This window comes from Streptomyces sp. NPDC030840, from assembly GCF_055572015.1.
On the sequence record NZ_JBVIEE010000004.1, the window covers coordinates 459,732 to 516,895 of the forward strand.

The 57,164-nt window shown below is 70.9% G+C and carries 50 protein-coding genes and 1 riboswitch (2 of these 51 cut by a window edge); of the genes, 16 read left to right on the plus strand and 34 right to left on the minus strand.

The annotated features are described in order from the left end of the window. The 4 genes from ACZ49J_RS12425 to ACZ49J_RS12440 form a co-directional block, all read right to left on the minus strand. A protein-coding gene (locus ACZ49J_RS12425; RefSeq protein ID WP_467451475.1) for a 6-phosphofructokinase crosses the window boundary here: on the minus strand, positions 1-286 show its 5' end (the start). The gene continues 743 nt to the left of window position 1, outside the view; only the first 286 of its 1,029 coding nucleotides appear in the window; it begins with the start codon at positions 284-286; its stop codon lies off the left edge, out of view. 215 nt (positions 287-501) lie between these two features. Further along, a complete protein-coding gene (locus ACZ49J_RS12430; protein WP_467451573.1) occupies positions 502-1,218 on the minus strand; it encodes a response regulator in 717 nt (238 codons plus the stop codon). A 35-nt stretch (positions 1,219-1,253) separates the two neighbouring features. Further along, complete coding sequence (gene macS / locus ACZ49J_RS12435) at positions 1,254-2,534, minus strand: MacS family sensor histidine kinase (protein WP_467451476.1); 1,281 nt, start codon at positions 2,532-2,534, stop codon at positions 1,254-1,256. A 103-nt stretch (positions 2,535-2,637) separates the two neighbouring features. Continuing rightward, positions 2,638-3,516 carry a lysophospholipid acyltransferase family protein gene (locus tag ACZ49J_RS12440; RefSeq protein WP_467451477.1) on the minus strand — a complete coding sequence of 293 codons (879 nt, stop codon included), beginning with the start codon at positions 3,514-3,516 and terminating at the stop codon, positions 2,638-2,640. Positions 3,517-3,878: 362 nt separating this feature from the next. On the opposite strand from ACZ49J_RS12440, the gene ACZ49J_RS12445 reads away from it, so the two are divergent. Together ACZ49J_RS12445 and ACZ49J_RS12450 are read left to right on the plus strand one after the other, a co-directional pair. Further along, positions 3,879-4,691 carry an alpha/beta hydrolase gene (locus tag ACZ49J_RS12445; protein ID WP_467451478.1) on the plus strand — a complete coding sequence of 271 codons (813 nt, stop codon included), beginning with the start codon at positions 3,879-3,881 and terminating at the stop codon, positions 4,689-4,691. Beyond that, positions 4,684-5,415 carry a hypothetical protein gene (locus ACZ49J_RS12450; RefSeq protein ID WP_467451479.1) on the plus strand — a complete coding sequence of 244 codons (732 nt, stop codon included), beginning with the start codon at positions 4,684-4,686 and terminating at the stop codon, positions 5,413-5,415. The genes ACZ49J_RS12445 and ACZ49J_RS12450 overlap by 8 nt, the downstream gene beginning before the upstream one ends. Before the next feature lie 18 nt (positions 5,416-5,433). On the opposite strand, the gene ACZ49J_RS12455 is transcribed toward ACZ49J_RS12450, so the two are convergent. From ACZ49J_RS12455 to ACZ49J_RS12480, 6 genes are all read right to left on the minus strand, one after another. Beyond that, the gene (locus ACZ49J_RS12455; RefSeq protein ID WP_467451480.1) at positions 5,434-6,192 is read right to left on the minus strand and encodes an endonuclease/exonuclease/phosphatase family protein; all 759 of its coding nucleotides are present in this window, start codon (positions 6,190-6,192) and stop codon (positions 5,434-5,436) included. A 148-nt stretch (positions 6,193-6,340) separates the two neighbouring features. Then, positions 6,341-7,294, minus strand: coding sequence for an ROK family glucokinase (locus ACZ49J_RS12460; protein ID WP_467451481.1), 954 nt, complete (start codon positions 7,292-7,294; stop codon positions 6,341-6,343). Between the two features lie 139 nt (positions 7,295-7,433). Beyond that, positions 7,434-7,922: a DUF5304 domain-containing protein gene (locus ACZ49J_RS12465; RefSeq protein WP_467451482.1), complete on the minus strand. Its 489-nt coding sequence runs from the start codon at positions 7,920-7,922 to the stop codon at positions 7,434-7,436. A gap of 57 nt (positions 7,923-7,979) precedes the next feature. Then, the gene (locus tag ACZ49J_RS12470) at positions 7,980-9,167 is read right to left on the minus strand and encodes an ArsA family ATPase (RefSeq protein WP_467451483.1); all 1,188 of its coding nucleotides are present in this window, start codon (positions 9,165-9,167) and stop codon (positions 7,980-7,982) included. Positions 9,168-9,364: 197 nt separating this feature from the next. Beyond that, the gene (locus ACZ49J_RS12475) at positions 9,365-9,805 is read right to left on the minus strand and encodes an SRPBCC family protein (RefSeq protein ID WP_467451484.1); all 441 of its coding nucleotides are present in this window, start codon (positions 9,803-9,805) and stop codon (positions 9,365-9,367) included. A gap of 154 nt (positions 9,806-9,959) precedes the next feature. Continuing rightward, positions 9,960-10,715, minus strand: coding sequence for a metallophosphoesterase family protein (locus ACZ49J_RS12480; protein WP_467451574.1), 756 nt, complete (start codon positions 10,713-10,715; stop codon positions 9,960-9,962). Between the two features lie 338 nt (positions 10,716-11,053). On the opposite strand from ACZ49J_RS12480, the gene ACZ49J_RS12485 reads away from it, so the two are divergent. Continuing rightward, complete coding sequence (locus ACZ49J_RS12485; protein ID WP_467451485.1) at positions 11,054-12,850, plus strand: AMP-dependent synthetase/ligase; 1,797 nt, start codon at positions 11,054-11,056, stop codon at positions 12,848-12,850. A gap of 22 nt (positions 12,851-12,872) precedes the next feature. On the opposite strand, the gene ACZ49J_RS12490 is transcribed toward ACZ49J_RS12485, so the two are convergent. Together ACZ49J_RS12490 and ACZ49J_RS12495 are read right to left on the minus strand one after the other, a co-directional pair. Next, positions 12,873-14,525, minus strand: a complete 1,653-nt coding sequence (locus tag ACZ49J_RS12490) for a GMC oxidoreductase (RefSeq protein WP_467451486.1) — start codon at positions 14,523-14,525, stop codon at positions 12,873-12,875. Positions 14,526-14,640: 115 nt separating this feature from the next. After that, positions 14,641-15,783, minus strand: coding sequence for a glycosyltransferase family 4 protein (locus tag ACZ49J_RS12495; protein ID WP_467451487.1), 1,143 nt, complete (start codon positions 15,781-15,783; stop codon positions 14,641-14,643). Between the two features lie 164 nt (positions 15,784-15,947). Here ACZ49J_RS12495 and ACZ49J_RS12500 point away from each other — a divergent pair, with 164 nt between their 5' ends. Further along, entirely contained in the window at positions 15,948-17,249 is a 1,302-nt protein-coding gene (locus ACZ49J_RS12500; RefSeq protein WP_467451488.1) for a glycosyltransferase 87 family protein, read from the plus strand. 52 nt (positions 17,250-17,301) lie between these two features. Here the strand turns inward: ACZ49J_RS12500 and ACZ49J_RS12505 are convergent, their stop codons facing one another. The 5 genes from ACZ49J_RS12505 to ACZ49J_RS12525 form a co-directional block, all read right to left on the minus strand. Next, the gene (locus ACZ49J_RS12505) at positions 17,302-18,495 is read right to left on the minus strand and encodes a hypothetical protein (RefSeq protein ID WP_467451575.1); all 1,194 of its coding nucleotides are present in this window, start codon (positions 18,493-18,495) and stop codon (positions 17,302-17,304) included. Positions 18,496-18,560: 65 nt separating this feature from the next. Then, on the minus strand, positions 18,561-19,592 hold the full coding sequence (locus ACZ49J_RS12510) for a C40 family peptidase (protein WP_467451489.1): 1,032 nt from the start codon (positions 19,590-19,592) through the stop codon (positions 18,561-18,563). A gap of 249 nt (positions 19,593-19,841) precedes the next feature. Then, positions 19,842-20,873, minus strand: coding sequence for a C40 family peptidase (locus ACZ49J_RS12515; protein WP_467451490.1), 1,032 nt, complete (start codon positions 20,871-20,873; stop codon positions 19,842-19,844). Positions 20,874-21,235: 362 nt separating this feature from the next. After that, positions 21,236-22,585 carry an NYN domain-containing protein gene (locus ACZ49J_RS12520; protein ID WP_467451491.1) on the minus strand — a complete coding sequence of 450 codons (1,350 nt, stop codon included), beginning with the start codon at positions 22,583-22,585 and terminating at the stop codon, positions 21,236-21,238. 46 nt (positions 22,586-22,631) lie between these two features. Further along, a complete protein-coding gene (locus ACZ49J_RS12525) occupies positions 22,632-22,874 on the minus strand; it encodes a hypothetical protein (protein WP_467451492.1) in 243 nt (80 codons plus the stop codon). 152 nt (positions 22,875-23,026) lie between these two features. Between ACZ49J_RS12525 and ACZ49J_RS12530 the strand changes: the two genes are divergently transcribed. From ACZ49J_RS12530 to ACZ49J_RS12560, 7 genes are all read left to right on the plus strand, one after another. Continuing rightward, the gene (locus ACZ49J_RS12530; protein WP_467451493.1) at positions 23,027-23,758 is read left to right on the plus strand and encodes a rhomboid family intramembrane serine protease; all 732 of its coding nucleotides are present in this window, start codon (positions 23,027-23,029) and stop codon (positions 23,756-23,758) included. Further along, positions 23,755-24,036 (plus strand): Lrp/AsnC family transcriptional regulator, encoded by a 282-nt coding sequence (locus ACZ49J_RS12535; RefSeq protein WP_467451494.1) that lies wholly within the window; start codon positions 23,755-23,757, stop codon positions 24,034-24,036. Before ACZ49J_RS12530 ends, ACZ49J_RS12535 begins: the two co-directional genes overlap by 4 nt. 165 nt (positions 24,037-24,201) lie before the next feature. Beyond that, a complete protein-coding gene (locus ACZ49J_RS12540) occupies positions 24,202-24,471 on the plus strand; it encodes a small secreted hydrophilic protein (RefSeq protein WP_467451495.1) in 270 nt (89 codons plus the stop codon). After that, complete coding sequence (locus ACZ49J_RS12545; protein WP_467451576.1) at positions 24,440-25,897, plus strand: sensor histidine kinase; 1,458 nt, start codon at positions 24,440-24,442, stop codon at positions 25,895-25,897. Before ACZ49J_RS12540 ends, ACZ49J_RS12545 begins: the two co-directional genes overlap by 32 nt. Continuing rightward, complete coding sequence (locus ACZ49J_RS12550; RefSeq protein ID WP_467451496.1) at positions 25,894-26,556, plus strand: response regulator transcription factor; 663 nt, start codon at positions 25,894-25,896, stop codon at positions 26,554-26,556. Before ACZ49J_RS12545 ends, ACZ49J_RS12550 begins: the two co-directional genes overlap by 4 nt. A gap of 114 nt (positions 26,557-26,670) precedes the next feature. Next, entirely contained in the window at positions 26,671-28,086 is a 1,416-nt protein-coding gene (locus ACZ49J_RS12555) for an SLC13 family permease (RefSeq protein ID WP_467451497.1), read from the plus strand. A gap of 10 nt (positions 28,087-28,096) precedes the next feature. Further along, positions 28,097-29,332, plus strand: a complete 1,236-nt coding sequence (locus ACZ49J_RS12560) for a glycerate kinase family protein (protein ID WP_467451498.1) — start codon at positions 28,097-28,099, stop codon at positions 29,330-29,332. Here ACZ49J_RS12560 and ACZ49J_RS12565 read toward each other — a convergent pair. From ACZ49J_RS12565 to ctaE, 6 genes are all read right to left on the minus strand, one after another. Continuing rightward, positions 29,287-30,654 (minus strand): aminotransferase class V-fold PLP-dependent enzyme, encoded by a 1,368-nt coding sequence (locus tag ACZ49J_RS12565; protein WP_467451499.1) that lies wholly within the window; start codon positions 30,652-30,654, stop codon positions 29,287-29,289. The genes ACZ49J_RS12560 and ACZ49J_RS12565 overlap by 46 nt on opposite strands. Before the next feature lie 179 nt (positions 30,655-30,833). After that, positions 30,834-30,950, minus strand: a riboswitch (SAM riboswitch). A gap of 204 nt (positions 30,951-31,154) precedes the next feature. After that, a complete protein-coding gene (gene trpD, locus ACZ49J_RS12570) occupies positions 31,155-32,219 on the minus strand; it encodes an anthranilate phosphoribosyltransferase (protein WP_467451500.1) in 1,065 nt (354 codons plus the stop codon). 148 nt (positions 32,220-32,367) lie between these two features. Beyond that, positions 32,368-34,029: a cytochrome bc1 complex cytochrome b subunit gene (qcrB, locus tag ACZ49J_RS12575; protein ID WP_467451501.1), complete on the minus strand. Its 1,662-nt coding sequence runs from the start codon at positions 34,027-34,029 to the stop codon at positions 32,368-32,370. Further along, the gene (gene qcrA / locus ACZ49J_RS12580; RefSeq protein WP_467451502.1) at positions 34,026-35,084 is read right to left on the minus strand and encodes a cytochrome bc1 complex Rieske iron-sulfur subunit; all 1,059 of its coding nucleotides are present in this window, start codon (positions 35,082-35,084) and stop codon (positions 34,026-34,028) included. Before qcrA ends, qcrB begins: the two co-directional genes overlap by 4 nt. Continuing rightward, positions 35,081-35,890 carry a cytochrome bc1 complex diheme cytochrome c subunit gene (gene qcrC, locus ACZ49J_RS12585; protein WP_467451503.1) on the minus strand — a complete coding sequence of 270 codons (810 nt, stop codon included), beginning with the start codon at positions 35,888-35,890 and terminating at the stop codon, positions 35,081-35,083. Before qcrC ends, qcrA begins: the two co-directional genes overlap by 4 nt. Before the next feature lie 93 nt (positions 35,891-35,983). Then, positions 35,984-36,604: an aa3-type cytochrome oxidase subunit III gene (ctaE, locus tag ACZ49J_RS12590; RefSeq protein WP_152775167.1), complete on the minus strand. Its 621-nt coding sequence runs from the start codon at positions 36,602-36,604 to the stop codon at positions 35,984-35,986. Between the two features lie 145 nt (positions 36,605-36,749). Between ctaE and ACZ49J_RS12595 the strand changes: the two genes are divergently transcribed. Continuing rightward, entirely contained in the window at positions 36,750-37,148 is a 399-nt protein-coding gene (locus ACZ49J_RS12595) for a response regulator (RefSeq protein WP_467451504.1), read from the plus strand. A gap of 124 nt (positions 37,149-37,272) precedes the next feature. Here the strand turns inward: ACZ49J_RS12595 and ACZ49J_RS12600 are convergent, their stop codons facing one another. From ACZ49J_RS12600 to ctaC, 4 genes are all read right to left on the minus strand, one after another. Continuing rightward, complete coding sequence (locus tag ACZ49J_RS12600; RefSeq protein WP_467451505.1) at positions 37,273-38,514, minus strand: L,D-transpeptidase; 1,242 nt, start codon at positions 38,512-38,514, stop codon at positions 37,273-37,275. A gap of 130 nt (positions 38,515-38,644) precedes the next feature. Continuing rightward, positions 38,645-39,043: a cytochrome c oxidase subunit 4 gene (locus ACZ49J_RS12605; protein ID WP_467451506.1), complete on the minus strand. Its 399-nt coding sequence runs from the start codon at positions 39,041-39,043 to the stop codon at positions 38,645-38,647. Beyond that, positions 39,040-40,779: an aa3-type cytochrome oxidase subunit I gene (gene ctaD / locus ACZ49J_RS12610; protein WP_467451507.1), complete on the minus strand. Its 1,740-nt coding sequence runs from the start codon at positions 40,777-40,779 to the stop codon at positions 39,040-39,042. Before ctaD ends, ACZ49J_RS12605 begins: the two co-directional genes overlap by 4 nt. Continuing rightward, on the minus strand, positions 40,776-41,741 hold the full coding sequence (ctaC, locus tag ACZ49J_RS12615) for an aa3-type cytochrome oxidase subunit II (RefSeq protein ID WP_467451508.1): 966 nt from the start codon (positions 41,739-41,741) through the stop codon (positions 40,776-40,778). Before ctaC ends, ctaD begins: the two co-directional genes overlap by 4 nt. Before the next feature lie 336 nt (positions 41,742-42,077). Between ctaC and ACZ49J_RS12620 the strand changes: the two genes are divergently transcribed. Next, positions 42,078-43,460: an aminotransferase class V-fold PLP-dependent enzyme gene (locus tag ACZ49J_RS12620; protein WP_467451509.1), complete on the plus strand. Its 1,383-nt coding sequence runs from the start codon at positions 42,078-42,080 to the stop codon at positions 43,458-43,460. A 7-nt stretch (positions 43,461-43,467) separates the two neighbouring features. Here the strand turns inward: ACZ49J_RS12620 and ACZ49J_RS12625 are convergent, their stop codons facing one another. Beyond that, positions 43,468-44,442, minus strand: coding sequence for a carbohydrate kinase family protein (locus tag ACZ49J_RS12625; RefSeq protein ID WP_467451510.1), 975 nt, complete (start codon positions 44,440-44,442; stop codon positions 43,468-43,470). Positions 44,443-44,586: 144 nt separating this feature from the next. Between ACZ49J_RS12625 and ACZ49J_RS12630 the strand changes: the two genes are divergently transcribed. After that, positions 44,587-44,805 (plus strand): hypothetical protein, encoded by a 219-nt coding sequence (locus ACZ49J_RS12630; protein ID WP_467451511.1) that lies wholly within the window; start codon positions 44,587-44,589, stop codon positions 44,803-44,805. A 208-nt stretch (positions 44,806-45,013) separates the two neighbouring features. Then, complete coding sequence (locus tag ACZ49J_RS12635; protein ID WP_467451512.1) at positions 45,014-46,879, plus strand: hypothetical protein; 1,866 nt, start codon at positions 45,014-45,016, stop codon at positions 46,877-46,879. 118 nt (positions 46,880-46,997) lie between these two features. Here ACZ49J_RS12635 and ACZ49J_RS12640 read toward each other — a convergent pair whose 3' ends face one another. Next, entirely contained in the window at positions 46,998-47,354 is a 357-nt protein-coding gene (locus ACZ49J_RS12640) for an iron-sulfur cluster assembly accessory protein (RefSeq protein ID WP_467451513.1), read from the minus strand. Between the two features lie 350 nt (positions 47,355-47,704). On the opposite strand from ACZ49J_RS12640, the gene nadA reads away from it, so the two are divergent. Further along, complete coding sequence (nadA, locus tag ACZ49J_RS12645; RefSeq protein WP_467451514.1) at positions 47,705-48,889, plus strand: quinolinate synthase NadA; 1,185 nt, start codon at positions 47,705-47,707, stop codon at positions 48,887-48,889. 18 nt (positions 48,890-48,907) lie between these two features. Here nadA and ACZ49J_RS12650 read toward each other — a convergent pair whose 3' ends face one another. From ACZ49J_RS12650 to pspAA, 5 genes are all read right to left on the minus strand, one after another. Further along, complete coding sequence (locus tag ACZ49J_RS12650; protein ID WP_467451515.1) at positions 48,908-51,151, minus strand: protein kinase domain-containing protein; 2,244 nt, start codon at positions 51,149-51,151, stop codon at positions 48,908-48,910. A gap of 118 nt (positions 51,152-51,269) precedes the next feature. Beyond that, a complete protein-coding gene (locus ACZ49J_RS12655; RefSeq protein WP_467451516.1) occupies positions 51,270-54,431 on the minus strand; it encodes an efflux RND transporter permease subunit in 3,162 nt (1,053 codons plus the stop codon). Between the two features lie 207 nt (positions 54,432-54,638). Further along, complete coding sequence (locus ACZ49J_RS12660; protein WP_467451517.1) at positions 54,639-55,325, minus strand: response regulator transcription factor; 687 nt, start codon at positions 55,323-55,325, stop codon at positions 54,639-54,641. Positions 55,326-55,382: 57 nt separating this feature from the next. After that, positions 55,383-56,615, minus strand: a complete 1,233-nt coding sequence (locus ACZ49J_RS12665) for a sensor histidine kinase (protein ID WP_467451518.1) — start codon at positions 56,613-56,615, stop codon at positions 55,383-55,385. A 341-nt stretch (positions 56,616-56,956) separates the two neighbouring features. Then, positions 56,957-57,164: the 3' portion of a PspA-associated protein PspAA gene (gene pspAA, locus ACZ49J_RS12670; protein WP_467451519.1), read on the minus strand. 77 nt of this gene lie beyond the right edge of the window; the window shows 208 of its 285 coding nt (coding positions 78-285); its start codon lies off the right edge, out of view; the stop codon is at positions 56,957-56,959.

Sequence of the window (57,164 nt, forward strand, 5' to 3'; positions counted from 1 at the left end):
CCTCGACCTCCTGCTTCGCGAGGTTCTCCTTGATCCTGCGGATGCCGTCGTCCTGCTTGAGGGGGTTGGTCCGCGAAGAACCGAGGATGGTGCCGCCGCGCGGCAGGATGCCGCGCACCGCGGGGATGTCCAGCCGCACGGTGTCGTTCTCGAGCGGACCCCGCCAGCCGTCCCGGAAACCGACGAAGTCATAGCCGTACTCCTGCACGCCCTTGCGGACGATGCCCCGGATGACGGCGTTGAGCCCGGGGCAGTCGCCGCCTCCGGTCAGTACTCCGACCCGCATGGAAATGTCCCTTCGCCGAACGCTGCCTGATGGCTGCCTGAATGGCCGCCTGATCGACATGCGCGTGCCTGACGCGCGTCGCCGACGCGCCACACCTGACGTCAGCCACGCTAATAGTGATCCAGGTCACTTCGGCATGGGGCGGAAGGTCAATTCCGGTGAATTGTGGGTGAGTTGATCAAGTTGGGTTCACTCATCCGGGTGTATCGGATTGTTTACGCGCCGTCGAGGCCCCGCTCTATGGCATAGCGGACCAGCTCCACGCGGTTGTGCAACTGCAGCTTGCCGAGGGTGTTCTGCACATGGTTCTGGACGGTGCGGTGCGAGATGACCAGGCGTTCCGCGATCTGCTTGTAGCTCAGGCCCTTGGCGACCAGCCTGAGCACCTCGGTCTCGCGGTCGGTGAGCTGCGGCGCCCTGGGCCTGTCGGCTTCCGCCCCGGCGGACAGGGCGGGGTCCGGTTCGGAGGCGAGGCGGCGGTACTCGCCGAGGACCAGGCCCGCGAGCCCCGGCGTGAACACGGGGTCACCGACGGCCGTGCGGCGCACGGCGTCGATCAGCTCCTCGGTGGAGGCCGACTTGAGGAGGTAGCCGGTCGCCCCGGACTTCACGGCCTCCAGCACGTCCGCGTGCTCACCACTGGCCGAGAGGACGAGGACCCGCAGCGCCGGGTTCGCGCCCACGAGTTCCTTGCACACCTGCACCCCGGGCTTGGCCGGCAGGTTCAGGTCCAGCACGAGGACGTCGGGCGCGGCGGCCTGGGCGCGGCGAACCGCCTGCTCACCATCGCCGGCCGTGGCGACCACGTCGAAGCCCGACTCGGTCAGGTCGCGGGCGACGGCATCGCGCCACATGGGGTGGTCGTCGACCACCATGACCTTGATGGGGTCCCGCTGGGACCGTTCCCCGGACGCCCCGGAGGTCCCGGCCATCCGTGCGTCCCTGCTCTCCGTGTCCCTGCTCTCCGTCACCGCTTCTCCGCCTTCCCCCGTGCGTCCTTCGTGTGCTTCGTGTCTTTCCGGCCCTGCGGGTCCTTGGGGACCTTCAGTTCCACCTCCGTGCCCTGTCCCGGGACCGAGATCAGGTCGGCCGTTCCGCCGATGTCGCGCAGCCGGCCCCTGATGGACAGGGCCACCCCGAGCCGTCCCTCTCCCTCGGCCTGGGCGAGCCGCCCCTCCGGGATGCCCGGGCCGTCGTCCCGTACGGTCACGATCACCTCGTCCGGCTCGTCCTCCACAAGGATCCAGGCACTGGCGCTGTCCCCGGCGTGCTTGCGGACATTGTCCAGGGCCGCGCCGACGGCCGCGGCCAGCTCGCGCGCGGTGAGCGGGGCGAGGCACACCGGGGCCCCCGGTTCGGAGAGGGTGACCCTGGAGCCGGCGTAGGGGGCGAGGAGCGCGCGCAGGTCGACCGGATGCGTCTGCCCGTCCGGCGCGTTCGGGTCGTCCGGACTGTCCGGCTCCTCCACCACCCGTACGACCGCTCCCTGGGCCGCGTCCTCCGAGACGCGCGAGACCGGGACGAGCCCGCCGGACACCAGGGTGCGCAGGGCGACCTCCTGCTCGCCCGCCAGCCGGCCCAGCTCCGCGGCCTCACCGCCGAGCGCGGTGCCGCGCCGCTGCACCATGGCGAGGACCTGGAGCACGCTGTCGTGGATGTCCCGGGCCAGCCGCTCCCGCTCACGGGTCGCGGCCTCGATCTCCAGGGCACGGGCGAGGGTGCGCTCGGAGGCGCGGGCGACCTCGACGACGTAACCGATGGCGATGGAGGCGACCCAGACGAGCACCACGTTGTGGATGGTGTCGCGGGTGGGGGCGCCGCGCTGGATGATGTTGGCGGCGGCCACGAGTGTGGAGGCGAAGGCCGCCCAGCGCCAGCCGCCCTTGACCGCGAAGGCCAGGACGGCGCCCGCGGTCCATATCGACGGCAGGGTGGGGCCGCCGGCCTCGATCCGCTCAGGTGCGTCGGCGACGCGGGTGAGCAGGATGCCGACGAGCGCGATGGTGAGGTCGACGGCGAGGAACCACTTGGTGCAGTTGGCCGCGTTCGCGACCTTGGGGAGGGTGGCCAGCGTCCACACGACGAGCACCGCGTAGTAGGCGACGGCCACCCAGGGGCGCTCGAACTTGTCGTGCGCGCTGACGTAGAGACCGATCGCGTACAGCATCGTCAGGATGCGGTAGCCGGTCAGGGCACGCCACAGCGGCTGCTCGACCGACATCCTCATGACTCTCTCGCGCCCGGGCATGTCCCCCCTCTTTCCGGTTGTCCGCCTCCGGGACGCTCACGCCCCTCGGCTCACTCGCCCACCCCACCCCCGGCGCGAGCGTCTGTCCAGGAGTCGGACTGCTCTAGGAGTCGGACCGCTGCTCCCGCCGCGCCTGCTCCTGCTCCTGCTCTCGCTCCTGCTGCGCCTGTTCCCTCTCGGCCCGTTCCTTCTCGGCCGTTTCCTTCTCGGACCGTTCCTTCTCCGCCTGGTCCTTCTCGGCCTTGGCCAGCGCCGCCTTCGCCGCCCTGTCCGCCTTGCCGGCTACCTTGCCGGCCTGCTTCTCCGCCTTCGCCGCCTCCGCGATCTGCCGCTTGGCGGCGGTCGCGTAGATGTCGACGTACTCCTGGCCGGAGAGCTTCATGATTTCGTACATGACCTCGTCGGTCACCGCGCGGAGCACGAAACGGTCGTGCTCCATGCCCTGGTACCGGCGGAAGTCCAGCGGCTTGCCGATGCGGATGCCCGGCCGCATCAGCTTGGGCATGACCTTTCCCGGCGGCTGGATCTTCTCCGTGTCGATCATCGCGACCGGGATGACCGGCGCTCCGGTGGCGAGGGCCACGCGCGCGAGGCCGCCGGGCTTGCCCCGGTAGAGGCGGCCGTCGGGCGAGCGGGTGCCCTCCGGGTAGATACCGAACAGCTCGCCGCGTTCGAGGACCTCGATACCGCTCCTGATCGCCGCCTCACCCGCGCCGCGCGCGCCGGAGCGGTCCACCGGGAGCTGGCCCACGCCCTTGAAGAAGGCGGCGGTCAGGCGGCCCTTCACACCGGGCGTGGTGAAGTACTCCGCCTTCGCGATGAAGGTGACCTTGCGGTCGAGGACCGCGGGCAGGAAGAACGAGTCCGAGAAGGACAGGTGGTTGCTCGCCAGGATCGCGGGGCCCTCTGCCGGAACGTTCTCCAGGCCTTCCACCCAGGGCCTGAAGGCGACCTTCAGCGGTCCCCCAACAGCGACCTTCATCGCGCCGTACAACAACCGATTGCCTCCTGTATCTGTAGATCAGACTTTAACCCGGAGCACCGTCAAAGGCCCCTGCGGGCCCTGCGGGCGGCGGCCCCGGGATGGTTCCGCCGGGCGTCGCGCGGGGACGGTGGGCATACGGGCCGAGTGGCCGAAGGGCCTGGTCGGTGTCAGTGCCGTCGCGTACGGTGAAGTACACCTCGAAGCCCGCCAGCCTCAGACGTGAGGCCCGTGAGACCTCTTGGTGTTCCTTTCTTGCCGTCCTTGCCGTTGTTGTCGCCCTTGCCGTCCTTGTCGTCCTTGTCGTTGATTTCGTTCTCTTCGTCGATCCCGGTCCTTACCTCACCGAACAGGAGACCGACGTGCCGGTCCTTCCTGGAGCCGAGCCCTACCGCCACGAGGGCGGGGAGGTCGGCGTCCTCCTCTGCCACGGCTTCACCGGTTCCCCGCAGTCCCTGCGCCCCTGGGCCGAGTACCTCGCCGAGCGTGGTCTGACCGTCGCCCTGCCACTCCTGCCCGGCCACGGCACGCGCTGGGAGGACATGCAGCTCACCGGCTGGCAGGACTGGTACGCGGAGGTGGACCGGGAGCTGCGCGCTCTGCGCGAGCGCTGCGCACAGGTGTTCGTGTTCGGCCTGTCCATGGGCGGCGCGCTGACCCTCCGGCTGGCCGCCAAGCACGGAGACGGCATCTCCGGCATCGTGGTCGTCAACCCGGCGAACAAGGTGCACGGCCTGTCCGCGTACGCCCTTCCCGTGCTCCGTCACCTCGTGCGGACGACGCAGGGCCTGACCAGCGACATCAAGAAGGAGGGCGGCGTCGAGGTCGGCTACGACCGGGTCCCGCTCCACGCGGCGCACTCCCTGCGGAACTTCTTCCGGATCGTCGACGGCGAGCTCCCCCAGGTGACCCAGCCGATGCTGCTGCTGCGCAGCCCCGAGGACCACGTGGTGCCGCCGGCCGACTCCGCGCGCATCCTCAGCCGGGTGTCGTCCACGGATGTCACGGAGATCCTGCTGGAACAGAGCTATCACGTGGCGACGTTGGACAATGACGCGGAGCGGATCTTCGAGGAGAGCTACGCGTTCATCGCCCGGCTCGCGTCCGGCACCGGCGAGGACACGACCGGTGCGGGACAGGTGGGCACACAGGAAGGGACGGCCACTGGTGGCTGAGCACGACTCCGAGCGCGAGCCGGAGGAGAAGGGCGCGCCCCCCGGCGAGTCGGGCGAGGAGCAGCACGTGCCGTTCGACGAGGACGCCGCGTGGCGGGCGATCGTCGCCGGGTACGGCGAGGAGCCCCCGGACCCGCCCGGTGCCCGGCCGTTCCGCTCGGTGGAGGACCTGGCGCTGCTGGAGTCCGAGCCGGACGACACCCCGGACGACACCCCGGACGACACCACGGACGGCTCCACGGGCGAGTCGGCCCGCAAGCCTCCCGAGAAGCCGTCCGGCACCTCGTCCGACGTGAGCTCGGACAAGGGCTTGAACAAGGGCTCCGGCAAGCCGGCGGACGAGTCCACCGACGAGGCCGGGCCCTCGGCCACCAAGCCGCTGGGCAGTTCCATCGCCTTCGCGCCCGGTGTCGGCGGCGGACCGCGCGACTACCGGGCGCCGGAGCCGAGCGAGGACGACTTCGGTGAGGACGACGAGGGCCACTTCGTGCCGCCCGAGCCGCCCCCGCTGCCCGCGGCCGACACGACGGCCAAGTTCGCCTGGCTCGCGGTGATCGGCGGACCCGTCCTGCTTCTGCTCGCCGTCCTGCTCGGCTGGGACATGACCTGGTGGCTGGCCACCCTCGGTATCGGCGGCTTCCTCGGCGGCTTCGCCACGCTGGTGATGCGCATGAAGGGCGACGACGAGGACGACGACGATCCGGGGCGCGGCGCGGTCGTCTGAGCCCCGGGCCGGGGACGACTAGCTCGCGGGCACTCGGAGGGCGGCCAGGACCGGCAGGTGGTCCGTGGCCGCCCTCAGGTCGCTCTCCGTGACTCCGGGATGGCCGACGGGTACTCCGCAGCCCAGCACCCCGATGCCGTGCGTGGCGAGGATCGCGTCGATGCGCTGGTGCGGGTCGGTGGGGGTGAAGGTGTACTCGGCGCCCCAGGGGGCGACGGACCAGCAGTCCTGGAGGCCGGCGGTGAGGCGGCGGAACGTGCGGCCGCTCGGGCGTTCGTTCAGGTCGCCGCCCGCGACGGCGTGCTCCACCCCCATCCCGGCGAGCCGGTCCAGGAGCATGCCGCCCTGCTCGTACCGCTCGTCCTTCCGCAGACTCAGGTGACAGCTGAGGACGCCGAGCCGGGCGTCCCCGAACCGTACGACCGCCGTCGCGAAGCCGCGCCGGTGCAGGCCGGGGGTGAGGGGAAGGAGTACGTCCTCGGTGCGTTCGACCGTCGCCCGCAGGGAGCACAGCAGTGCGGGGCCGGAGGCGGTGGCGCCGCCCGTGAGGGTGACGAGGCCCGAGGCCGCGGCCAGCCGTGCGAGTTTCTTGCGCCAGCGGAAGAAGCGGGGGGCTTCCTGGAGGAGGACCAGGTCGGGGGCGCAGGCGGTGATCACTCGGGCGAGGGCGGCGGTGTCGTCGCGCATCGAGCGGATGTTGTAGCTGAGGACGCGGATGACGGCGGAACCGTCGGGCTCAGTGCCGGAGTTGGGTAGCGGTGGGGGCGACGTCGGCATGCAGATCAATGTACGTCGGACCTGGGGTGGGAGCGCCTGCCAGCTCGGGATGATGTGTCCGTTCGCGGCTGCACGTCCGTCGTGGTTGTTCGCGCAGTTCCCCGCGCCCCTGACGGGGCGCCGGGAACCCCACGTGCCTCATGACCCCTCACATGGTCGGGTCCGGCTGGCGGGCCAGGTCCGCCGCGCCCACCAGGCCCGCTTCGTTGCCGAGCCGGGCGGCGATCACGTCGGCCACCGGGCGCCAGTTGCCGCCCACGAGCCACCGCTTGTAGGACTTGCGGATCGGGTCGAGGACCAGCTCGCCCTCGTCCGAGAGGCCGCCGCCCACGATGAAGGCGGACGGGTCGAAGAGGGAGGCCAGGTCCGCGAGGCCGGCGCCGGCCCAGCGGGCCAGCTCACGGTAGGAGTCGACGGCCACCGGGTCGCCCTGGCGGGCCGCCATGGAGATGTGCTTGCCCTCGATGCCCTCGGGGGTGCCGTCGCCGAGGCTGAGCAGGATCTCGGCGTTCTCGGGGGTCGCGTTGGCGCGCTGCTTGGCGTAGCGGACGAGGGCGCGCCCCGACGCGTACTGCTCCCAGCAGCCCTGGGAGCCGCAGCCGCACAGCAGGCCGTCCGGGACCATGCGGATGTGGCCGAACTCGGCGGCCACGCCGAAGTGCCCGCGGCGCAGCTTGTTGCCGATGATGATGCCGCCGCCGAGGCCGGTGCCGAGCGTGATGCAGATGACGTTGCGGTGGCCCTTGCCGGCGCCGAACTTGTACTCGCCCCACGCCGCCGCGTTCGCGTCGTTCTCCACGACGACCGGCAGGTGGACGCGTGCCTCGACCTTCTCCTTCAGTGGCTCCTGACGCCAGTCGATGTTGGGAGCGAAGTAGACCGTGGAGCGCTGGCGGTTGACGTATCCGGCGGCACCGATGCCCACGCCGACGATCTCGTGTCCGGCACGGGCGCCCTCGACGGCGGCGGCGATGGCGTCCACGATGGCCTCGGGCGTGCCCGGAGTCGGCACCTTGTGGGTCGAGAGGATGCTGCCTTCCTCGTCGACCACACCGGCCGCGATCTTCGTGCCGCCGATGTCGACGCCGATGGTGAGTCCCATGAATCCCTCAGTTTCGGTCGAGCCCCGCTACGGCCAACCGTACCCGAGGCCCTGCCGTCAGGCTCTCGTCGTCCGTGGGGCGGACGGGAACCGGGCAGCAGGGCCTCGACGAGGGGACACGTCAGTCCCCGTTGACGCGTCAGTCCAGGTCGATGCGTTCGCCGGGCCCGGGGTCCTCGCCCTTGTCCCGGCGGCCCGGTTCACGGCTGGTCCAGCGCCGCTCCTGGCCCTCCACCGCGGAGCGGTACGCGGCGAGCAGCTCGGAGCCGGCGGCGGCCAGGTGGTCGAAGACGTCGGGGTTGCGTTCGATGACGGGTTCGACGGCGGCCTTGGCCTGCCGGACGGCCTGGTTCAGCATCTGCTGGGCCGTGCCGGAGGCGACCACGCCGAACAGCGGTGACTGGATGCCGGACAGCTTGTCGGCGACGGCGTCGACCAGCTTGCGCAGCTCCTCGGCGGCCGAGCCCGGGGGCGGCCCGTACTGGGCGCGGCGCCGGGCCTTCTCCGCGGCGAGGTCCTCCTCGCACGCCGTCGCCCAGGCATCCGGGTCCGTGACGTGCACGTCCTCGACCGCCTCGTCCTGAGCCTTCTGACGAGCGGCGTCGGACGTGGGGCGCTCTTCGCTCATGGCGGACTCCTGCCTACGGTTCGTACCTTCGACGTTACCCGAACGGCGGTACGGCGTTCACCGTTCCCCGGGCCACAGCTCCGGGTCGGGAGCGAACCGGATCCCGAGATCGCCCTCGCGCAGGGACGCGCCGTCCACGGTGCAGCGGCGCAGGGCCGACGGGAGCTGGATGATCCGGCGGAACTGCCCGGCCGTGACGACGAGTTCGTCGCCCCGGCGGATGAGGTCCAGTTCCTCGCGTATCGCGCCGGGCAGCGGGATGTGCCAGACGAAGACCCTGCCGCCGTCGTCGGCGGGCCGTCCGGTGACGGGCCACTCGACCGGGGAGGGGTCCGGGTTGACGCCGGGCACGTCGAGCGCGGCCAGGTCGTCGGCGCCGCGGGGGTCGCTGCCGAGGTGGGCGACCTCGTGGACGCCCTGCCGGCCGCCGTACGCGTCCCGCCAGTCCTCCAGGGCCTTGCGCTGCTGCGCGATGAGGCCGACGAGCCAGGTGTCGTGCGTGGTGTGGGGCAGGACGCGGTTGGCGACGAGCGCGTCGACGCGCAGGCCGCGCAGGGCGAGGCCGACGGTGGCGGTGCGCACGTGGTCGGTGCCGCTGGGTCCCGGTTCGGCGACCAGGATCGCGGTCGTGGACCGCTCCTCGAGGACCGACTGCACGGCGGCCAGCTCGATGTCCCAGCGGGCGGCCGTGTCGTAGAGCCACTCCGCCGGCATCGGCACGCCGGCGAGGCGGCCGAGCACGGGACGCAGGGCGCGGGCCGCCTGGCGCTCCGGGGGCAGCAGGCGGCGCAGGTAGCGGCGGAGTTCCTCGGGGAGGCCGAGCATCGCGAGTGCCTGCGGGCTCGGGGGCAGGTCGACGACGAGCAGGTCGTACGCCTCGGAGAACACCGCGTCGCGCAGGGCGCGCAGGAGGGCGAGCTCCTCGGCTCCGGGCAGCGGGGTGAGTTCCTCGGCGTCGAGACGGGAGGCGCCGAGGAGGTCCAGGACGGAGGTGGCCCGCTCCTGGAAGGCGACCAGGTCCTCGCGGAAGTCCTCCGCCGCGTCCGGGCGCCACACGGTGAGCCGGGGGGCCGCCTGCACCGGGTCGGCGCCCGTGGGGACGCCGAGTATCGCGCCGAGGGTGTCGGTGCGGTCGGCGCTGAGGACGAGGGTGCGGGTGCCCTCGCGGGCGGCGTTCAGGGCGGTGGCCGCGGCGATGGTGGTGCGACCGGTGCCGCCCTGGCCGGTGATCAGGATGGTGCGCATAGAGGTGCACCGTACCCTCCAGGGAGGGGCTGGGTGCGTCTCGTCTGCCGGGTTCCTGTCCGTGTGCGGCTACGGGTCTCGTTGTGGCTTGTCGCGCCCCCGCGGCGGAGCCGCATATCGATACAGCCCCGCGCCCCTTTCAGGGGCGCGCCCGCGGCGGAGCCGCATGTCGATACAGCCCCGCGGCCCTGTCGGGGCTACGCCCCTGACTCCACCCTCTTCTTCAGGCCCGCCAGCGCCCGGTCGATGATGACCTTCTCCGCCTTGCGCTTGATCATGCCGAGCATGGGGATCTTCACGTCGACCGTGAGCTGGTAGGTCACCTCGGTCGCGCCGGCGCCCGCCGGCTTGAGGATGTAGGAGCCGTCGAGGGAGCGGAGCATCTGGGACTTGACCAGGGTCCAGGAGACCTCGTGGTCGCCGGTCCAGGTGTAGCCGAGGACCTGGTCGTCCTTGATCGCGCCCGCGTCCATGACGAGACGGACCTGCTCGGCGCGGCCCTGGTCGTCGGTCTTGAGGACCTCCGCCTCCTTCACCTCGCCCGTCCAGTCCGGGTAGCGGACGAAGTCGGCGATCACGCCCATGACGTCGGCCGGTGCCGCCTCGATCGTGATGCTCGAACTGGTGTGTTCCGCCATCGCCGTGGCTCCTCCAGATGCGGTCCGGTGAGGGAGGGTGGTATGCACGCCTGTGCAGCGTCAGGGCCTGTGGCGTCGGGGCGCAGGCGGGGAACTCAGCACAGGCCCTAAGGCTACCGCGCGACCGCCTGGGCATCGTCACCCGACCTGGGGTTCACCACTGAAGCACCCACGGCTTCCCGCTTCCGGCGAAGTGGCCGACGTTCACGCACTCGGTCGCTCCGATCCGCATCCGCCGCACCAGGGGCTGGTGGACGTGGCCGAAGAGCGAGTAGCGGGGGCGGGTGCGCCGGATCGCGTCCAGCAGGGCCCGACTGCCCCTCTCGAAGCGGCGCGCCACCGTGTCGTACACCAGTTCCGGCACTTCCGGCGGGATGTGGGTGCACAGGACGTCCACCTCCCCGACGGCCTCGATCTTCGCCGCGTACTCCTCGTCGCTGATCTCGTACGGCGTGCGCATCGGAGTCCTCAGCCCTCCCCCCACGAATCCGAAGACCCACCCTCCGATCTCCACGCGCTCGCCGTCCAGGACCGTCGTGCCCGGTCCGGCGTACTCCGGCCACAGGGCCGGCATGTCGACATTGCCGTAGGTGGCGTACGTCGGGGCGGGGAACGCGGCGAAGAGCTCGGCGTACTGCTTGCGTACCGCCTTCTCGATCACGGCGGCCCGGTCCGAGCCGATCCCGGCCCACAGGCGGGCACCGAGCGCGCGGGCCTCCTCGAAGCGGCGGGCGGTGCGCAGCTCGACGATCCGGTCGGCGTTCTCGACGCCGAACAGGTCGGGGAAGATGCCGCGCGAGTGGTCGGCGTAGTCGAGAAAGAGCACCAGGTCACCGAGACAGACCAGGGCGTCGGCTCCCTCACCCGCTCGGGCCAGGTCGCGTGCGTTGCCGTGCACGTCGCTGACCACATGGATGCGCGTCCTGCTGTTTCCGACCGGTGTAGGCGCCATGGTGATCAAGCGTACGGCCGTGGCGCAAACGTGAACAGAGGTGGCCGGACCTGTGGTTACTGGCCAGTTGCGAATTCCGTGGACTACTGTGCGCCAAGGAAAGCCCAGGACATGTGACGGAGAAAACATCTCGTCCGGCCCTCTGTCGTAGGAGGCATACCGGCGGGTAACGTCCGGGCAGTCCAGTTGTGCTCAGGATTTCAACAAGTGAATCTGAGAGAGCACCTGCCCGAGTCCTGGACCGACCTTCGCACCACACGGAGTCGGGCGCCGGCGCCCTATGAGGAGCAGCAGTCTTGCGCGAGTTCAGCCTTCCGGCTTTGTACGAGGTCCCCACGGACGGCAATCTCACCGACATCGTCCGGAGAAACGCCGCGCAGCAGCCCGAGGTCGCCGTGATCGCCCGCAAGGTGGGAGGCGCCTGGCAGGACGTCACCGCCGCCACCTTCCTGGCCGAGGTGCGGGCCGCCGCGAAGGGGCTCATCGCCTCGGGTGTGCAGCCGGGCGACCGGGTCGGGCTGATGTCCCGAACCCGCTACGAGTGGACCCTGTTCGACTTCGCGATCTGGTCCGCGGGCGCGATCACCGTGCCCGTGTACGAGACCAGCTCGCCGGAGCAGGTGCAGTGGATCCTCAGCGACTCGGGCGCGACCGCCTGCGTCGTGGAGCTGGACAGCCACGCCGCTGCCGTCGAGTCCGTACGCGACCGGCTGCCGGCCCTCAAGCACGTCTGGCAGATCGAGGCGGGGGCCGTCGAGGAACTGGGCCGCCTGGGCCGTGACGTGACCGACCAGACGGTCGAGGAGCGCAGCTCGCTGGCCAAGGCCGACGACCCGGCGACGATCGTCTACACCTCGGGCACGACCGGCCGCCCGAAGGGCTGCGTGCTCACCCACCGGAGTTTCTTCGCCGAGTGCGGGAACATCGTGGAGCGGCTGCGTCCGCTGTTCCGTACCGGTGAGTGCTCGGTGCTCCTCTTCCTGCCGCTCGCGCACGTCTTCGGACGTCTGGTGCAGGTCGCGCCGATGATGGCGCCGATCAAGCTGGGCACCGTCCCGGACATCAAGAACCTCACCGACGAGCTGGCCTCGTTCCGGCCCACGCTGATCCTGGGTGTGCCGCGCGTCTTCGAGAAGGTCTACAACTCGGCGCGCGCCAAGGCGCAGGCCGACGGCAAGGGCAGGATCTTCGACAAGGCGGCGGACGCGGCCATCGCGTACAGCAAGGCCCTGGACACCCCGTCCGGTCCGTCGCTCGGGCTGAAGATCAAGCACAAGGTGTTCGACGCGCTCGTCTACAGCAAGTTGCGGGCCGTACTCGGCGGCAAGGGCGAGTACGCCATCTCCGGCGGCGCGCCGCTGGGTGAGCGCCTCGGTCACTTCTTCCGCGGGATCGGCTTCACGGTGCTGGAGGGCTACGGCCTGACCGAGTCCTGTGCGGCGACCGCCTTCAACCCCTGGGACCGGCAGAAGATCGGCACGGTCGGCCAGCCGCTGCCGGGTTCGGTGGTCCGCATCGCCGACGACGGCGAGGTGCTGCTGCACGGCGAGCACCTGTTCAAGGAGTACTGGAACAACCCGGGCGCGACCGAGGAGGCGCTGGCCGACGGCTGGTTCCACACCGGTGACATCGGCACCCTCGACGAGGACGGCTACCTCAGGATCACCGGCCGCAAGAAGGAGATCATCGTCACCGCGGGCGGCAAGAACGTCGCCCCGGCCGTGATCGAGGACCGCATCCGCGCGCACGCGCTGGTCGCGGAGTGCATGGTGGTGGGCGACGGGCGGCCGTTCGTGGGCGCGCTGGTCACCATCGACGAGGAGTTCCTGGGCCGCTGGGCAACCGAGCACGGCAAGCCGGCGGGCTCCACCGCGGCGTCGCTGGCCGGGGACGCGGACCTGAACGCGGCGATCCAGGCCGCGATCGACGACGGCAACGCCGCGGTGTCGAAGGCGGAATCGGTGCGGAAGTTCCGCATTCTGTCCTCCCAGTTCACCGAGGACTCGGGCCACCTCACGCCGTCGCTGAAGCTCAAGCGCAACGTGGTGGCGAAGGATTTCTCGGACGAGATCGAGGCGATCTACCAGGGCTGAGTGCCCGTCCCGGTTCGGCTCCTCATGGCGCGGTGTCCTCGGCCAGGACCCGCGCCATCGTCCGTTCCGCGAGCGCGGTGATCGTCACGAACGGGTTGACCCCGATCGACCCGGGCACCAGCGAGCCGTCCGTGACGTACAGCTTGGAATACCCCTTCACCCGCCCGTAGTTGTCGGTCGCCTTCCCCAGCACGCAGCCGCCGAGCGGGTGGTACGTGAAGTCGTCGGCGAAGACCTTGCTGGACGAGCCGAACAGGTCGTAGCGGTAGATCGTGGAGTTGGCCGAATTGATCCGGTCGAACAGCTTCTTGGCCATGGAGACAGACACCGCGCTCTGGGTGGCGCTCCAGCCGAGCTTCGCCGAGTCGGTCGCGGAGTCGTACGTGAACGAGGCGCGCTCGGGGTTCTTGGTGATCGCCAGGTAGAGGCTGACCCAGTGCTCCAGGCCCGTGGGCAGCGGGGCGATCTCGGCGAAGACCGGGTTGGCGGTGTTGCTCCAGTCGTCGATGCCCATGACGGGCATGGTGGACTGGTTCGCTCCTACGGTGTCCCAGAGGTGGTTGGCGCGGCCGAGCATCACGTTGCCGTTCGGGCCCCAGCCGCCGCCGACGCTCGCGTTCAGGGCGGGCAGGGTGCCCTTCTCCCTTGCCCTGACGAGGAGTTCGGTGGTGCCGACGCTGCCGGCGCCGAGGAAGAGGTAGGTGCAGCCGTACTCCTTGGTCTCGACGACCTTGCCCGTGTCGTCGATGCGGTCGACGGTCAGGACGTACGTCCCGTCACCGGCTCTTCGTATCCCCCGGGCCCGCTCCATGGTGTGGATCGTGACGTTGCCGGTGCCGAGCGCCGAGGCGAGGTAGGTCTTGTCGAGGCTGCGCTTGCCGTGGTTGTTGCCGTAGATGACCTCGGCCCCGAGGGCGGACTTCGTGGCGGTGCCGGCGGCCTCGCGCTGCATGTAGGCGAAGTCGTAGACGCTCGGGACGAAGGTGGTCTTCAGGCCGGCGTTCTGGGCGTGCTTGCGGGAGATCCGGGTGAAGCGATACCACTCCGTGGACTCGAACCAGGTGGGGTCGATCGTGTTGACGCCGAGCATGGAGCGGGCGCGCGGGAAGTAGGTGCCGTACATCTCGGCGGTGTCGACGGTGGGGAACTGCTCGGCGAAGTACGACTTCAGGGGCGTGACGGCCATGCTGCCGTTGACCAGCGAGCCGCCTCCGACGCCGCGTCCCACGTAGACGGACATGTCGGCGAAGCGGACGCGGTCCAGGACGCCGGGGTAGGGGCTGATGTCGCGGTTGACGATGTCCAGCCACAGGAAGGTGGCCAGCGGCGCCTCGGTGCGGGTCCGGAACCACATGGATCTCTTGTCGGGCGCGTTGGTGGGGCAGAACACCTTCCCGTCGGGGCCAGCGGTGTCCCACAGCCGGCCCATCTCGATGACGAGGGTGCGGATGCCGGCCTGGCCGAGACGCAGGGCGGCCACGGCTGCGCCGTAGCCGGAACCGACCACGATGGCAGGTGAGTTGTCGGCGGCCTCGGGCTCCACGGCGTGCGCGGACTGCAGGGAGACCCGGGTGAGACCGAGCGCCGCGGCCGACTGCAGGGCGGCGAGACCGAGAACGCGGCGGCGTGAGAGGACAGGGCGCGAGAGGTGACGATGCGTCAAATTCTCTGTCATGCGCACAGAATGCGCGGGCGCCCGTATGATTACCAGAGATGCTCGATATCCCTTTTGCCCCTTCTGGATCGTCTAGACCTTCGGGACCTTCTGGCCCTGTTGTCGGCTTCCGTCGCTACAGCAACTGCTTCAACTTCTCCGCCAGCAGGTCCCACCGCCACTTCTCCTCGACCCACTCCCGGCCCCGCTCCCCCATGCGGCGCCGCAACTCCGGGTCGTCGAGGAGCGTGAGCACGCGGTCGGCCGCCTCCTCGGGGGAGCCGCCGCGGACGACCCAGCCGGTCTCGCCGTCGAGGACCGCGTCGGGGGCGCCGCCGGAGTCACCCGCGACGACCGGCAGCCCGGTCGCGGACGCCTCCAGGTAGACGATGCCGAGGCCCTCCACGTCCAGCCCGCCCCGGCGCGTACGGCAGGGCATGGCGAAGACGTCTCCGGCTCCGTAGTGGGCGGGCAGCTCGGCCCAGGGCACGGCCCCGGTGAAGCGGACGGAGCCGGCGACCCCGCTCTCGTGGGCGAGCCTGCGCAGGTCCTTCTCGTACGGGCCGCCGCCGACGATCAGCAGCACGGCCTCCGGCTGCCGGGCGAGGACGCGGGGCATGGCCCGGATCAGCGTGTCCTGCCCCTTGCGCCGGACCAGCCGGGAGACGCAGACCACGACCGGGCGGTCGGTCAGCCCGAGGCGGGCGCGGACCTCGTCGCCGCCCGAGCCGGGGTGGAAGGTCTTCTCGTCGACGCCGGGCGGGAGCTGCACCATGCGCCCGGCCGCCGCCGGGGTCAGCGCGGTCGCGATCCGGGAGCGCGTGTACTCGCCGAGGTACGTGATCGTGTCCGTGGACTCCCCGATCCGGCGCAGCAACTGCCGGGCGGCGGGCAGCTGTGCCCACCCCGCCTCGTGGCCGTGGGTGGTGGCCACCAGCCGCTCGGCGCCCGCCCTGCGCAGCGCGGGCGCCATCAGGCCGAGAGGAGCGGCGGCCCCGAACCACACCGACGTACAGCCGTGCTCCCGCAGCAGCGACACCGCGCGCCGCGTGGCGTCCGGCGTCGGCAGCAGCATCGTCGTCCGGTCGCGTACGACGGTGAAGGGCTGCTCGGCGTCGAAGGCCGCCGTCGCCTCGACACCCTCCCGGCTCCGCTTCCACGTGGACGCGTAGACGACCAGCCGCTCGGGGTCCAGCCGCAGCGCCATGTTGTGCAGGAAGGCCTGGATGCCGCCGGGCCGGGGCGGGAAGTCGTTCGTCACGATCAGGGTCTTGTGCATCTCGCCGCCGACCCTACCGGGCGGGCCCCGGCTCCCCCACCGGGCCCGACCGGGTTCCCCACAGCCCGGCCCGGCCACGCTGCGAGCACTGTCACAGACGGAGGGGGGAGTATGTCCCCACACGCGGGACAGCGCGAGGCACACGAGCAGAGGCGCGGGTGGACATGGCGGCGGGCACACGGCGGTTCCCGGTCGGGCTCCTCGCGGCCTGGACCGCGACCAGACTGCTTCTGCTGCTGTTCGTGCTCAAGGTCCTGGTCTTTCCCGGACCGGACGTCACCAGCGACGTGTCGGTCATCTACCAGGGCTGGTACGAGGTGTTGCGCACCGGCACGTACCCCCTGGACGACGTGACGTGGCAGTACCCGCCCGCCGCCGCCCTCGCGGTCCTCTCCCCCGCGCTGCTGCCGTTCCTGGACTACGCGACCGCGTTCTTCGTCCTGGCCCTCCTCGCCGACGTGGTGGTCCTCGCGCTGCTGCGGTACGCGGGGACACGCCCCGGCCGGACGCTGCGCGGCGCCTGGGTGTGGGTGGCGGGCGTGGCGCTGCTCGGGCCGACCGTGTACGCCCGGTACGACGTGATGGTCACGGCGGTCGCGGTGGCCGCGCTGCTCGCCGGGACGCGGCACCCGCGCGCGATGGGGGCCCTCGCGGCCTTCGGGGCGCTGCTGAAGGTGTGGCCGGTGCTGCTGCTCCTGGGGGTGAGGAAGCGCACGGCGTGGCTCTCCGCCGCGGTGACCGGTGTGGCGTTGACGGTGCTGTTCTCGGCGTCGATGCCGGGTGCCTTCGCCTTCCTGACCTTTCAGCGCGACCGGGGCACCGAGGTCGAGTCCCTCGGCGCGCTGGTGTTCCACGTGGCCCGCCAGTTCGGCTGGGAGGGCCAGGTGCTGCTCAACTACGGCTCGGTCGAGTTCCTCGGCCCGTACGTCGATGCCGTCAGCACGGGGGCGCTGCTGCTGAGCGCGGCGGCGTTCGGCTGGCTGGTGCTGTGGCGGGTGCGGGCGGGGCGGTTCGCGTCGTCCACGCCTGCCGAGGCGGCCTTCGTGGCCGTGCTGATGTTCACGACCACGAGCCGGGTCATCAGTCCGCAGTACATGGTGTGGCTGGTCGGGCTCGCGGCGGTGTGTCTGTGCTTCCGGGGGAGCCGGATGACGGTGCCCGCGTACCTGGTGCTGGCCGCGTGCCTGGTGACCGTGCTGGAGTTTCCCGTGTGGTTCGGTCATGTGGTCGCGAGTGACTGGGTGGGGGTGCTGCTGCTCTTCGCTCGCAACGGGTTGCTGGTGATCGCGACGGTGTTGGGTGCGCTGGAGCTGTGGGAGGGGTCGGTGGGTGTTGCTCCTCCCCCGGCTTCGGTTCCGGTTCCGTCCGGGAACGTGGGGAATGAGTCTCGTCTGCCGGGGGCTGTGTCTGGTCAGGTGCGGGTCCGTCGTGGCTTGTCGCGCCCACGCGGCGGAGCCGCGCAGTGACACAACCCCGCGCCCCTGAAAGGAACGGGCCGTTCCCCGCGGCCCTGGAAGCTCAGCCCAGCTGTGCTCGCAGGTACGTCCGCCACTGAGCCGTGAACTGGTCCGGTGTCGTGCCGAGTACGTCCCTCAGGGCGTCCTCCACCGCACCCGCCCGCTTCTCGTGGGCCCCCACGGCGCGGTAGAACTCGTTCAGGCGGACCTCGCCCCAGCGGTCCGCGATCATGCGGCAGGCCAGCCAGCCGCTCTCGTAGGCCTGGGCGAGCCGTGTCGCGTTGGTGCCGAAGCCGAAGTCCGCGTCGTCCGGGAGCCGGCTCGGTGTGCGGCCCTCCAGGACGGCCCGCTGCAGTTCCGGGGCGACCTGGACCGCGGTGCGGCCGGTCGCCCGGTAGCCGACCCAGTCGGCGTAGCCCTCGGAGAGCCACAGGGGCGTGGCCGCGGTCGTGGCCGCCCGGGTGGCGACGTGGGTGGTCTCGTGGGTGAGGACGACCTGGCGGCCGAAGCCGCCGAGGAGGCCGTACGCGTCGGGGTTCACGATGATCCGGTCCGCGGGCGCGTTCGGGGAGCCCCCCGCCTCGCCGGTGGTGACCGCCGCGATACCCCGGTACCCGGAGGCGGGCGCGCCGAGCAGGCCCGCCATCTCGTCCAGCGACTCCGGTACGAGGACGACGACCCGCCGCGCCCAGTCGTCGCCCCACGCCCCGGTCACCGCGGGCACGGCCCGGTCCGCCAGCGCCGCGTACCCGCGCAGGGTCGCGGCCGGCTGCCCGACCCCGAGGACGAGGCTGCGCTCCCCCTTCACCACCCGGACGGTGCCCTGCTCCCACAGCTGCTGGGCGGCCTTCTCGGCGGGCTCGTCGGAGGCGACGTACCAGGTTCCGTCGTCGCGGGTCAGCGTCAGGGCGCGGGCCGCCGTGACCGGGGCCTTGTCGTAGCCGCGTATCCGGTAGCGGAGTTCCGCCGAGGCCGTCGCGCTGTCCCCGGTGCGGTGGAAGCCGGTCAGACGGTACGACCAGGAAACGAGGGGCAGACGCCGCAGGTTCGCGAACTCGGCCATGCCCGTGGCGAGCTGGTCCCGGCTGCCGGACGCCGGCGCCTGAGTCCCCCGGTACGCGGGCTCGTCCCGCTCCAGCACGGCCGCCGCCCGCCGGTCGAGCACGTGCTGGACATCGATCCGGGCCGCGTCGGGCGCGGGCCCGCCCCCGCAGCCCACGAGGAGGGCGAACGCCAAGGACAGCCCTGCCCACATCGCACGCGTTCGACCAGCCACCTTCCCGATCGTACGGTGACGCGCCGCACCTGGCGTGCCCCCGTTCAGACCCGTGTGACCGAGGAGATCGGCATCATGCCGACGGGGTCGTAGCGGACGGGTGCGCCCGGGTAGGGGGCGTGGATGACCTGGCCGTTGCCCGCGTACATGCCGACGTGGCTGGCGTCGTCCCGGTAGAGGACCAGGTCGCCGGGCTGTGCCTCGGACAGCGGCACCTGGCGTCCGGCGTACCGCTGGGCCTGGGAGGTGCGCGGCAGTCCGACGCCGGCCTGGCCGTACGACCACTGCATGAGGCCGGAACAGTCGAAGCCGTAGGGCCCGTTGGCACCCCACACGTACGGCCTGCCCAGGGCGGAGCGGGCCGCGGCGACGGCGGCTGCCGCGCGGGAGTCGGGCGCCGGGGCGTCGGCGAGGCCGGGCAGGTCGGTGCGGCCGGCCTCGCGGGAGGCCCGGACGTACTCCTCGCGCTCGGCCTCGGGCAGGGAGTTGAGCAGCCTGCGGGCCTCGGCGAGTTTGCGCTCGACGGTGCGCTTGTGCCGGGCGACGTCCTTGCGGCTCCTCTCCAGCTGCCGGAGCTTGCCGGTCGCCTGCCGGCGCTCCTGGGCGAGGTCGCGCAGGGCCCGCTGGAGAAGTGCGAGCTCCTTGGCCTGGTGGGCGCTGATGCGGTCGAGTGCGGCGGCCTTGTCGAGGTAGCTCTCGGGGTCCTCGGTGAGCAGCAGGGCGAGCGAGGGGTCGACCCCGCCCGAGCGGTACTGGGCCCCCGCGAGCGAACCGAGCGCATCCCGCATGGTGTTGACGCGCTCCTGCTGGCGGGCGATCGTGTCCTGGGCGTCACCGAGCTGCTCACGCAGGGTGTCGGCCCGTTCGTCGGCCTTGTTGAACGCCTCGGTGGCTTTCTCGGCCTCCTCGTAGAGGCGGTCCACCTCGGCACGGGTGTCGTCGGACGGCGCGGCGGCGGCCGGCCCGCCCTGTTGTACGACACCGAGGGCCGCGGCCGCGGCGGACAGAACGCAGAGCGCGGCGCTCGTGCCCCGGTCGAATCCGGACGGTGCAAGGCGGCGATGGTGGGACCCCACGGGAAGCCGCTTCCCTTCTCTGGCGGACACGGACCGTCCCCCTGTGCAGGGGAAACGGCCAGACAGTAGCCCTGTGGCCAGGCGTCGGCCAAAGTAGTGATCGGGTGCGGAACGAGCACACAGCGTGACGCCCCGCCTCTGACGCAGGTCATCAGCGGGGCGTGGGGTCAGCGTCGCTCGCGGCAATTCGCCCGTTCGGGCGTCACGCGCCGAAGGCGCGCGCCCGGGGCGGCGGACAAGGGGAGCTCGTCAGATGCGCACGCCGAACTGGAACGGCATGTTGTTGATCGACTCGTAGCGGACGACCGTGCCGGTGCGCGGGGCGTGCAGGATCTGGCCGTTGCCCGCGTAGAAGCCGACGTGGTGCAGGTCGCCGTAGAAGAGGACCAGGTCACCGACCTTGAGGTCGGACTGCGAGTAGATGCGCGTCCCGGCGTTGGCCTGGGCCTGCGAGGTGCGCGGGATGGCGACGCCGGCCTGGGCGTAGGCCCAGGAGGTGAGGCCGGAGCAGTCGTAGGAGCTGGGGCCGGAGGCGCCGTACACGTACGGCTTGCCGATCTGGCTCTGGGCGGCGGCGTAGGCCTCCGCGGCGCGGCCGCTCGCGGCGGAGCCGCCGCCGAGGGCGTCGCGCGCGCTCTCGCGGCTGGCGCGTTCGTCGGCGGCGTCGAGGGCCGCACGCTCCGCCGCCGTCAGCTGGTTGAGGAGCTTCTGGGCCTGGGCGAGCTTGGCCTGAACCTCCTTCTTGTTCTCGCTCAGTGCCTCGCGGGTGTCGGAGAGGTCCTTGAGCTTCTCGGAGGCCTCCTGGCGCTGCTGGGCGAGCGCGCGCTGCTTCTCCTGGACCTTCCTGAGCGACTCGACCTGCTGGGCGCTCAACTGGTCAAGGGTGGAAGCCTTGTCGAGGTAGTCGTCCGGGTCGGCGGAGAGGAAGAGCTGGAGGGAGGAGTCGATGCCGCCGGTGCGGTACTGGGCGCTGGCCGCCAGACCGATGCCCTCGCGCAGCTTGTTGAGGTCCTCCTGGCCGCGGGCGACGTTGTCCTGGAGGGTGGAGATCTCCTTCTGGAGCTTCTCCTGCTTCTCCTTGGCCCCGTTGAGCTTCTCGGTGGCCGCCTCGGCCTGCTCGTAGAGGGCGTCGACCTTGGCCTTGACCTCGTCCTTGCTCGGCTTCTCGCTGGGCGCGGCGTTCGCGGCCTGCGAGGTGAGGGCCACAGCGGCAGCAGCGGCGGTCGTGAGCACGGTGACACGTGCGCGGTTCGGCTGCTTCGGTCGACGGTGGGACGCCACGGAGGCGAGCTCCTTCTTCCTTCAGCCGCCTACCGACACGCCGGTGGGCGGTGCCCCTCCACCGTCGCTCCCCATGAGCGATCAACCGAGCGGAGGTTCGGGCCAGACCCTAGTGACCTTCTTGTGATCAGATCAAATCCCCGCGTGAAAAAAGTATGTGACGCAGCGCATTCTTTGCCCTTGACTCACGTGCGGTGATGCCTGCCTGACGCTACGTTGCGTGACGATTCCGCCAATTCGGGCATAGACCCACGTACGTTACGCTTGGGATCTACGTGGCCCTTGGGAGGTACGGATCAGAAGGGCCGAGCGTTCAGAGGGGCGCGGAATCCAGCCGGCGACCCACCCGCCCGGGGAGGGGCTCAGCCGCGCGACAACCGCTTCAGCAGGACGGCGGATGCCACCGGCCGGGCCCCCGCCTTCGCCACCCCGTCCGCCACCTCGCGGTCGGTGGAGGCCACGATGACCGGCCGCCCCGGCGGCTCGGCGCGCACCAGCTGCCGGATCAACTCGTCGGCCGTGACACCCGGCTTGGAGAACAGCACCCGCACACCGCGCGGCGGCGCGAGCAGCACGGGCGCGGCCAGCTCAGCACCGTCGAAGACGCACGTCACCTCGGCGTTGGTCTGCGCGGCGAGCTGCGAGAGCTGTCCGAGGAGCCTCAGGCGCTGCTTCTCCAGCGGCATCTGCGGATAGCCCGTCTTGGTGACGTTGTAGCCGTCGACGACGAGGTGCGCCTGCGGCAGCGCGAGCAACTGGTCCAGGATCGCGGGGTCGTTCTCGGACAGGGCGCGGGCGGCGATGTCCTTCGGGGTCATGCGGCCGGGTTCGACCGCGTCCACGGTCTCGGCGGGCCGTACCGACACCGGCGGCAACGCCAGCTCCCGCCGCAGCCCTTGGGCCGCGTCCAGCACGGTGTCCAGGAGCAGCCGGACGCGCATGTCCTCGACGCTGCGCCCCTCGCGCGCGGCGCGCCGGGTGGCCTCCAGCGCCGCCTCGGCCTCCCCCAGGCGGGCCTTGAGCCGCCGGGTCTCGCTCTCGGCGGCCGACACCTGCGCCTGGCCCTCGGCGCGCACGGCCTCGACCTCGCCCTGCACCTTGCGCAACGCGGCCTCGCCGCGCTTGACGTCGCTGAGGGCGGCGCGCAGTTTGCGGTGCAGCGACTCGGCTTCCTTCTTCGCCGTCTCCAGCTCCGCGCGCAGCCGCTCGGTCTCGGCCTTCGTGTGCCCGCGGGCCTGAGCGAGCTCCTCGCGCAGCCGCTCCAGCTCGGCGCGGCTCTCCTCGTCCGCGCGCTCCGCGTCCGCCCGCTGGGCCTCCTCGCCGGCGGCGGTGACCAGCTTGACCCAGCCCGTGGGGCGCAGCACGTAGGCCGCGGCCGCCACATCCAGCGGGTCCGCGGCCGGGGGCGGCGCGCCCGAGTCGAGGGCGGCGGCGAGCTCGGGCTGGGCCTCTCTGAGCCGCTCCCCGATGCGCTGCCGGAACAGAGTGTCGCCCTCCAGGGCCGCCGCCATGGCGTTGCCCGCGAACTTGGCCCTCCGGTTCGGGGCGAACCGCGCGTACTGTCTGAGCTGCGCGGGCAGTTCCGAGACGGTCAGCCCGCCGAAGCCGTCGGACACGATCTGCACCACGCGTCGGCGCACGCCCTCGGGCAGCGGACGGTCGAGCACCTCAGCGGCGCCGTCGCCCGGCCCCCCGCCTGTGGTCTCCACCATCCGTCACCCCACTACCTGTCCGGTACCTGTGCGGGGGCCGCTCCTGTCAGGAGCCCGACCCCGGCCTGTCCACGAGTTCCACCTGGTCCACGGCGTTGCACCAGCGGCAGCGCACCGACTCGATCGTCTCACTGAGCACTTCGCGCTCCTCGACCTTCGGCTCCCCCGCCAGGTCCAGGTGCACGTACTCGACGACCTTCGACGAGCGGGTGACATCGAACCGAGTGAGGTTGCCGCAGAGCGTGCAGCGCCAGCGGGTGGTGTCGGTCGGCAGGGGAACCGTCGTCATCGTGGCTGCTCTTCCTTCCAGTCTCCGTGATGCGCCAGCTTCCCTGGTGCGTGTGGCTCGTAACCCTACGGCCTGGCGGGTACCTGCCGCCCGTCCGGCCGCGGCGGCGAGGCGGTATGCGCGGTTGGGTCCTGTTACGTCATGATCTGCGCGTGATCAGCGAGTGGAGCGCGAGGGCCGGCCGGGCGCTGCGGGAGCAGCCGGCGCCGGTGACGTACGGGCTGATCGGTGTCTGCTGCGTGATCTTCGTGATCGGGCCCGCGTCCGGGGTGAACGCCGCGTACGGCACCGGTGACGAGCTGCTCACCGCCCAGCGGGCGTACTTCCGGCACTGGGGGGTCGTGCCCGCCGAACTGATCTCCGCCGAGCCGCGCGCCGCGCTCACGCCCGTGACGGCGCTGTTCGTCCACGGGAGCTGGCTCCACCTCCTCGGCAACATGCTGTTCCTCTACGTCTTCGGCGTCATGACCGAGGAGCGGATGGGCCACATCCGGTTCGCCCTCTTCTACGCGTGCTGCGGCTGCCTCGCCCTGCTGGGGTACGCGGTCGCCAACGCCGACTCGTCGCAGACGCTGGTGGGGGCGTCGGGGGCGATCTCCGCCGTCCTCGGCGCGTTTCTGTACCTGTTCCCCGGAGCGCGGGTCACCAGCCTCTTTCCGTTCCTGTTCTTCCTCCCGCTGCGGTTTCCGGCGTGGGTGACCCTGCCGTTCTGGGTGGCCCTCCAGTGGGTGGCGGCCGGGCAGGCCCCGCGGGGGCCCGGGGTGGCCTACCTGGCGCACGTCGTGGGGTTCCTGCTGGGGTTCGCCTGCGCGTGGGTGCGGTGCGGGTGGCCGACTAGAGTGACACCCCCAGCGTCCGCCCCCGAGGGAGAGAACCCGCCGTGATCACCGCGATCGTGCTCATCAAGACCAGCGTGGACCGGATCCCCGAGATCGCCGAGTCGATCGCGGCGCTGGAGTCCGTCAGCGAGGTGTTCTCCGTGACCGGGACGTATGACCTGATCGCCATGGTGCGGGTGAAGGCCCATGATGATCTCGCTGACGTGATCCCGGGGAAGATCAGCAAGATTCCGGGGGTCGAGGCCACGGATACGCATGTGGCGTTCCGGGCCTATTCGCAGCATGACCTTGAGGCTGCGTTCGCGATCGGTTTGGACAGCTGACGGTTGTCTGGCGAGTGCTGGTGCGTCGTGGTTGCTCGCGCCCACGCGGCGGAGCCGCACATCGGCACAGCCCCGCGCCCCTGACTGGATGCAGTTCCCCTCAGATGAAGAGTTCCTCATCTGCGGCTCATCCTTGCTGTCCGGTGCCCGGCGCAGGCTGTGCTCATGGTTTTCTCGCGCCGGATGGTGGCCCTCGCCGCTGTTGTGCTGATTCCTCTCGGGATCGCCGCCACCAGTTTCGCCCTCACTGACAGCCCGGAGTCGCCCAAGGTGCCGCCCAGGGTCGAGTTGGACAAGGGATCGCCCTCGCCCACGCCGACCCGGTCCACGCCCTCGCCCACGCCCAGTGACGAGGTCGTGTCGCGGCCCCCGGTGACGGACAGCAGCTCTGCGGATGACGACGATGACGACGACGGGCCCGGCGACGACGGATGAACGTCCGCGACGGCCGCTGTCCGCTCGGGTCCGCATCCTGCTCTGGCTGCTGCTCATGATGGCCGTCGCCCTCGGCTCGGTGGCCACGACGACGCGGTCGATCCTGGTGCGGGACGTCGAGCACCGGATCAACGGGCTGCTGGCCCAGGAGACCGGTGAGTTCGCCAACTTCGAGGAGCGGGGCGTCGATCCGCGCACCGGAGGGCCGTTCACGGACCCGGCGCGGCTGCTGCACGTCTTCCTGGAGCGGCAGTACGCCGACCCGGACGAGGAGCTCATCGGGCTGGTGGGGCGGGAGGGCCGTGGGCCCGCGCAGATCATCCAGCCGCCCCGTGACCTGCCGGTCGCCGTGCCCCTGCACCGGGACGCCGACGCCCGGCGCCGTATCTTCGACTCGCCCGACTCCACCGGCACTCTGCACCGGGCGTCCGGGGAGATCCGCTGGGCCAAGGTCGCCGTCGCCCGGCACGGCAGTGAACCGGACGCCGCGTTCGTTGTCGCCTTCCACCCGGGGCGCGAACAGGGCGGCGTGGACGACGTGTTCCGCATACTGCTCGCCATCTCCGGGGTGGCCCTGGTCCTGGCGACCGGGATCGGCTGGGTGGTCGCGGGACGGATCCTGCAGCCCGTACGGCTGGTACGGGCCGCCGCCGCGCAGCTCACCGAGCAGGACCTCACCCGCCGTATCCCGGTGCGCGGCCGGGACGACGTGGCCGCGCTCGCCGAGACGTTCAACGCGATGCTCGACCGGCTGGAGCGTGCCTTCGCCGCCCAGCGGGAGTTCGTCGACGACGCCGGTCATGAGCTGCGCACTCCCATCACCATTGTGCGCGGGCACCTGGAGCTGATGGGCGACGACCCGGCCGAGCGCGAGGAGACCGTGCGTCTCGTCACCGACGAGCTCGACCGGATGAGCCGTATCGTCGAGGACCTGCTCCTGCTCGCCAAGTCCGAGCGTCCCGACTTCGTCACCCCGGAGCCGGTCCAGCTCGCCGAACTGACCGCCGACGTCTACGTCAAGGCCCGCACCCTGGGCGAGCGCGACTGGCGCCTCGACGAAGTCGCCGACCGGGAGGTGGAGTTGGACCCCCAGCGCATCACCCAGGCGATGGTGCAGCTCGCGCAGAACGCCGTTCAGCACACGACACCCGGGCAGACCATCCGCATCGGGTCCCGCGCCGAGGGGGCGCGCGTGGAACTGTACGTCGTCGACTCGGGGCCCGGCGTCCAGCCGCAGGACGCCGGGGTCATCTTCGAGCGGTTCCGGCGCGGGACCGCCCGGCGCGGCGCCCGCGGTTCGGGGGCCGGCCTCGGGCTGTCGATCGTGCGGGCGATCGCGGAGGCCCACGGCGGCCGGGTCCGCCTGCACGACACGGAGGGCGGCGGCGCCACCTTCGTCCTCACCCTGGGAGGGGCCCGTACATGAGCCGCGTTCTCATCGTCGAGGACGAGGAGCGCATCGCCTCCTTCGTCGAGAAGGGCCTGCGTGCCAACGGATTCACGACCACGGTGGTCGGCGACGGGGACGCCGCGTACGAGTACGCGCTGACCGGCGGCTTCGACCTGGTCGTCCTCGACATCGGGCTGCCCGGCCGCGACGGTTTCACCGTGTTGCGCGAGCTGCGGGAGGCCCGCGTGACGGTCCCCGTGATCGTGCTGACCGCGCGGGACTCCGTACGGGACACCGTGGCCGGTCTGGAGGGCGGCGCCGACGACTGGATGACCAAGCCGTTCCGCTTCGAGGAACTGCTGGCGCGGGTGCGCCTGCGGTTGCGTACGGCGGCACGGGCGCCCGAGGTGACGGTGCTGCGGTCCGGAGCGCTGAGCCTGGACCTGCGGACGCGCAGGGCCCGGGCCGGCGAGCGGACGGTCGACCTGACGGCCCGCGAGTTCGTGCTGCTCGAGCTGTTCCTGCGGCATCCGGGGCAGGTGCTGTCCCGCGAGCAGATCCTGTCGCACGTGTGGGGCTACGACTTCGATCCCGGCTCCAACATCGTGGACGTGTACGTGCGCGCGCTGCGCAGGAAGCTGGGCTCCGAGCAGGTCGAGACGGTCCGGGGCATGGGGTACCGGTTGCCGGCGTGACCGGTGAACGGCACCGGTGAACGGCGCCGCTTGCGGCACCGGTGAACGGCCGCGTGAAGTTCCCTTCATGTGCGGCTCATCGACGGCTCACGGCCCGGGTGAACCCTTGATGACGTGACCCTGAACCTCCGTCTGACCGCGGCCCTCTGCGGGGCGCTGTCCCTGTGCGCGCTGCTCGTGGTCCCCGGCACCTTCCCCGGGCTCGGCACCGACGCCCGCCTCACGCTCGCGGTCTTCGCCCTGGCCACCTGCGCCTGGATCGCCACGCCGATCGACGACACGTACATCGCGCTGGGCGCCGGGCTCGCGCTGACGGTGACCGGCGTGATCAGCAGCGACACGCTGTTCGGCACCCTGGGCGACTCGACGGTGTGGCTGCTGATCTGCGCGTTCGTGCTGGCGGCGGCGGTGACCCGGACGGGGCTCGCGGGACGGGCCGCGGTGTTCCTGGTCGGCGGGGCGCGCACCGTACGGCAGCTGACGCACCTGACGACGGCGGCGCTGGTCGTCACGGCGTTCGCGGTGCCCGCCACCTCGGGCCGTGCCGCGCTCGCGCTGCCGGTGTTCCTGGCCCTCGCCAAGGCGCTCGCCGACCGGAAACGACTGGTCGTGATGCTGGCGTTGCTGTTTCCGACCGTGATCCTTCTGTCGGCGGTGGCGACCCTGATCGGGGCGGGCGCGCATCTGATCACCGTGTCGGTGCTGTGGGAGGCCACCGGTGACCGGATCGGCTTCACCCAGTGGCTGCTGCTGGGCCTGCCGCTGGCCGTGGTGTCCTCCCATCTGGCCGCCGAGGCCGTCCTGCTCACCACCACGCGGCGCGCGGACCGCCGGGGGCCCGTGCGCATCACCGCCGAGCAGATCCAGGAGCACAGCGACCGCCCGGTCACCGGCCCCTGGTCGCAGGCCGAGACCCGGTGCGCGCTGCTGCTCGCCACGGTCGTTCTCCTGTGGTGCGCCGAGCCGCTGCACCGGGTGCCGCCCGCGGTCGTGGCGCTGATCGGCGCGGTCGTCGCGTCCTCGCCGGCCCTGGGCACCGTACGGCTGAAGGACGCGCTGAAGACGGTTCCCTGGCCGCTGCTGCTGTTCATGGCGGCGACGATGGCGATGGGCGTCGCGCTGGCGGACTCGGGCGCGGCGAAGTGGCTCGTCTCCGGGCTCCCGGCGGGGGTCACCCCGGCGGTGTTCCTGGCGGTCGTCGTCGTGATCAGCACAGCGGCCCATCTGATCCTGCAGTCCCGTTCGGCACGCTCGTCGGTGCTGGTCCCCCTGGTGGTGGCGGCGGCCGTGGGCGCGGGCGTCAACCCCGTCGCCGCGGCGCTCGCGTCCACCGCGGCGGCGGGCTTCTGCCACACGCTCCCGGCCTCCGCGAAGCCGGTCACGCTCTTCGCCGAGGTCCCGGGGACGCCCACGTACACCCCGCGCGACCTGCTGCGCCTGTCCGCCGTCCTGGCGCCGCTGAGCGCCGCCCTCGTCCTGCTCTTCGCCGTCGCGGTGTGGCCACTGCTCGGCGTCCCCCTGACCCCCTAGGAGACATCCCGTGCTCAGCCGTGTCGCCGTAGCCCCCAGCGGCTTCAAGGAGTCCCTGTCCGCCCGGGCCGCCGCCGACGCCATCGCGGACGGCGTCCGCCGCGTCGTGCCCGATGCCGAGATCGACCTCATCCCGCTGGTGGACGGCGGTGAGGGCACGGCCGCCGCGCTGGCCGCCTCGACCGGCGGCCGGCTGGTCGCCCTGCCCGCCACGGGTCCGGTCGGGGAACCCCTGGGCACCCACTTCGCGCTGCTCGGCTCCCGGGACACGGCGGTCGTGGAGATGGCGGCGGTCGCGGGCCTGTCCCTCGTCCCGCACAGCCTCCGCGACCCGGGGGCGACGACGACGTACGGCGTGGGTGAGCTGATCCGGGCCGCCCTCGACCAGGGCGTACGGCGCGTCCTCGTCGGCTGCGGCGACTCGGGTACGTCGGACGGGGGCGCCGGCGCCCTCCAGGCGCTGGGCGCCCGCCTGCTCGACGCCGACGGCTTCGAACTCCCGCACGGTGGGCGGGAGTTGTCCCGCCTCCACCACATCGACCCGTCGGGCCTCGACCCCCGCCTGAAGGGTGTCGAGCTCCTGGTCGCCTGCAACCCGTACAACGTGCTGTGCGGCGAGCGCGGAGTGGCCCGCGTCTTCGGCCCGCAGAAGGGCGCGACCCCGGCGCAGGTGGAGGAGCTGTCGGCGGCCCTGGAGAACTGGGCGTACGTCCTGACCCGGGACCTCGCCGCCCCCGGCGCCGGCCTGGACGGCGGCGGACCCGGCATCGATCTCCGGTACGGCCCCGGGACCGGAGCCTCCGGCGGCCTCGGGGCGGGCCTCGCGGCCCTGGGCGCCCGCCTCCTCCCCCGCTTCGAGGTGCTGCTCGACCACCTCGACCTGGACGCCCGGCTGGCCCGCGCCGACCTGGTCGTCACCGCCGAGGGGGCGCTGGACCACCAGACGCCGCGCGGCAAGGTCCCGGCCGAGGTGGCCCGCCGCGCCAAACTGCACGGGCGGCCGGTGCTCGCCCTGGCGGGCACGCTCGGCGAGGGCGCGCACGAGGTGCCGGGCGTGGACGCCTGTCACGGCATCCTGCCCGCTCCGATGGCGCTGGCCGAGGCGCTGGTCCGGGCCTCCGAACTCCTCACCGACGCCACCGAGCGCGCGCTGCGCATGATCCTGCTCGGCGCCCGGCTACCGGTGCCCGCCGGGATGCCTCACGCGGAGGTGTCGGGCACGCAACGCCCGTCCTCCGTACGGTAGTTCCACCGGGCGCCGTCCCGGACGAGTTCCTTGACCGCGCGGACGAACCGCTCGACGTGCTCGTCCGGCGTCCCGGCCCCGAAGCTCACGCGGATCGCGTTGAGGGACTTCTCGCCGGGCGCGGCCTCGGGGGCGCCGCACTCGCCCTGGGTCTGCGGGTCACCGCCGAGGAGCGTCCGCACCAGTGGGTGGGCGCAGAAGAGGCCGTCCCGTACGCCGATCCCGTACTCGGCGGAGAGGGCGGCGGCGAAGTGCGAGCTGTTCCAGCCCTCGACGACGAAGGAGAGGACGCCGACCCGCGGGGCGTCCTCGCCGAAGAGGGAGAGGATCCTGACCTCGGGGACCTCGGCGAGGCCCGCGCGGACCGTGCGGACGAGGTGCTGCTCGCGGGCGACCAGGGTGTCGAACCCGGCCTCGGTGAGGGCCTTGCAGGCGGACGCGATGGCGTAGGCGCCGATGACGTTGGGCGACCCGGCCTCGTGGCGCGCGGCGGTGTCGTGCCACTCGACGTCGACGCCCCCGTCCGTGCGCCGGGACACCTTCCGGCTCGCGCCGCCGCCCGCGAGGTACGGCTCGGCCTCGCGCAGCCAGTCGGCGCGTCCCGCCAGGACGCCGGAACCGAAGGGCGCGTACAGCTTGTGCCCGGAGAAGGCGACCCAGTCGACGTCCAGCTCCCGTACGGAGACGGGGTGGTGGGGCGCGAGCTGGGCGGCGTCCAGGACGATGCGGGCGCCGTGGGCGTGCGCGGCGGCGGCCAGCTCGCGGACGGGCCACAGCTCGCCGGTCACGTTGGAGGCGCCGGTGACGCAGACGAGGGCGGGCCCGTGGGGGTCGCGGTCGGCGAGGGCGCGCTCCAGGGTGGCGACGGCCTCGGCCGGCGTGCGGGGGGCGTCGAGGTAGGTGACGCGGGCGCCGCGCCAGGGCAGCAGCGCGGCGTGGTGCTCGGTCTCGAACACGAAGACCTGGCAGCCGACGGGGAGCGCGGCGGCGAGGAGGCCCAGCGAGTCGGTGGTGGACCGGGTGAAGACCAGCTGGTCGTCGTCCCGGCAGTCGAGGAACTCGGCGACGGTCCTGCGGGCGTTCTCGAAGAGGTCGGTGGACAGCTGGGAGAGGTAGCCGGCGCCGCGGTGCACGCTGCCGTAGTACGGCGCGTACGCGGCGACGTCGTCCCAGACGCGCTGCAGGGCGGGGGCGCTGGCGGCGTAGTCCAGCGCGGCGTACGTGACTTCGCCACCGGTCACGAGCGGGACGGTGACGTCACGGCCCAGGACGGGCAGCGGGGTGTGGAGGGACTGGCCGGTGGCAGCGGTGATGACGGACATGGCGGAACTCCCGTGAAGGCAGGTGGGATTCACCGCGCGAGCGGCCGTGGTGCGGCGTTGCGTGGCTCAAGCGCGGGTGAAGGGGAAAAGGGTGTGCGGAGGCGGGGCTCTGCGGCCCTATCGCATTCGCTTGCTCACGGAAGGCTCCTCGACGACCAGGACCCCTGGTTATCGCGAGGGGTCCGCGCTTGCCGTAGACCTCGCTGCCTACGGCCTGGTCTTCACCCGGGGCACCCCGCCACGGACGGAGGGTTGCCGGACAGCCGGCCGGGGCCTTGTGACTGTCGCTCATGACCTGCCAAGCATCTTGCCACACGATCATCCGGGCGCAAGTGGGATGTCCGGATGGCGGGATGACGCGGCGCCGGAGGGGCTGGATGGTGCGGGGCGGCGCTGGCTGTTCTCCGGCCGCGACCGTGCTTTTCAGGGGCGCGGGGAACTGCGCGACCAGCCCCCCACTCACCCGCACCCGACGCACCCGCCCAGCCCCAGGGGCACCGTCACGCGTTGCTCGCCGTCACCCACCGCTCCAGCACCCGCCGTGCGGCCCCCGAGTCGATCGACTCCGCTGCCCTGTCCATACCCGCACGGAGCTGGGCCGCGAGCGGCCCGTCCCCCGGCTCCAGCGCCACCAGCGCCGCCGCCGAGTTCAACAGCACGGCGTCCCGCACGGGCCCCGGCTCCCCGGCGAGCAACCGCCGCGCCACATCCGCGTTGTAGGACGCGTCGGCACCCCGCAGCGCCTCCACGGGCACCAGCTCGAGACCGACGTCCCGCGGGTCGAAGGTCTCCTCCGTGACCTTGCCGTCCCGGACCACCCACACCCGCGACGTCGACGTCGTCGTCAGCTCGTCCAGCCCGTCGTCACCGCGGAACACCAGCGAGGAGTTGCCGCGCTCGGCGAAGACACCGGCGACGATGGGCGCCATCCGCGGATCGGCGACCCCGACCGCCTGGGCCCGCACCTTCGCGGGGTTGGTCAGCGGACCGAGCGCGTTGAACACCGTGCGGATGCCCAACTGCCCACGTGCCGCGCCCACATGGCGCAGCGCCGGATGGAACTTGATCGCGAAGCAGAAGGTGATCCCGGCCTCCTCGGCCACCTCGGCCACCCGCTGCGGGGTCAGTTCGAGATTGACGCCGAGCTTCTCCAGGACGTCCGAGGCGCCCGACGCCGACGACGCGGCCCGGTTGCCGTGCTTGACGACCTTCGCGCCCGTACCTGCGATGACGATCGACGACATCGTGGAGATGTTCACCGTCTTCGCGCCGTCGCCGCCCGTACCGACGATGTCGACGGTCGCGCCGGACACCTCGATCAGGTTGGCGTGCGCGTACATCGTCCGGACGAGGCCGGCGATCTCCTCGACGGTCTCCCCCTTGGCCCGCATCGCCACCACGAAGCCGGCGATCTGCGCGTCCGTGGCCTCGCCGCGCATGATCAGGTCCATCGCCCAGGCGGTGTCGTCCGCCGTCAGGTCGCGGCCGTCCAGCAGTCCGTTCAGCAGCGCGGGCCATGAGCGGCCCGCCGCGGTGTCGCCTCCAGCGGGGATCACAGCGCTCATAAGCCGCTCCTGGGTGATGGGGCAACCGATCAACGGATCGGTTCCACGGATCTCAACGGGTCCACCCTATCCAGCCAGAGGCACGGCGAAGGGCCCCGTCCGAACAACGGACGGGGCCCTTCGGCCGTGCGCGTGGCGAGCGCAGCGATCAGTGGTGGCCGTGGCCGCTCGTGATCTCCTTGTACTCCTCGGCGGTCGGCTTCGGGATCTGGCTGTCCTCGCCGTAGTACGCCTTGCTGAGCTTGGCGCGGAGCTTCTCCGAGCCCTTGATCTTGCGCTTGACGCCGTTCTCGTCGACGGCGGGGCCGATCTGGCGCGGCACGTACTGCTCGTGCGCGGTGAGCGTGTGCAGCTGCTCCTGGCTGAGCGGCTCGTGGACCTCGATGAACTCACCGTGCGGCAGGCGCTTGATGATGCCCGTCTCGCGGCCGTGCAGCACCTTGTCCTTGTCCCGGCGCTGCAGGCCGAGGCAGATGCGCTTGGTGATGACGAACGCGAGGACCGGGGCCACGAAGAACGCGATCCGCACGAACCAGGTGATGGCGTTGATCGAGAGGTGGAAGTGGGTGGCCCAGAGGTCGTTTCCACCACCGATCAGCAGGACCATGTACCAGGTGATCCACGCGACACCGAAGGCCGTACGGGTCGGGGCGTTGCGCGGGCGGTCCAGGATGTGGTGCTCGCGCTTGTCGCCGGTGACCCAGGACTCGATGAACGGGTAGACCGCGATCGCGACCAGCACCAGCGGGAAGATCACCAGCGGGATGAACACGCCCAGGACGAGCGTGTGGCCGCCGAGGTCGATCTCCCAGCCCGGCATGACACGGATCAGACCCTCGGAGAAGCCCATGTACCAGTCGGGCTGGGCGCCGGTGGACACCTGGTCCGGACGGTAGGGGCCCATGGTCCAGATCGGGTTGATCGTGGCGATCGCGGAGATGACCGCGATGACGCCGAAGACCAGGAAGAAGAAGCCTCCGGCCTTGGCCATGTAGACGGGCAGCAGCGGCATGCCGACGACGTTGTTGTTCGTCTTTCCGGGGCCCGCGTACTGCGTGTGCTTGTGGTAGAAGACCAGGATCAGGTGCGCCACCACGAGGCCGAGCATGATGCCCGGCAGCAGCAGGATGTGGACCGAGTAGAAGCGGGCCACGAAGTCGCCGCCGGGGAACTCTCCGCCGAAGAGGAAGAAGGAGAGGTACGTGCCGACGACCGGCACGGACAGGACCGCGCCCTCCATGAAGCGGACACCGGTGCCGGAGAGCAGGTCGTCCGGGAGCGAGTAACCGGTGAAGCCGGTGAACATGCCCAGGACGAACAGCAGGAAGCCGAACAGCCAGTTGACCTCACGCGGCTTGCGGAACGCGCCGGTGAAGAAGACGCGCATCATGTGCACGAACATGCCGGCGAGGAAGATCAGCGCCGCCCAGTGGTGGATCTGCCGGATCAGCAGACCGCCGCGCACGTCGAACGAGATGTGCATCGTCGAGTTGAACGCCTCGGACATCAGCTGTCCCTGCAGCGGGACGTACGAGCCGTGGTACTCGACCTCGTTCATCGACGGGTGGAAGAACAGCGTCAGATAGACACCCGTGATGATGATGATCAGGAAGGTGTAGAGGCAGACCTCGCCCAGCATGAACGACCAGTGGTCGGGGAAGATCTTGCGCATGTTGGCCTTGGCCAGGGAGTAGATCCCCAGCCGGCCGTCGGCCCAGTCGGCGACGCGCTCGCCGGCGGGTGCCTTCCCGCGGGAGCGGTCCGCCGCGCCGGCGGCCGACGTGTCCGTGGTGTTCTCGTTGGTGCTCATCCGCGCTCCCAGTAGGCAGGACCGACGGGCTCCTCGAAGTCGCCGCGCGCCTCGAGGTAACCCTCGTCGTTCACGCCGATGCGCAGCTGAGGCAGGGCGTGACCGGCCGGGCCGAAGATGACCCGGCCGCCGTCGGACAGGTCGAAGGTGGACTGGTGGCAGGGGCAGAGGACGTGGTGTGTCTGCTGCTCGTACAGGGAGATCGGGCAGCCCACGTGGGTGCAGATCTTCGAGTACGCCACGATGCCCTCGTGGGACCACTCCAGCTCGCGCTTGTCCTTGATGTCGCCCGGCTGGATCCGGACGATCATCAGCGCGGCCTTGGCGATCTCGGTCTGGAACTCGTGGTCGTGCTCCTCCAGGCCCTCGGGCTTGGCGAAGGTGAGCGAGCCGACCGCGACGTCGGAGGGACGCAGCGGCTCGTTCGTGTTCATGTTGACGAGCAGCTTGCCCTTGCGCCAGGTCGTGTGGCGCAGCACGGTGCCGGGCAGCGGGCCGAGGTCACGGAGCAGGACGACACCGGAGAGCGGGAACAGGGCCAGCGCGCCGAACATCGTGTTGCGGATCAGCTTGCGGCGGCCGAGCGCGGACTCCTTGGCACCCTGCCTGAAGTCGGCCATCACCTTGGCCTTGACCTCGGGCGTGGCCTCGATCGGGTGACGCTCGTCGGCGATCTCCACGTCCGACATCAGCGTGCGGGCCCAGTGGACCGCGCCGGCGCCGATGCAGAACAGGGCAATGCCCAGGCACAGGCCGAGCGCGAAGTTCAGCGCGCTGACGTGCCCGATCGGCCAGACATAGATCGACTTGTCGATGTCCAGCGTCACGTACGAGGCGATGAAGCCGACGGTGGCCAGCATCGACACCGTGAACAGCAGGGCGACCGTGCGCTCGGACCGCTTGGCGGCCCGCTCGTCGATGTCCTGGACGCGGTGCTCGTGGGGCGGCAGGCCCGGGTCGGCGAACGGGTCCTTCTCGTCCGCGACGCTCACCGCACCGTGCGCGTGCTCCTGCTCTGCGGGCAGGTTCTCTTCGGAAATGTCTTGGCTACTCATGACTTCTTGGCCTTTGCGGTCCGAGCGGCGACCCACACGGCGACGGCGATCAGCGCGCCGAGACCGAAGACCCAGGCGAACAGGCCCTCGCTGACCGGACCGAGTCCGCCGAGGCTGAGGCCACCGGGCTCCACGGTGTCGTCGCTGTTGACCGCGTCGAGGTACGCGATGATGTCCTTCTTGTTCTTCTCCGTCAGCGTGGTGTCGGGGAAGGACGGCATGTTCTGCGGGCCGGTCTGCATGGCCTCGTAGATGTGCTTCGGGTCGACACCCTCAAGAGTCGGCGCGTACTTGCCCTCGGACAGCGCACCGCCCTTGCCGGTGAAGTTGTGGCACTGCGCGCAGTTGGTGCGGAAGAGCTCGCCGCCCTTGGCGATGTCCGCGCCCTGGGGGTTGTACTGCTCCTCGGTCGGGATGGACGGACCGGCGCCGAGCGAGGAGATGTAGGCCGCGAGCTGGTCGATCTCCGCCTGGGAGTAGATGACCTTCTTCCGCGGGACCTGCGCGCCCGGCTGCTGGGCCGGCATACGGCCGGTGCCGACCTGGAAGTCCACGGCCGCGGCGCCGACGCCCACCAGCTGGGGACCGTCGGTGGTGCCCTGACCGCCGGTGCCGTGGCAACTGGCGCAGCCCACGGAGTAGAGCCTCTTGCCCTCGTCGATGGCGAGGGACTGCGCGGTCTCGTCGGCCTGCGCCTTTTCCGCGGGTGCGAAGGCGGTGTACAGCCCCGCGCAGGCCGCCAGCGCGATGAATAGGACGACGACCGCCGCCAGCGGATGGCGTCGTCGTGCGGAGAGCTTTTTCACGGATTACCCCGGTGTCAGGATCTTCTGCGTCGATGCTTCTGGCTGTGGATCGGTTGGCCGCGGCCGACGGGTCCGCCGCGGACGGCTGCCCGATTACTTGATCATGTAGATCGTGGCGAAGAGGCCGATCCAGACGACATCGACGAAGTGCCAGTAGTAGGACACGACGATGGCCGCGGTCGCCTGCTCGTGGGTGAACCTCCGGGCCGCGTAGGTACGGCCGAGGACCAGCAGGAAGGCGATGAGACCGCCCGTCACGTGCAGGCCGTGGAAGCCGGTGGTCAGGTAGAACACCGAGCCGTACGGGTCGGACGAGAGCGAGAGGCCCTCGTGCTTGACCAGCTCCGTGTACTCGAAGACCTGACCGCCGATGAAGATCGCACCCATGATGAAGGTCACGATGAACCACATCCTGAGCTTCTTCACGTCCCCGCGCTCGGCGGCGAACACGCCGAGCTGGCAGGTGAGCGAGGAGAGCACCAGGATCGTGGTGTTCGTCGCCGAGAACGGGAAGTTCAGGGTGCTGGCCTTCTCGTGCCAGAAATCGGCGCCGGTAACCGAACGCAGGGTGAAGTACATCGCGAAGAGGGCCGCGAAGAACATCAGCTCGGAACTCAACCAGATGATGGTTCCGACGCTGGTGAGGTTCGGCCGGTTGACCGCCGGGTGCGCGTGACCCTTGTCTACTGTCGTTGCTGTCGCCACGACCGACATTATGTCGGTCGCTTATCCCGCCCTCACTCCGGGGGGTCCCGTTCGGAGTGTCCGGGGGGTACGACCCGCTGTTGACGTGGTGTTCAAGGGAGTAGCATCCGCGCAACGGTGCTTGTCCGTACGACGCTGACGTCTCGGAGGAAGAATGCAGCCGACCGCCACGGTGCTGGTCTACAGCGACGACTCCAACACCCGCGAACAGGTGCGGTTGGCCACGGGCAGGCGGCCCGCTCCCGACGCCCCCCTGGTGGAGTTCGTGGAGTGTGCCACCCCGGGTGCCGTGATCAGGGAACTGGACAAGGGCGGGATCGACGTCTGCGTCCTGGACGGCGAGGCCGTGCCCATGGGGGGTATGGGGGTGTGCCGTCAGATCAAGGACGAGATCTTCGAGTGCCCGCCTGTGCTGTTGCTGATCGGGCGGCCTCAGGATGCGTGGCTGGCGACGTGGAGTCGGGCGGATGCGGCGGTGACGCTGCCGGTGGAGCCGGTGGAGTTCGCGGATGCTCTTGCTTCCTTGCTGCGGCGGCATGCTCTGAGCGCCTGAGAGCTCGGGTGCGTCTGTTGTAGGGCGGCTGCGGGCTCGTCGTGGCTCGTCGCGCAGTTCCCCGCGCCCCTGAAAAACCGCGCAGTTCCCCGCGCCCCTAGCAGGGGCGCGGGGAGGCTCGCGGTCAGATGGACTGGGGGCTCAGGCGGGCGCCCTCTTCACTGTGAGCCGGGGTTCCGGTGCCCAGCACGGCGCTGCCCTCGCGCCACTTCTCCCAGGGCAGGTTCCAGTCGCCGTAGCCGTTGCCGAAGGGGGCCATCGTGTCGCCGGCCGAGTTGACGACCTGGACGATGTCTCCCTCGCGCACGGTGTCGTAGAACCACTGCGCGTTGGCGGTGCTCATGCCGGTGCAGCCGTGGCTGACGTTGGCGTAGCCCTGGGAGCCGGTGGACCAGGGGGCGGCGTGGACGTACTCGCCGCTGTTGGTGACCCTGACCGAATGGTGGACGATCAGGTCGTAGAAGTCCGAGGCGCCGATGCTGGCGCTGGTCATCCGAACGGAGCCCTCCTTGGCGAGGATGACCTTGACGCCGTTGCGGGTCTCGTAGCCGGGCATGCCGGTGGTCACCGGGATCTCCTTGATGACCTCGCCGTTCTTGTAGACGGTCATCCGGTGTGAGGCGGCGTCCGTGACGGCGACGATGTTGTCGCCCGTGGTGAACTTGAGGGGCTTGGCCCGGCCGCCCCAGAGACGGTCACCGATCTTGATGCCGTTCAGGTTGCTGTGGACCTGGATCGTGGCGTGGATGGGCCAGTACTCCTTGGGGCGGTAGTGGAGCTTCTTGTCGTCCACCCAGTGCCAGGCGCCCTCGACGGCGGGCGTCGAGCGGACCTTCAGAGCGCGTTCCACGACGGCCCGGGACGCCTGGTCCCTGACCGGGGCGCTGAGTTCGGCGGTGACGGGCTGGCCGACGCCGTACGTGCCCGCCCTGGGGCCGAAGGTGACGTTCAGCCGCTTCTTGGTGGTGGGCCTGCCGGTGCGGAGGGTGAGGGTCTCGCGGCCGGGGGCGCCGTCGCCGTCCTCGGTGCTCACACGGACCTCGTAGCGGGCGCCCGCGGCCAGCGGGGACGTGCTGTGCCAGCGCCTGCCGTCTGCGGAGAGTTCGCCCGCGACGTAGCGTCCTGTGGCGTCCCTGGCCGTGACGTCGGTTATTCGCCCGTCGTCGTCGGCCGTTATCTCCAGGGGTTTGTCGGGGTCGGCCTTCCGGCCCTCGCCGGTGGGAGCGTTGAACGAGATCTGGTCCGCCGCGTCGTACGGATCGGCGGAGAGCGGGTGACCGCCCGAACAGGCGGCGACGGCCATGCCGAGGGTGAGCGCCGGCAGTGTACGCCGGACGACCGTGCGGTTTCGCGGAGTGTGGCTCATGGCCCTCACGCTAGGAACGGCCCTCGGCACCGGCGCGGTGAGTGGGCCGTACGGGGGAATCTCGCGTGGCAAACGAGGGAGCCCGGACCTCCTCGCGGAGTGTCCGGGCTCCCGTGCGCTTCAGGCCGTGTTACTGGTTCTGGTTCTCACCGCGGTAGTACTCGAAGACCCAGCCCCACAGGCCGATCATGATGATCGGGGCCGAGAAGTACAGCAGCCACCAGCCGAAGACGACGCCCATGAAGGCGAGCGCGCCACCGACGCCGAGCGCGAGCGGCTGCCAGCTGTGCGGGCTGAAGAAGCCCACCTCGCCGGCGTCGTCCGCGACGTCGGCCTCCTTGTTGTCCTGCGCGCCCACGTCAACCCGCCGGGCCGTGAAGGCCAGGTAGTAGCCGATCATGATGCACAGGCCGAAGGCGAGGAAGAGCGCCGTGGTGCCGGCCGGCTCCTTCGACCACACGCCATAGACGATCGCCATGGCGAGGACGAAGACGCTCAGCCAGATGAACATCTTGCCCTGGATCTTCACTTGCCGGCCTCCTTGCCGCTGCCCGCGAGCTCACCCGAGGCGGGGCTGCCGTGGCCGAGCTGCTCGAGCGCGGCGATCTCGGGGTGGTGCAGGTCGAACGCCGGGGATTCGCTGCGGATCCGCGGCATGGTGATGAAGTTGTGCCGCGGCGGCGGGCACGAGGTCGCCCACTCCAGCGAGCGGCCGTAACCCCACGGGTCGTCGACCTCGACCTTCTTGCCGTACTTGGCGGTCTTCCAGACGTTGTAGAAGAACGGCAGGATCGACAGGCCCAGGACGAAGGAGCTGATCGTCGAGATCGTGTTCAGCGCGGTGAAGCCGTCGGCCGCGAGGTAGTCCGCGTAACGGCGCGGCATGCCCTCGGCACCCAGCCAGTGCTGGACGAGGAACGTGCCGTGGAACCCGACGAACAGGGTCCAGAACGTGATCTTGCCGAGCCGCTCGTCCAGCATCTTGCCCGTCCACTTCGGCCACCAGAAGTGGAAGCCGGAGAACATCGCGAAGACGACGGTGCCGAACACCACGTAGTGGAAGTGCGCCACCACGAAGTACGAGTCGGAGACGTGGAAGTCCATCGGCGGCGAGGCCAGGATGACGCCGGTCAGACCACCGAAGGTGAAGGTGATCAGGAAGCCGACGGCCCAGAGCATCGGGGTCTCGAAGGACAGGCTGCCCTTCCACATGGTGCCGATCCAGTTGAAGAACTTCACACCGGTGGGCACCGCGATCAGGAAGGTCATGAACGAGAAGAACGGCAGGAGCACACCGCCGGTGACGTACATGTGGTGCGCCCACACCGTCACCGACAGACCCGCGATGGCGATGGTCGCGCCGATCAGGCCCATGTAGCCGAACATCGGCTTGCGGGAGAAGACCGGGATGACCTCACTGATGATGCCGAAGAACGGCAACGCGATGATGTACACCTCTGGATGGCCGAAGAACCAGAAGAGGTGTTGCCAGAGCAGGGCTCCGCCGTTGGCCGCGTCGAAGACATGGGCTCCGAACTTGCGGTCCGCCTCCAGGGCGAACAGCGCCGCCGCGAGGACGGGGAAGGCGAGCAGGACCAGGACCGCGGTCAGCAGCACGTTCCATGTGAAGATCGGCATGCGGAACATCGTCATGCCGGGTGCGCGCATGCAGATGATCGTGGTGATGAAGTTGACCGCGCCGAGGATGGTGCCGAAGCCGGAGAAGGCCAGACCCATGATCCACATGTCGGCGCCGATACCCGGCGAGCGGACCGCGTCCGAGAGCGGGCTGTAGGCGAACCAGCCGAAGTCGGCCGCGCCCTGCGGGGTGAGGAAGCCGCCCACCGCGATGAGCGAGCCGAACAGGTACAGCCAGTAGGCGAACATGTTCAGCCGCGGGAACGCCACGTCCGGCGCGCCGATCTGGAGCGGCATGATCCAGTTAGTGAAGCCGGCGAACAGCGGCGTCGCGAACATCAGCAGCATGATCGTGCCGTGCATCGTGAACGCCTGGTTGAACTGCTCGTTCGACATGATCTGCGTGCCCGGCCGGGCGAGCTCGGCGCGCATGAAGAGCGCCATCACGCCGCCGATGCAGAAGAACGCGAACGACGTCACCAGGTACAGCGTGCCGATCGTCTTGTGGTCCGTCGTGGTCAGCCACTTCACCACGACGTTGCCGGGCTGCCTGCGCCGTACCGGCAGCTCGCTCTGGTGTGTGCCCGCGGGTGCGGGAGCACCCTGGGGTTCGTTGATGATGCTCACAGCTGGGTCGTCTCCCGGTTCTTCTCGTTGCTCGTCTGCTCAATACCGGAGGGGACGTAACCGGTCTGGCCGTTCTCAGCGAGCTCCTTGAGGTGCTGCTCGTAGCGCTCCTGAGAGACGACCTTCACGTTGAAGAGCATCCGAGAGTGGTCGACGCCGCAGAGTTCGGCGCACTTGCCCAGGAAGGTGCCCTCGCGGTTGGGGGTCACCTGGAAGACATTGGTGTGGCCCGGGATGACGTCCTGCTTCATCAGGAACGGCACCACCCAGAAGGAGTGGATGACGTCACGCGAGGTGAGGACGAAGCGGACCGTCTTGCCCTCGGGGAGCCAGAGGGTCGGGCCGGGGTTGTCGGTCTGCGGGTTCCGCTCACCGGGGGTACCGCAGGTGTAGACGCCGCCCGCGTTCTCGGGGAACTGGTCCTTCCACTTCTGCGGGATCGCGTCCAGGTTCTTGTCGGTCTTCGCGTCACCGGTGGAACCGTCGACGTTCTCGATGTAGTTGAAGCACCAGCTCCACTGGAAGCCGACCACGTTGACCGTGACGTCGGGCTTCTTGGAGGTACTGAGGAGCTCCGACTCGTCGCGGGCGGTGAAGTAGAACAGCACCGAGACGATGATGAGCGGGACGACCGTGTACAGCGCCTCGATGGGCATGTTGTACCGGGTCTGCGGGGGAACCTCGACCTTGGTGCGGCTGCGCCGGTGGAACATGGCGCTCCACAGGATCAGGCCCCACACCAGCACGCCGACGGCGAGCGCAGCCGCCCAGGACCCCTGCCACAGGGAGAGGATCCGCGGAGCCTCTTCCGTGGTCGGGGTGGGCATACCAAGGCGGGGGAAGTCTTCCCAGTTGTACGAGCAACCGGTGGCTGTCGCCAGGACCAGGCCCGCAGTCAGTGCCTGCAGCAGCTTCCGCCGCATCGGGCGCCGCGGCGAGCGGTCGGAGCCGTTGGGACTCACGTAGCGCCTTCCCGAGAGTCTCGCCCGCGCTGTTGGCTGCGGCCTTCTCGCTGGTCCGGTCGCCGCCCTGCGTCGGGCAGGGGTTTGATGTTTATGCGGACCAAACCCTACTGGACGCCGTCCGGCGGTCTGCGGGGAGGGTGCCTAACGCGCCGCGGGTCACGCCGATGGGGTGGGTTGCCCGGCTGCGGGGTGTTTCTGGTGGGTGTTGGGGGCGCCCAAGGGCTCGGGGGTTTACCTTTCCACGGCGGCTGCGGGATGTTCGTGGCTTGTCGCGCAGTTCCCCGCGCCGCTCAAGAGGGGCGCTGCCCCTGGCCGGAGGATTAGCGTTGCTGTGTGGCTTACTTCGACGCTGCTTCTGCTGCTCCTCTGCATCCCGTTGCCCGGCAGGCTCTTCAGGCCTCTCTCGACGAAGGGTGGGCCGATCCCTCGCGGCTGTACCGGGAAGGGCGGCGGGCCCGATTGCTGCTGGACGCGGCGCGGGAGGCGGCTGCCGAGGCCGTGGGGTGCCGGGCGGACGAGTTGGTGTTCACCGCCTCCGGTACGCGGGCCGTGCACTCCGGGGTCGCGGGGGCGCTGGCGGGGCGTCGCCGGATCGGGGGGCACCTGATCGTGTCCGCGGTCGAGCACTCTTCCGTGTTGCACTCCGCTGAGGTGCACGAGGCGGGGGGCGGCACGGTGACGCGGGTGGCCGTGGACCGCTCCGGGGCCGTCACCGCGGACGCCTACGCCGCCGCCCTGCGGCCCGACACCGCCCTGGCCTGCCTTCAGTCGGCCAACCACGAAGTGGGGACGGAGCAGCCGGTGGGCGAGGTGGCGGCGGTGTGCCGGGAGGCCGGGGTGCCGTTGCTGGTCGACGCGGCGCAGTCGCTGGCGTGGGGGCCGGTGGAGGGTGAGTGGTCCTTGTTGACGGCGAGTGCCCACAAATGGGGCGGGCCGTCGGGCGTCGGGCTGCTCGCCGTACGGAAAGGGGTGCGGTTCGCGCCCCAGGGGCCGGTGGACGAGCGGGAGTCGGGGCGGGCGGCCGGGTTCGAGAACATCCCCGCGATCGTGGCGGCGGCGGCCTCCCTGCGCGCCGTACGTGCCGAGGCGGCCCAGGAGGCGGTACGGCTGCGGGAGTTGACCGAGAGGATCCGGGCACGGGTGCCGGGGTCGGTGCCGGACGTGGAGGTGGTGGGGGATCCGGTGCGCCGACTGCCGGGCATGGTCACCTTCTCCTGTCTCTATGTCGACGGAGAGACATTGCTGCACGAGCTGGACCGGGCCGGTTTCTCCGTCTCATCCGGTTCGTCCTGCACGAGCAGCACGCTGACGCCCAGCCATGTGCTGCGGGCGATGGGGGTGCTGAGCGAGGGCAACGTCCGGGTCTCGCTGCCGCCGGGCACCTCGGAGGAGGACGTCGAGCGGTTCCTCGACGTCCTGCCGGGTGCGGTGTCGGCGGTCCGCGAGAAGCTGGGTGCCCCGGCCGCGGCCCCCGCGGCGGCCGTACGGGAGGACGCCCTCGTCGTGGACTCGCTCGGCAAGCGCTGCCCGATCCCCGTCATCGAGCTGGCCAAGGCCATCGGGGACGTCCCGGTGGGCGGCACGGTCCGCGTGCTGTCGGACGACGAGGCCGCGCGGCTGGACATCCCGGCGTGGTGCGGGATGCGGGGGCAGGAGTACGTGGGTGAGGAGCCGGCGGAGCGAGGCTCGGCGTACGTGGTCCGCCGGCTGTCGTAGACCTCGGTCAGCTCAGGTGCGCCCGCACCTCGGAGGCGGCCTCCTCGCCGTAGGCCTTGGCGAAGCGCTCCATGAAGTGGGCGCGGCGCAGCTGGTACTCCTGGGTGCCCACCGTCTCGATGACGAGTGTGGCGAGCATGCAGCCGACCTGGGCCGCGCGCTCCAGGGAGACACCCCAGGCGAGTCCTGAGAGGAAGCCCGCGCGGAAGGCGTCGCCGACACCCGTCGGGTCGGCCTTGCGCTCCTCGTCCGGGCAGCCGACCTCGATCGGCGTCTCGCCGGCCCGCTCGACCCGCACGCCCTGCGCGCCGAGGGTGGTCACGCGGTGGCCGACCCTGGAGAGGATCTCGGCGTCGGTCCAGCCCGTCTTGGACTCGATGAGCCCCTTCTCGTACTCGTTGGAGAAGAGGTACGTCGCGCCGTCCAGCAGTATGCGGATCTCCTCGCCGTCCATGCGGGCGATCTGCTGGGAGAAGTCGGCGGCGAAGGGGATGCCCCGGGAGCGGCACTCCTCGGTGTGCCGCAGCATCGCCTCGGGGTCGTCGGCGCCGATGGAGACGAGGTCGAGGCCGCCGACGCGGTCCGCGACGGTCTTCAGCTCGATCAGGCGGGCCTCGCTCATGGCGCCGGTGTAGAAGGAGCCGATCTGGTTGTGGTCGGCGTCCGTGGTGCACACGAAGCGGGCCGTGTGCAGCGTCTCGGAGATGTGCACGGAGGCCGTGTCGACGCCGTGCCGGTCCAGCCAGGCGCGGTACTCGTCGAAGTCCTCGCCCGCCGCGCCGACCAGGATCGGCCTCGTGCCCAGCTGACCCATGCCGAAGGCGATGTTCGCGCCGACTCCTCCCCTGCGGACGTCGAGCTTGTCGACCAGGAAGGAGAGGGAGACCGTGTGCAGCTGATCCGCGACCAGTTGGTCCGCGAACCGGCCGGGGAAGGTCATGAGGTGGTCGTTGGCGATGGAGCCGGTGACTGCGATACGCACGGCTAGGACACGCTCCTGCGACGGGAAGGGTATTGACAGTTCACGCTATCGGGTCACCTCCCGCGCTGCAGCAGCACAGGGACAGGAAAAACTACCCGATAGTAGGGCTTTTTCCGTGGCTCTGGCGGTGCATACGGTTCCGCTATGACGAACCACCAGGACTTCGAGGTCCACAGTCAAGTCCCGCTCGACCCGGAGGGCGGTCTGGCGGCGTTGCGCGGCGACTGCGCCAGGATGGTGCCGCACTGGGCGGCGCCCGACCGGAACGTTGCCCTCCCCGTGTCCCCGTCACTCATCCACGGGGTGAAGGTGCCTCCGGCGTCGTCCCGTCTCGTGGACGCGATGTCCGACTACGGCGACTGAGTTCGCCACTGCCGCCCCGAACCCGTTCGGCGCCCTCGATTGGGTACTCGTTGACCAAGAGGGCGCCTGAACGGGGAACCGCGCGCTCCCCCGCCGCGTCCCATCGCTGTCCCCCGTAGAGGGGATTCGGAATACGACCCTTCCGTGCCCCTCCTTCCTGGCAGGACCGGGTCACCAGGGACAGCTGTGGAGCTGAAGGAGCGATGCGGTGAGCACCGAGCGACCCGACAACGACGCGACCGAGCCGGCCGGGGGCGCCGGGCCGGCCGACGCCACCGAGCGGACCGAGGGCGCCGAGGACATCCAGGGCACCGCGCGTGCCGAGCGGACCGAGGACATCCAGGGCACCGCGCGTGCCGAGCGGACCGAGGGCGCCGAGGGGACTGAGCGCGCGACTGAGCGCGCCGAACGTGCCGAGAGCGCCGAAGCCGCTGACGGTGGGGTCGCTGATACCGAGAGCGCGGCCCGCACCGACAGCGCCGCACGGGCTGACGAGGCCGACGGTGCCCTGAGCGCGGACGAAGCCGACAGCGGCAGCGCCGTGAGCCCTCAGAGCCCCCAAAGCCCTGAGAAGTCCTCGCCCACCGAAGCCGCCGAAGCCGCGTCCCACACCGTCGAGCGCGGCGAGGCCGAGACCAAGGCCCGGCGCGGACGTTCCTCCGTGCTCGTCGCCTCCGTGGCGGCCGCGGTCCTTCTCGTCGGAGGCGGCGGTGCCTACCTCGCCACGAGCGCCACCGGCGGTTCCGGCGGCGGCAGCGACTCCGGCGCTCCGGCAGCCGATCGCACTCCCCCGCCGCTGGCCCTCGACGGCTACACAGAGGGCGGTACGAACGGCATCGCCCCCGGCGAGCCCAACCCCAACGGCGTGACCTACCGCGCCGGCGGCGACCTGCCCGACGGCCCGGACTCCGCGCCCGTGTACCGGGTGGCCGGCGAGGTGACCTCGGCCGAGGTGGCCCGGCTCGCGAAGGCCCTCGGCGTCGAGGGGACTCCCACGGTCCAGGGCGACACCTGGAAGGTGGGCGGTGAGAAGGACAGCTCCGGCCCGAGCCTCCAGGTGAACAGGGACGCCCCGGGCACGTGGACCTTCAGCCGGAACGCGCCCGGCACGGACAACTGCCAGAAGGCCGACGTCTGCGCCTCGGGCAGCGCGGCCGGGGGTGACCCGGTCAGCGAGGCCGTGGCGAAGAAGGCGGCCGCCCCGGTGCTGAAGGCCGTCGGCCAGGACGCGGCCAAGCTGGACTCCACCCAGGTCGCGGGCGCCGTCAGGACGGTGAACGCCGATCCCGAGGCCGGCGGTCTCCCCACGTACGGCTGGACGACCGGCATCCAGGTCGGCGCCGACGGTCAGGTGGTCGGCGGAAGCGGCAACGTGAAGGTGCCGGCCAAGGGTGACACGTACCCCGTGATCGGCGCGGAGAAGGCGCTGGACCTGATGAACGGGTCGGGGCAGGGCACCGGCGGCGGCCGCAAGGGCCCGGGCGGCTGCGCCAGCCCCGTACCGCTGAAGGACAAGGACGAGGCGCCGTGCGCTCCGGCGACCGCGGCGCCGGAGTCGGGGTCGGTCACCGTCGAGAACGCCGTGTTCGGGCTGGCCGCGCGCTTCACGGAGGGCGAGCCGGTGCTGGTGCCGTCCTGGCTGTTCCAGGTACGGCCGGAGGGGGCCGGCACGAGCTTCACCGTGACGCACCCGGCCGTCGACCCCGCCTACCTGACCACGCCCGAGCCGCCGTCGGCCACGCCGTCGCCGCTCGACCCGGGTGAGCCCTCGGGCTCGGCGCCCAAGAAGCGCGACGTCAGGGTCGAGGGCTACACGGCGCGGGGCAAGGAGCTGACCGTGAGCTTCTGGGGCGGGGCGTGCGGTGAGTACTCGGCCTCGGCGGACGAGGAGAACGGTGAGGTGACGGTCACGGTGACGGAGAAGCCGTCCGGCAAGGTCTGCATCATGATCGCGAAGGCCATGGAGCGCACGGTCCAGCTGGAGGAGCCGCTCGGCGACCGGGAGGTCGTGGGGACGAACGGCGAGGAGGTCCCTGAGGGAAGCCTCGCCGACCGGGCCCCGAGCGCCAGGTAGCTCACCGGTCGCCCGGCAGTTCAGCGGTTGCGCACGCGAAGGCGGCGTCCCCCCCGAGGGGGGACGCCGCCTTCGCGTGCGCTTGGTGCGCGTCGCGTGCGCCGAACGGGTGGGCGGCTCAGCTGAAGGAGTCGCCGCAGGCGCAGGAGCCCGTCGCGTTCGGGTTGTCGATCGTGAAGCCCTGCTTCTCGATGGTGTCGACGAAGTCGATGGAGGCACCGCCCAGGTAGGGAGCGCTCATGCGGTCGGTGACGACCTTGACCCCGCCGAAGTCCTTCACGACGTCGCCGTCGAGGGAACGCTCGTCGAAGAAGAGCTGGTAGCGCAGACCGGAGCAGCCGCCGGGCTGGACGGCGACGCGCAGCGCCAGATCGTCACGGCCTTCCTGGTCGAGCAGGGCCTTGACCTTCGCCGCGGCGGCGTCGGACAGGATGATGCCGTCGGTGACGGTGGTGGACTCGTCCGATACGGACATCTACATCTCTCCCGGGTTGTACGGAGACTGCTTTGCCGACGGGTGCAACCGCCGGGGCCGCGGATTCATTCCGGGCCGGGCGGATTCCCTTCGCCTCTCCCTTCATGCTCGCACATGGGCCGTGAAGCGGGCAGCGCCCTGTGGACGGGCGTCGCGGTGGTCGTCGCCAGGGGCGTCGTCCGCGGCCGCCGGGATTCACGTCACATCGACGCTATGGGCATCGTCAAAGTGACGTGAAGCGGTTATCATAGATAACGTCAATTCGACGAAAAGCCGTTTACGGTGTCCCGCATGTCCCGCCGGTCCGGAGCCCCGGGCCGGCGAGCCGCAGAACAGAAAGGGTGCGTGCCGTGACCACCGCCCAGACCCAGGAGCTCGACGTACAGCCGACGCCCCTCGCCCTGCTGCTGCTCGGCCGTGAGGCCGACCCCAGGAGCGAGCGCGGTGTCGAGTGCCCCGGCGACCTGCCCTCCCCCTCCGACCCCGGCCTGGTGGAGCGCGCCCGCGCGGCCAAGGCGAAGCTCGGCGACAAGGTCTTCGTGCTCGGCCACCACTACCAGCGCGACGAGGTCATCCAGTTCGCCGACGTCACGGGCGACTCCTTCAAGCTGGCCCGGGACGCGGCGGCGCGCCCGGAGGCGGAGTGCATCGTGTTCTGCGGTGTGCACTTCATGGCGGAGTCCGCGGACATCCTCACGTCCGACGACCAGAAGGTGGTCCTCCCCGACCTGGCCGCCGGCTGCTCGATGGCCGACATGGCGACGGCCGAGCAGGTCGCCGAGTGCTGGGACGTACTGACGGAGGCAGGGATCGCCGAGCAGGTCGTACCCGTCTCGTACATGAACTCCTCGGCGGACATCAAGGCGTTCACGGGGAAGCACGGCGGCACGATCTGCACGTCCTCGAACGCCAAGCGGGCCCTGGAGTGGGCCTTCCAGCAGGGCGAGAAGGTGCTCTTCCTCCCGGACCAGCACCTCGGCCGCAACACGGCGGTCCGTGACATGGGGATGTCGCTGGACGACTGCGTGGTCTACAACCCGCACAAGCCGGGTGGCGGCGTGAGCGTCGAGCAGCTCCGCGCGGCGAAGATGATCCTCTGGCGGGGCCACTGCTCGGTGCACGGCCGCTTCAGCCTCGACTCGGTGAACGACGTGCGGGCGCGCATTCCCGGCGTGAACGTCCTGGTGCACCCCGAGTGCAAGCACGAGGTCGTGGCCGCGGCGGACTACGTCGGATCGACCGAGTACATCATCAAGGCCCTGGAGGCCGCTCCCGCGGGCTCCAAGTGGGCGATCGGTACGGAGCTGAACCTCGTCCGGCGGCTGGCGAATCGTTTCGCGCCCGAGGGCAAGGAGATCGTGTTCCTCGACAAGACGGTGTGCTTCTGCTCGACCATGAACCGCATCGACCTGCCGCACCTTGTCTGGGCACTGGAGTCCCTGGCCGAGGGCAAGCTCGTCAACCGCATCGAGGTCGACAAGGAGACGGAGGCGTTCGCGAAGCTGGCACTGGAGCGGATGCTGGCGCTGCCGTAACCCTCCTGTGCGGTGCGCTCACCCCGAGGAGGACTTCTGCTCGGGGTGAGCCGGATCGAGGCTGAAGACGGTGCCGTCCGGAGTGCTCGCGATCAGCGCGCCGCCGTACGGCAGCACTGCGGACTTGACCGTGTCGCTGCTCGCGAGCCGCTCGGCGTGCGTGCCCGTCTCCCACAGCAGCGTGCCCTCGCGGGCGTCGAGGGCCGCGACCCGGCCGCTGGGGCTGGCCAGGTACAGGGTGCGGGCACGGGCGTCGTACGTGGGCCGGCCCGAGCCCTCGACGCCGGTCCGGGTCTGCCACAGCTGTTTGCCGGTCAGCGGGGACACGGCGGTCACCTGGCCGTCGGCCCCGGTGATCCACAGGGTGCCGGCGGCCAGCCGCACCGAGCCGTCGTAGGTCTTCTTCAGTTTCATCGTCGTGCTCTCGCCGTTGTCCGGGTCGAGGAGCCAGATCTCCCCGAACTTCAGGTCCTCGGGGCGCGCCGGGCCGGTGTCGCCCCCGACCACGAAGGCCACCAGGCCCTCGACGGTGCCGAGCAGGCTGCTGGTGTGCGGGGTCTTCACCCGCCGGAGCACCGATCCGTCGGCCTTGTCCAGCTCCAGGAGCACGGCGCCCTGGGTCTCGTCGTCCGGGAAGCAGTGCGCGTACAGGCGGGAGCCGGCCGTCACGAACTGGCAGTAGTCGTCGGAGGGCAGCTGCATGGTCCAGCGGTCGGTGCCGGTGCGCGGGGAACGGGCCGTCACCAGCCGACCGCTGGGGTCGGGGGTCAGGACGAGGTCGCCGGACAGGCCCAGGTCGACGCTCGTGTCGTGAATCTTGCGGGTCCACAGCTGCTCGCCGCTCTCGGCGTCGAGGGCGACGATGCTGACCGGGCCGTTCTCGGAGCCCTCGTAGACGGCCTGCCGGATGAGCACCGCGCCGTCCCGCACGCCGAGGAGCGTGAAGTTGTTCAGCGTCGCGGCGGCGTCGGCGGACGCGATGGAGGAGCGCCAGACGGTTTTACCGGTACGGCCGTCCAGCCGTACCGGAAGGATGGCGTTGCCCGCGCAGTAGACCGCGTTCTCGTACCTCTGGCAGGTGGCGTCGCCCGGGTCCGAGCTGTCCTTCGCCGGCGCGTTGACCTCGCCTCGCTGTGCCGTCTTGAACAGCGTCGTCTGCCAGGGCTGCCAGCCGGTGGGTGCCGCCGCCCAGCGGGAGGCCGCAGCCGAGGTGTTCGTCGCCTGGGGGCTGTCCGCGAATTCCGGCCCGAACTGTAGGTAGCACAGAAGACCCAGGGCCACCGCGCCCACCGTGCCGGCCGCGGCCGGCAGCGGGCGGACGCGACGGCCGCGCACCCGCCCGGTCCGTGGAGGTCGTGTGGTCGCCGCCGGGCCGGCCCCGGTGTGGGTCTCCTCGATGGTTCGCAGCCCGTCCCTGCGGAGCGTCATGGTGGCCGGGTCGGACGGGTCCGGTTCGGGCAGGGCCGCCGCGAACTCCTTCTCCAGTTCGTCGAGTTCGGGCCGGTCGGCGGCCTCCTTGGTCAGGCAGCGCTCCAGGACCGCGCGCAGCGGGTCCGGTACGCCGTCCAGCACGGGCGCCTCGTGGACGACCCGGAAGGCGGTCATATAGGGGCTGTCGGTGTCGAAGGGCCCGCGCCCGGTGGCGGAGAACGCCAACAGCGCCCCGAGCGAGAAGACGTCCGAGGCGGGGCCGACCGTGCGGGCGTCGGTGAACTGCTCCGGGGACATGAAGGGCGGGGTGCCGATCATCTGGCCGGTCTCGGTGAGGGTCTTGTGGTTCTCGGCCGCGCGCGAGATGCCGAAGTCGATGACGCGGGGGCCGTCCTCGGCCATCAGGACGTTGGCGGGCTTGAGGTCCCGGTGCACGACTCCCGCCCGGTGGATGTCCCGCAGCGCCTCCACCAACCCCAGGGCCAGCCGCCGCAGTTCGGCGCCCTTGAGGGCACCGTGGTCGCGGATCCGCTCGGCGAGGGAACTGGCGGGAACGTACTGGGTCGCCATCCAGGGCCGTGTCGCCTCCGCGTCGGCGTCCACGACCGGCGCGGTAAAGGCGCCGCTCACCTTGCGGACGGCCTCGATCTCCTGCCGGAAGCGGGCGCGGAAGACCTCGTCCTGCGCGTACTGGGCGTGTACGACCTTGACGGCGACGTCACGGCCCGAGCGCGATCTGCCCCAGTAGACGACACCCATGCCGCCCGACCCGAGCCGGTCGACCAGCTTGTACCCGCCGACCGACTTCGGGTCGTCCCTGTGCAGTGGCACGCCGGATTTCCCTCCCGCGGAGTGCAGTTCGAGGCCACAGGATACGGAACGGCACAACAGGAGCGGCCGGGCCCCCGAACCTCATGGTTCGGGGGCCCGGCCGCCGGTGGAGGGACGGTCACACCGACGCGGGCTCGGGTTCGTCCGAGGACGGGTCCGCGGCCGGCTGCTCGGGCAGGCCCGCCTTCTTCGCCCGCTTCGCCGCCTTCTTCTTCGCGCGGCGCTCTTTGCGGAGTTCGACCATCGCGTAGAGCGTCGGGACGAGCAGCAGGGTCAGCAGCGTCGACGTGATCAGGCCTCCGATCACCACCACCGCCAGCGGCTGGGCGATGAAGCCGCCCTCGCCGGTGACGCCGAGCGCCATCGGGAGCAGGGCGAAGATCGTCGCCAGGGCCGTCATCAGGATCGGGCGCAGCCGGTGGCGGCCGCCCTCGACGACCGCCTCGACGACGCCGTAACCCTGCCTGCGGTACTGGTTGATGAGGTCGATCAGGACGATCGCGTTCGTCACCACGATGCCGATCAGCATCAGCATGCCGATCATCGCGGGGACGCCCATCGGGGTGCCCGTGGCGACGAGCAGTCCGAGCGCGCCGGTCGCCGCGAAGGGGATGGAGACCAGCAGGATCAGGGGCTGGACCAGGGAGCGGAACGTCGCGACCAGGAGCATGAAAACGATCGCGATCGCCGCCAGCATCGCCAGGCCCAGGTTCGCGAACGCCTCGTCCTGGTCCTGGGAGACGCCGCCGATCTCGGCCGTGGCACCCTCGGGAAGCTTCAGCGCGCTCAGCTTGGTCGTGAGGTCCGCGCTCACCGCGCCCGTGTTGTCGCCCGTCGGCTTCGCCGTGATGGTGGCCGCGCGCTGACCGTCGATGCGGGTCATCGAGACCGGGCCGTCCACCAGCTTCACGTCCGCGATGTCGCCCAGCTTCACCGCACCCAGGCGGAGGGCCTTCAGCTCACTCAGGGTGTCCGCCGGCTTCGCCGACCTCACCACGATGTCCCGCTCGGTGTCGTCCAGGATCGCCCGGCCGCTCGTCGTGCCGCGTACCGCCTGGGCGACGGCCGCGCCGAGCGTGCTCTCGTCGAAGCCGGCCGCGGCCGCCTTGTCGTTGGCGCGTACGGAGATCCGCGGCACGCTCTGCGCCAGGTCGCTCGTGACGTCCGTGACGTCGTCGAGCTTCGCGACCTCGTCGCGGACCTCGTCGGCGGCCTCGCGCAGCACGTCGGCGTCGGCGGCCTTCACGACCACACTCAGGTCCTGGTTGCCGAAGCCGTCGCCGGCCGCGATCGTCGTCGTACCGATACCGGAGAGCTCCCCGAGCCCCTTCTCGATACGTTCCTGGACGGCCTCGGCCGAGGCCGAGTCCTCCAGCATGACCGTGTACGACGCCTGGTTGGTGTCCGTACCGCCGCCGAAGGCCGCGAGGAAGCCGGACGAGCCGATGGTGACCTGGTAGTCCTTGACGCCGTCGACGCCCGCGAGTATCTTCTCGACCTTCTTCGCCGCCTCGTCCGTCGCCGCCAGGCTGGTGCCCGGCTTCAACTCCTGCTTGACGGTGAGGACTTCCTGCTCGCCCTGGTCGAAGAAGTTCGTCTTCAGCAGCGGGGCCATGCCGAAGGTGCCGATCAGGACGACGACCGCGATCGCCACGCTCGTCAGACGGCGGCGGGTCGCGAAGCGCAGCACCGGCACGTACAGACGCTGGAGCCGGCTCCTCGCCTCCTTCTCCTCGGCCTTGCGGCGGGCCTCCTCGGCGTCCTCGGGGGTGCCCTTCGGGGCCCGCAGGAACCAGTACGACAGCACCGGCACGACCGTCAGCGACACCACCAGGGAGGCGAGCAGCGCCGCCGTCACCGTCAGGGAGAACGAGCCGAACAGCTCGCCCACCATGCCGCCGGTCAGGCCGATCGGGAGGAAGACCGCGACCGTGGTCAGCGTCGAGGACGTGACCGCGCCCGCGACCTCCCGCACCGCCTTGAGGATCGACTCCTGCCGCTCCTCGCCGTAGCCGAGGTGGCGCTTGATGTTCTCCAGGACCACGATCGAGTCGTCGACGACCCGGCCGATGGCGATCGTGAGCGCGCCGAGCGTGAGCATGTTCAGCGACAGGTCGCGGGTCCACAGGACGATCAGGGCCAGGACGACGGAGAGCGGGATGCTGACCGCCGTCACCAGCGTCGAGCGGATCGACGCGAGGAAGACCAGGATGACGAGGACCGCGAAGACGAGGCCCAGCGCGCCCTCGGTCGTCAGGCCCTCGATGGACTTGGCGACCGCCGGGCCCTGGTCGCTGACGACGGTGACCGTCGCCCCCGAGCCGAGGTCCTCGCGCATGCCGGGCAGCGCGTCCTCGACGGCGTCCGAGATGGCGACCGCGCTGCCGTCGCGGTCCATGGTGACGCTCACGGCGAGGCTCGGCTTGCCGTCGGTACGCGTGATGGAGTCGGCGCGGGCCTCCTGCTCCTCGACGGCGGCGACGTCACCGAGGCGCACGGGCTTCTTCGCGGCGCCGGACGCGCCCGGCGCCGCCTGACCGGTGACCATCAGGTCCTCGATCTGCTTCAGCGAGGTGTAGCCACCGCCGACCTGGACGGTGCGGTTGGCGCCGTCCTCGTCGAACGAGCCGGCCGGGACGGTGGCGCCGCCCGCCTGGAGGGCCTGGCCGAGCGCGGCCGGCGTGAGGCCGGCCTCGGCGAGCTTCTTGTCGTCGGGTGTGACGGTGACCTGCAGGTCCCGTACGCCGTCGACCGTCACCTGGCCGACGCCGTCGATGGCCTTCAGGTCGGGTACGACGGTCCGGTCGAGCTGGTCGGCGAGGGCCTGCTGGTCCTGGCCGGAACCGGAGCTGACGGCGAGGACGACGGTCGGGATGTCGTCCGTCGAACCGGCGACGACCTGCGGGTCGACGTCGTCCGGGAGTTGGACGCGGGCCCGGTTCACGGCCTGCTGGACGTTGGCGACCAGCTGGTCGGTGCCCTTGCCGTAGTCGAAGGAGGCCATGATCAGGGCGTTGCCCTCACTGGCCGTGGAGGTGACGCCCGTGATGCCGTCGACCGCTTCGAGGCTGTCCTCGATGGGTTCGACGACCTGCTTCTCGACCACGTCGGGCGAGGCGCCCTGGTACGGCGCGAGGACGGACACCATGGGAAGTTCGATGGTGGGCAGCAGCTGCTGCTTGAGCTGGGGTATCGCGATCGCCCCGAAGGCGAGCGCGATGATCGACATCAGGCCGATCAGGGCCCGTTGTGCGAGGCTGAATCGTGACAGCCAGGACATGGGTCAGGGTTCTCTCTTCTGTGAGCGGCAGAAGCGGGCGCGCGGGCACACTCGAAGCGCGCGGCACGGCGAAGCACACGGGCGCCTGTGAAGCACATGTGAGCGCCCGCCCTTACACCCTGGGCCATGGCAGGGCCCGCACTCGTAGGCCCCAGGTCCATTTCCTTATACGGCGCATACTCCGGCCGCAGTACGCCCCGGTGGAGTTCACTCCACCCTTGGGCGTACGAGCCCGGACTCGTACGCGATCACCACGAGTTGGGCGCGGTCGCGGGCGCCGAGCTTGGCCATGGCCCGGTTGACGTGCGTCTTCACGGTCAGCGGGCTCACTTCGAGCCGTTCGGCGATCTCGTCGTTGGAGTGCCCGCCCGCGACCTGCACGAGGACCTCGCGCTCCCGGACGGTCAGGGTGCCGAGCCGCTCGGAGCGGGCGGGGTCGCGTCCGTCGTCGTCCGCGCCGTCCCCCTGGGCGAGGAACCTGGCGATGAGCCCCTTCGTGGCGGCCGGCGACAGCAGTGCGTCGCCGCTGGCCGCGATGCGGATCGCGTTCAGCAGTTCCTCGGGCTCGGAGCCCTTGCCGAGGAAGCCGGAGGCGCCCGCGCGCAGCGACTGCACCACGTACTCGTCGACCTCGAACGTCGTCAGCATGACCACGCGGACGTGGGCGAGCGCGGGGTCGGCCGTGATGAGCCGGGTCGCGGCGAGCCCGTCGGTGCCCGGCATGCGGATGTCCATCAGCACCACGTCGGCCCGCTCCTCGCGCGCGAGTTCCACGGCCTCCGCCCCGTCCGAGGCCTCCCCCACGACCTCCATGTCCGGCTCGGAGTCGACGAGCACACGGAAGGCGCTGCGCAGGAGCGCCTGGTCGTCGGCGAGCAGGACGCGGATGGTCATGTGGTGTTCCCCCGGTCGGTAACAGCTGGGTCGGTCGTACGGGCCTGTCGGCGGCGGTCACGCGAGGTCCTCGGCCGGAGCGGCGGTACGGCTCTTGACCGGCAGGATCGCATGGACGCGGAAGCCGCCCCCGTAGCGGGGACCCGCGGTGCAGCTGCCGCCGAGTGCGGTGACGCGTTCGCGCATGCCGAGGAGGCCGTGGCCGCCACCGCCGTCGTGCTCCCTGGGGCCGGTGTTCTCCCCGCTGCCGTTGTCGAGCACGGTGACTTCGAGGTTCGGCCCCACGCGTACGACGCTGACCTCGGCCTTCGCTTCGGGGCCCGCGTGTTTCCGGACGTTGGTGAGGGCCTCCTGGATGACCCGGTACGCGGCGAGGTCGACGGCGGCGGGGAGGGCGGTGCCGTGGTCGGCGCGGGCGACCTCGACGGGCAGGCCCGCGTTGCGGAAGGTGCCGGCGAGTTCGTCGAGCCGGTTCAGGCCTGGGGCGGGTTCGGTGGGCGCCTCGGGGTCGCCGGACTGCCTCAGCAGCCCGACCGTCGCGCGGAGCTCGTTGAGCGCGGAGCGGCTGGCCTCGCGGACGTGGGCGAGGGCTTCCTTCGCCTGGTCGGGCCGCTTGTCCATGACATGGGCGGCGACCCCGGCCTGGACGTTGACGAGGGCGATGTGGTGGGCGACGACGTCGTGCAGGTCGCGGGCGATGCGGAGGCGTTCCTCGGCGACTCGGCGGCGGGCCTCCTCCTCGCGGGTGCGCTCGGCGCGTTCGGCGCGTTCCCTGATGGCGTGGACGAAGTCGCGGCGGCTGCGTACGGCGTCTCCGGCCGCGGCGGCCATGCCGGTCCAGGCGAAGATGCCGAGGTTCTCCTGCTCGTACCAGGGCAGGGGGCCGGCGAGCATGGCCGTGCCGGTCAGGACGGTCATGGTGAGCAGGCCGACACGCCAGGTGGTGGGGCGGTCGGTGGCGGAGGCGACCGTGTAGAGGGCGATGACGGCGGACATCGCGACGGGGGCGCGGGGGTCGCCGCTCACGAGCTCCAGGAGAGAGAAGCCGGCGGTGGCCACCAGGACGGCCCTGGGGGCGCGGCGGCGGAGGACGAGGGCGGCCGCGGCCAGCGTCATCAGGGTGACGCCGAGGGCGTCCGGGGTGCGGGCGCCCCACTTCGCCCCGTGCGCTTCGTTCGGGTCGACGAAGGACCCGGCCAGCATGCAGGCCAGCACGGCGGTCGCCAGGGCGGCGTCCAGCGCCAGGGGGTGCGCTTTGAGCCACTGGCGGGATCGGAGGAGGGTGCTCACGCTTTCAAACGGTACGGGGGCCCTGCCGGGGGCGGAACGGGGGCGGGGGGTTGGGGTGCGTGGGTTGGAGTGCGTGGGTTGGTGCGGGTGGGGCGTGGCTGGTCGCGCAGTTCCCCGCGCCCCTGAAAAACGACGCGCAGTTCCCCGCACCCCTCAAACGCACCGTTCCCCGCGCCCCCCGATGCGCAGTTCCCCGCGCCCCTTATGGGGCGCCCCTCACCATCCAGCCCCTCCGGCGTTTGAGGAGCGGGGTCCGGGGCGGAGCCCCGGAGATGGGACGGGTAGGGGCGTCGGGGGCGAGAAAACCCGGGGCGGCAGGAGCCGTGGGGGCGGCCCCGGACTCAGACCGCCCCCGGGATCAAGCCGTCGTCGCTCAGGAGCTCGCGCACCTCGTCCAGGGTCGCGTCCGGGGCCGGGAGGATGAGTCCGGAGGGCTCCAGGGCGTCGTCCGGCAGTGGAGTGCCCAGTTCGCGGACCTTGTCCAGGAGCGAGTGGAGGGTGCGGCGGAAGCCGGGACCGTCGCCGCTCTCCATCTCCACGAGCAGTTCG

Bases quoted from the DNA above. Each gene is read 5' to 3' on its own strand.
- ACZ49J_RS12430 (WP_467451573.1), bottom strand. From the start codon at position 1,218: ATGGCCGGGACCTCCGGGGCGTCCGGGGAACGGTCCCAGCGGGACCCC.
- macS (WP_467451476.1), bottom strand. From the start codon at position 2,534: ATGCCCGGGCGCGAGAGAGTCATGAGGATGTCGGTCGAGCAGCCGCTG.
- ACZ49J_RS12440 (WP_467451477.1), bottom strand. From the start codon at position 3,516: ATGAAGGTCGCTGTTGGGGGACCGCTGAAGGTCGCCTTCAGGCCCTGG.
- ACZ49J_RS12455 (WP_467451480.1), bottom strand. From the start codon at position 6,192: ATGCCGACGTCGCCCCCACCGCTACCCAACTCCGGCACTGAGCCCGAC.
- ACZ49J_RS12460 (WP_467451481.1), bottom strand. From the start codon at position 7,294: ATGGGACTCACCATCGGCGTCGACATCGGCGGCACGAAGATCGCGGCC.
- ACZ49J_RS12465 (WP_467451482.1), bottom strand. From the start codon at position 7,922: ATGAGCGAAGAGCGCCCCACGTCCGACGCCGCTCGTCAGAAGGCTCAG.
- ACZ49J_RS12470 (WP_467451483.1), bottom strand. From the start codon at position 9,167: ATGCGCACCATCCTGATCACCGGCCAGGGCGGCACCGGTCGCACCACC.
- ACZ49J_RS12475 (WP_467451484.1), bottom strand. From the start codon at position 9,805: ATGGCGGAACACACCAGTTCGAGCATCACGATCGAGGCGGCACCGGCC.
- ACZ49J_RS12490 (WP_467451486.1), bottom strand. From the start codon at position 14,525: ATGACAGAGAATTTGACGCATCGTCACCTCTCGCGCCCTGTCCTCTCA.
- ACZ49J_RS12495 (WP_467451487.1), bottom strand. From the start codon at position 15,783: ATGCACAAGACCCTGATCGTGACGAACGACTTCCCGCCCCGGCCCGGC.
- ACZ49J_RS12500 (WP_467451488.1), top strand. From the start codon at position 15,948: ATGGCGGCGGGCACACGGCGGTTCCCGGTCGGGCTCCTCGCGGCCTGG.
- ACZ49J_RS12505 (WP_467451575.1), bottom strand. From the start codon at position 18,495: ATGTGGGCAGGGCTGTCCTTGGCGTTCGCCCTCCTCGTGGGCTGCGGG.
- ACZ49J_RS12520 (WP_467451491.1), bottom strand. From the start codon at position 22,585: ATGGTGGAGACCACAGGCGGGGGGCCGGGCGACGGCGCCGCTGAGGTG.
- ACZ49J_RS12525 (WP_467451492.1), bottom strand. From the start codon at position 22,874: ATGACGACGGTTCCCCTGCCGACCGACACCACCCGCTGGCGCTGCACG.
- ACZ49J_RS12540 (WP_467451495.1), top strand. From the start codon at position 24,202: ATGGTTTTCTCGCGCCGGATGGTGGCCCTCGCCGCTGTTGTGCTGATT.
- ACZ49J_RS12545 (WP_467451576.1), top strand. From the start codon at position 24,440: ATGACGACGACGGGCCCGGCGACGACGGATGAACGTCCGCGACGGCCG.
- ACZ49J_RS12550 (WP_467451496.1), top strand. From the start codon at position 25,894: ATGAGCCGCGTTCTCATCGTCGAGGACGAGGAGCGCATCGCCTCCTTC.
- ACZ49J_RS12565 (WP_467451499.1), bottom strand. From the start codon at position 30,654: ATGTCCGTCATCACCGCTGCCACCGGCCAGTCCCTCCACACCCCGCTG.
- trpD (WP_467451500.1), bottom strand. From the start codon at position 32,219: ATGAGCGCTGTGATCCCCGCTGGAGGCGACACCGCGGCGGGCCGCTCA.
- qcrB (WP_467451501.1), bottom strand. From the start codon at position 34,029: ATGAGCACCAACGAGAACACCACGGACACGTCGGCCGCCGGCGCGGCG.
- qcrA (WP_467451502.1), bottom strand. From the start codon at position 35,084: ATGAGTAGCCAAGACATTTCCGAAGAGAACCTGCCCGCAGAGCAGGAG.
- ctaE (WP_152775167.1), bottom strand. From the start codon at position 36,604: ATGTCGGTCGTGGCGACAGCAACGACAGTAGACAAGGGTCACGCGCAC.
- ACZ49J_RS12595 (WP_467451504.1), top strand. From the start codon at position 36,750: ATGCAGCCGACCGCCACGGTGCTGGTCTACAGCGACGACTCCAACACC.
- ACZ49J_RS12600 (WP_467451505.1), bottom strand. From the start codon at position 38,514: ATGAGCCACACTCCGCGAAACCGCACGGTCGTCCGGCGTACACTGCCG.
- ACZ49J_RS12630 (WP_467451511.1), top strand. From the start codon at position 44,587: ATGACGAACCACCAGGACTTCGAGGTCCACAGTCAAGTCCCGCTCGAC.
- ACZ49J_RS12640 (WP_467451513.1), bottom strand. From the start codon at position 47,354: ATGTCCGTATCGGACGAGTCCACCACCGTCACCGACGGCATCATCCTG.
- ACZ49J_RS12655 (WP_467451516.1), bottom strand. From the start codon at position 54,431: ATGTCCTGGCTGTCACGATTCAGCCTCGCACAACGGGCCCTGATCGGC.
- ACZ49J_RS12660 (WP_467451517.1), bottom strand. From the start codon at position 55,325: ATGACCATCCGCGTCCTGCTCGCCGACGACCAGGCGCTCCTGCGCAGC.